The sequence below is a fragment of the Alteromonas sp. KUL17 genome (genome assembly GCF_006538305.1).
In the GTDB taxonomy this organism is placed as follows: Bacteria; Pseudomonadota; Gammaproteobacteria; order Enterobacterales; family Alteromonadaceae; genus Alteromonas; species Alteromonas macleodii.
Genome location: NZ_BJKJ01000002.1, coordinates 1 through 57,671 on the forward strand (window position 1 = coordinate 1; position 57,671 = coordinate 57,671).

Consider the following 57,671-nt stretch of genomic DNA (forward strand, 5'->3'; position numbering starts at 1 on the left):
ACGAGCTACCAGACTGCTCCATCCCGCGCTTGTACGGTAAAGCTTGCCTATGCAATGCTTTGAAATTCTGGTTATTTTCTGTGGTTGCGGGAGCAGGATTTGAACCTACGACCTTCGGGTTATGAGCCCGACGAGCTACCAGACTGCTCCATCCCGCGCCAGAAAATTATTGTTGTAAGCGCTTCATTTAATGCCTCGCTTCAACGTGGTGCGTATTATACATAGGGACTTTCGCAACACAAGTACCAGCATGCGAAATATTTCATTTTTCTGACTGTTAGCGGTTTAATTAACCAACATGAACAAAGTTAATACGAATTAACCGATTTTTAGCTCCTATTTACACACGTTGATTCAAGCTATTTAAATTTTTCCATTTTTTCAGCCAACGAAAAATCTAATTCTGTTAGCCCACCAGCGTCGTGCGTAGTCAATGTTACCTCTACTTTATTATAAACATTGAACCACTCCGGATGATGTTTTAGCTTTTCCGCCCAAATCGCAATTTGAGACATCCACCCAAAAGCTCGGATAAAGCTCTTAAACATAAACGTCTTTTTGATAGTGTCTCCACTTTGCTCCCATGGTGTGTCATCGGAAACCAGTTCATTGAGCACTTTCAATTTTTCATTAATTTCATTATCAGACAGCTTCGTCGCCATTCTTATCTCCTTCAATCACTGATAATTACGTAAAAGTCTTACCTATTACGAGATACTTTAATCGATTGGTTTAACATTAGAAGAGACTGGAGACAAAATCACAAAGAGGAGTGGAGGCTAAGGTTTACAAAAAAGCCACCCTTCAACTTTTATAGCTAAAGGGTGGCTATACTTCTACCTTATTAACAGATTAGAATTCGATAGCCAAGCGCGCATAGATTTGACGACCTCGTGGATCGTGAACCTTAGAGTCAAACCCGCTGTTAGTGAATAGCTGTGGAGGCTCTTCGTCGAACATGTTAATTGCGCCTAACGTCAACACATAACTTTGTTCTGTATCATATAAGCCACCTAAGTCGATGTTGTATTGAGCATCTACCGTCAAGTGACTATCCACTTCGTAAAAGCCACCTGAACAACCACCCACGTTTGCAGTACCGTCCGCGCAATTTTGATCATCATCATATGATGAGATGTAGCGAAGGAAGATATTGGCTGCATGGATATCGTTTTGCCAAGCCAGCCCCAAGTTCGCGCGCAATTCAGGAGAAGACACACCAATGTTATTGAAGTTACGGCGTCCTGCACCATCAATGTTCCCTGCCTGTGGGTCCATCAAGTCATACTTAGTGATGTAGGTCGCATTCAACGTAGGTGTAAAGTTACCGAAGTCTGTCTCTATTTTATAACTGGTTACAAAATCAAGACCCGATGTTTCCAAAGAACTCGCGTTAACATACGTGTTATTTACTTGAAGAACAGGCCCAGTCAGCGGGTCTCCAGCACGGATGACGCGGTCTGGGTTAGTCGGATCATCATTTAGTACCGCCTGCGCGTTCTCTTGAATGATCAAGTCTTCAAACTCGAAATTCCAATAATCAACTTCAACAGAAAAGTCTCTGAAAGGCTCGTATGAGAAGCCAATATTATAGGCTGTCGACTCTTCAGGTTTTAGCTCTTCATTACCCGATGTTCTAACAGCTACAAATGCCGTAGCACCTTGAACGGGGTCAATAAGCTGTTGCAACGACGTTGCGCCACCTTGTGCTAAGAACACTGTTGGCGCTCTAAACGACGTAGATATCGAGCCGCGAAGTGAAAACTCATCAGTCGCACGCCACGAAATCGCTAACTTTGGATCCACCGTATTTCCAATGGTACCGCCGTAATCTTCATAACGAACCGCTAGCTGAACATCTAATTCGTCATTTATTGGTAATGCAAGTTCACCGAACGCTGCCCATACATCCTGGCTACCATCAATATCAGGGTTGCCGATAACGAATGTGAAACTGTCTTGGTTAGCAAGGTCATCGTAATCTTGGCTAAGCTGGTTTTCACGATATTGAACACCCAATGCTAACGCTGCAAAGCCACCGCCCATTTCGAACACATCAAACGATGTAAACGCTTCGAAAACTTCAAGGTCAGCTTTAGAGTCAATCACTTCGGTTCCCGTAAAGGAGCTAACCACGTAATCAGAGTTAGGTGCCGTTGTGTAAGACGTTGCAAATGGGTTGAAGAATTCGCAATCCCCTACCCCTGGCGTTCCAGCGATAGGGTCACAATTAGAGCCACCTAGACCGTATAGCGCAAGCTGAAACTCGGTATTTAGTACGTCAGGAACCCTAAATACAAAATCGTTAACCGCACGTGTATAGCTTACTTCCCAGAACCCAGTGTCTGTCACACCTTGTAAACTGGTGCTAAAGCGAAAGGTATCTGATTCGGTATTCGCTGGGTCACCAGGGAAGCCGTTACCTTCAGCGCGGCCGAAGAAAGCGACAGGCTGACCAAATGGATTCTGCGGATGATAATCCGGAACGATTGGAGAGGTTAAAATTGGGAAGCTCGGTGCTCCACCACGTTCAGCACGGTTTCTCGCTAAACTGAATTCAGCCGACCATGTAATATCGTTATGGAACTCGTAGTCTGCACGTACGTACGCATTTGTTCGGCTCTCATCGGCAACATATGAATAAAACTTACCGAAATCAAAGCCACAAAACCCTGCACCAATGGACGCAAAATCTGTGAGTGAAGGAGGTACGATAACAGAACCACCAAACTCTTCACAACCATAGGGATCTCTGAATGGAACTGCGCCCACATCAGGGACATTCACAAAATAAGAACCAGGGTTACCTAATGGACTTGTGTCATCTTGAGGACGACTTAGTCGTCTATCGCTGAGAAAAAGCGGCGAACGGTTGGTATAGCTTATCGCCGCTAGTACGCTTCCGTTATCACCGGTTGCGCCCCATAAACCTTGTAAAATGAATTCTTTGTTGTCGCCATGCGCACCATCTTGATAGTCAAGGCTTACCATTGCTCCGTCATAATTGCGTTTGGTGATAAAGTTAACGACACCTGCAACGGCATCAGAACCATACAGAGCCGACGCACCATCTTTAACCACTTCCATACGATCAATGGCAATCATTGGCACAAGTGAACTGGTATCGACGAAGTTCAGGCCTTCGTTCGTTGGTTGCGCTGTAACGACCTGACGCTTGTTGTTAAGTAAAACCAGAGTAGACGCTACGCCTAAACCACGAAGGTTAATATTCGACGTTCCCGCTGTTGCGTTTTGCGTAAATGCATCCGGGTTGTTTTCAGCACCCGTGTTAATAGTGAGTGTTTGTGTAATATCCGCAATATTCTTTGCACCAATCGCGTCGATAGCCACGCTATCTACCACGGCTAGTGGAGAAGGAGATTCGAAGTTTTCGCTACGGCGAACAAAACTACCGGTAACCAAAATGAGTTCTACGTCTTTCTTTGCTTCTTGCTCACTTTCAACGTCTGCTTCTTGGGCTGATGCGATATAAGGAGAGCAAAATAAGGCAGTACCGACCATAGCCGCCACTGCTGTCTTACGCGTTTTAAATTTCATAGTGTGATTCCAAATCTGGGCTTATCACTACCGGCATTACTACCCACACTTTCCGCTAGCGACAGGCTGTTCGATTTCGTGTTGTTATTGTCTGAGGCCATGAACAAATATTGACCTACGCAATTGATACTATGCTTGAATTTCACCTTTGTAAATTTATTGTGAATAATATGTTTACATTAATTTTACACATGGTCTGACCAGATATCCTTTAGGATAAATTGAAGCCTCTCCACCGAATTTAGCCATATCCCAATTGAGAATATGTTTCCCAATATGGGAAATTTATTCATTACGCTTGATTGATCGCGCACCTCAAAAATCAGGCATACCCTCTAATTTTCAATGCGTTACAAGATTATTTTGAAAGGAATGATTCTTGAAACATCAAGAACACTTTATATGAAGGTGCACGAGGTCTATGGAGTTTCCAAAAATAGATGAGGTTTATAAATTACTCAGCGAAAAGCTAGAGTCTTGGGTAGAGGGCGGCATTACGCTTCTTCCTAACATTGTTGTCGCATTTTTTATTGCGATAGCCTTTGGCATTATCGCCAAAGTGATCGGCAACGTTGCTGGCAAGATTATGCGCAGAACGTTTGAGTCTCGACAAATTGCAAGCCTCCTCACCTCCATAATCAAATCTATCGTTTTAATAGCGGGAATTTTCATTGCGCTAGACTTTGTTGGCCTCAAAGGTACTGTCACCTCTTTACTTGCAGGCGCAGGTATCGTCGGGTTGGCCATTGGTTTTGCGTTTCAGGACATGACGGAAAACTTCATTGCCGGTGTAGCCATGGGAATTCGAAAACCCTTTGAAATTGGTGACGTCATTGAGGCAGAAGGTGTATTTGGTAACGTAAAGGAAATAAACCTTAGAAACACTTTAGTTGAAACTTTTTATGGTCAACTTGAAGTTATACCCAACAAGATTCTTTTCCGAAATATTTTGACCAATTATTCATATCTTGGTTATCGAAGAATAGAGGTCCCTGTAGGCATTTCTTACGCTGATGATATAGAAGAAGCCGCCAAAGTTATTACGGATGCTATGAATGAAAAAGATTATGTCATCAAAAGAGAAGAAACCGCGGTATACGCAGAGTCTTTTGGCGATTCAAGTATCAACCTATTACTGTGGTTTTGGATCCGATATCCAGGAGAGCCTGGATTTATGGTCGTACGCCACGACGCGATCAGTACAGTAAAAACGGTATTAGAAGAAAACGATATTCTTATTCCTTTCCCTATCAGAACATTGGATTTCAATGCTAGAGGGGGAGATAAGCTTAATAGCATGCTTAAAAAGCAGGATGAGAGAAGTCCAAGTAAAGGTAATACAAATTCATCAACTGAGCAGTCTGATGTGAAAGCGGGTGATAATCCTGAGCAACCCGCAGAAGAATGAAACTAACGGAGATGCAAATGGAAATGTTAAATTCAAAAACACTTAAACACGCTTTTTTAGTACTTATACTCGCAGCCAGTTTTGGGAGTTTAGGCGGTTGTGCAACAGTTGAAGGGGCCGGTAAAGATATTCAAAGTGCTGGAGAAGCCATTGAAGAAGGTGCCGAGGAAGCGTCTAACTAACTCGTTTCTGTCAACATCGGTCTTGCCGATAAAGTACGACTGTGTAGGTAAAAGCCTGACGATTGCTAAACTAGGCCCTGTTGACCTTTGCTATATATCAAAGGTCAACAAACGCCAGCATCTCAGGCTTTTTTATTTTGTGGCATTATGATTCTGAAATACACGGTGCGACATATCAACTAGACAACGACGTAGTACACGCATCGTAATACGCATTTGGCAATATGCCGTACTAGTCTGTACAGCCACTTTTACCGCGTACAACAACAATCTATCAAGGCTTAAGCACCGCGAGCATGAGAAAGCCACCTATTAGCGCAGGGTTCCCATTCGATTTAAGCAGGCAACTTGCCTCTACTTTATAAAGCTTCCCTTGTGCCTTCTCAGTGATTTCGACAAGTTTGAATTGGTATTTAACGGCGTCATTACTTTTTACTGGTTCAAGAAAACGTAACTTATCAATGCCATAGTTGATCATAGACGCGATACGTTCGTCTGGCGCAATCACTTCAGCAAATGCTTTAGGCATGAGACTGGCAGTCAAGAAGCCGTGAGCAATTGTTGTTTTAAAGGGACTTTCTTTTTCACAGCGCGCAGCATCTAAATGTATCCACTGGTGATCGCCGGTAGCGTCTGCAAACTGATTGATCATGTCCTGCGTAACCGTCATCCATTCGAGTTGTTCAAGGGTATCTCCCACTGCTAAGTCTAAAAGTGTTCTCATTTTTCAGTCCAATCTCCATTTATTGACGATAAAACTACTATTATTATCTTGAATATTTCAATTAACTTTTAATAATAGATATTTATAAATATTCTTGTTACACTAACGTAAATTATTCGTAGATGCTATGTAGCATTGGATCACAGTTTTCTATTAAACGCACCGTGATACAAACTAGCGCCTCTTCATCTATTGGCTTTTTTCAGGGCACTCGCTCTTAAAGGATTAGTTATGAATCTCAATAGAATCGATTTGAACCTTTTTGCAGTATTCGACGCCATTTACACGGCAGGAAGCTTAACCAAGGCAGCAGATGTCTTATGCATTACTCAACCAGCGGTAAGTAACTCTTTAGCAAGGCTAAGAGAAATGCTTAACGACCCGCTGTTCGTTCGTACTGGCCACAGTATGACGCCTACCCCCGTGGCGCAAAATATTATTGTTCCAGCTCGTCAAGCCTTAGCCTTACTACGTAGAAGTGTGCAAGAAAGTCATACATTCGACCCTCTCACAGCCGAGAAGTCCTTTAACTTTGCCAGCCGTGATTTGCTTGAAGTTAGCATTATGCCTCGACTCATTTCACGTTTGCAGAATTTGGCGCCAAATATTGGGTTAACCAACTACGAGATTCCTAGAAGCCAAGTTGTTTCGGCGATGGCATCGGGCACGTTGGACTTTTACTCAGATGCATCGACATTTACAGACCCTCATTTGTGTAAAGAAAAAATCGCTCAAGACAGACTTGTAGTGTTAGCACGTAAAAATCATCCTGCGCTCAAAAACGGGCTTAACTTAGATACCTTTCTACGATTAGGCCATATTAATGTGTCACAGCGTAAATCTGGTGTGGGCCCAATAGATATTGCGTTAGATAAAATGGGCAAAAGACGCAAGGAAGTTATGCGAGGTCAACATTTTTTAACCGTACCAAGTACGATAGTAAAGACAGACCTTATCGCGTGCCTGCCGTATCACCTTGCTAAACATTACGATCTTGCGTTGTACGAGGTTCCTTTTGATTTACCGCCTGTAGAGTATTTCCTTTATTGGCATGTAAGCGCCGACCATGATCACGCTCATATGTGGATGCGTGAACAAATAATGGAAGTAGCGAGCAACTATAAACCTCACTAACGCCACTTCTCCAAACAGCGCTCGTTATGGGCGCTTTTTTGTCTCCACATACTTATAAAACCACATACCTAAGTATCGCTTAGAACGTTTTCAAGATTTCATTTTTGTCGTTTAATCCTCCCGAACAAACAATCTATAGAAGTACTTGAGGAATTAACCATGTTGAAAATTGTTAAAACTTCTCTTGTTATCGCAGCGACATTAGGTGTGTCGGGCGTAGCACAGGCTGATGTTAACGAAGCACTAGCGAATATTTGCACTATCGTTCAAGCGGACGATAAAGGCGAACTACGTAAGAAAATGCGTTCAGTCGAATCAGACTACCGCATGAAGCTTAAAGACTACTACTCAGCAATTAGTTGTGGCGGTAACAGCCTAATTCGTACAGCACTGCTAAACAATGCTTTAGAAGCTGGCGAGTTACTTGTTAAGAAAATGCCAAAAAGTGATTTAGAAGCACCTGAAGCTGATGGAAAAACACTTCAAGCTTGGGTTGCGGAAAACGGTCTGCAAGATAACCCAATTGCTGCGGTTATCAACGACCGCCTATAAAACAGTTTCACACCATGTGAACCAGTTCAACATGGTTGCAGAGAAATCTGCACTTTAGAAAGCGACCCTCGGGTCGCTTTTTTCTTTTGTATCAGTTGATAAAATTCAATGCATAAAAAAGGAGAGTATTCCCTACTCTCCTTCGTACTAATACAGATTACCCATACAATCTAACAAGCTCTGGCAAGCTCGAGTTTATTGTTTGCTACCTTTTCGCTAATCAGCAACACCGGCTCTTGTTGATACAAGCGCTCTACAAAGCCCTGGAAACTAGCGGTAAAACGCGCTTCATCAACCAGCTTACCAAATACTTCTTCTAGCATTAAAAAACTAAGGCTGTCTATTGGTTTATTACTAGCCGCGTTGTGTAACTTATCAGCTAACACATCGTTGATTTCAAGTGACTTCCCGTCTTGAGAGGCATGCCTGTCTGAATAGAAGGCCCAGCAAGCAACAACTAAAGCACTTATATCGGTGTCTCTGTTGGCCGCCAAATTATCTCGTACGGTGGGAAATAAAAACACCGGAAGCTTAGCCGAACTTTCAAGGCAAATTCGCGCTAGCGTATCTTTAATGAAAGGGTTGGAGAAACGAGATAGCAGCGTATCTCTGTATTCATACACGTCAATCCCCTCTACTGGGTCGAGTGTTGGCATAACCTCTTGTTCCATAAAGATTGATAGAAGACGCTTTAACTGTTTCGCTTCAACACTTTCATGGATAGTTTCAAGCCCTGCTACAGAACCAACCAAGCCAAGTACTGAATGGCCCGCATTGAGCATACGAAGCTTAAGCTTTTCGTACGGTGCCACATCGCTTACAAACTGCGCGCCTACTAAATCTAAACACGGCTTGGTATTGCAAAAGTCATCTTCAATAACCCACTGGTCAAAAGGCTCACACACTACAGGCCAAGCATCTTCTACGCCCTGAGCCCTTAACGTTGCGATATCTTCATTTGTGGTTGCAGGCGTTATTCTGTCTACCATTGAATTAGGGAAACTCACGTTTTCATTAACCCAAGTAGCAAACGCTTGGTCAAACAGTTCAATATACGCAAGCAGCATTTTCTTTAACATATGGCCATTGTGCTGAATATTGTCACATGACATAACGGTAAAAGGCCTAACGTTGTTTTCTTTGCGTTTTTTAAGCGCTGCAACTAAATAGCCGAAAACCAGTTTAGGCGTTTTGGGGTTTTCGATATCGTGAATGACATCAGGGTTAGTGGTAATAAATTCCCCTGAGGAAGCATCAAAATTATAGCCACCTTCGGTAATGGTTAACGATACGATGCGTACTTCGGGCTCAGCCATTTTATCAATGACTGCTTGAGGATCGTCCGGCGCCATCAAAAACCCCGTCATTGCACCGATAACTGATGCACTGCGGGAACCGTCATTGTGCTTTTCAACCAAGGTATATAAGTTATCTTGTTCGTCGAACACTTTTTTCATCGCACGGTCGTTCTCGCGAAGACCCACACCACAAATGCCCCACGATAGATCGCCGGTTTTTGCCATTAATGTGTCTACATACATGGCTTCATGTGCCCGATGAAAACCACCCACACCAATGTGAACAATACCCGTTTGAACCTTCTCCACATCATAAGCTGGACGCCTTATGTCATTTGGCAACGACGATAAGTTCGCTCTGTTCAATAAAATAGACGTTTGAGATTGCATAAGAACCTTATTAGCTTTGTAACGCTTTGTGGCGACGCATCGCCCAATACGCAGTAACGAAATAGATAACGGTGCACGCGAACCCAACATTAAAGAATAGGTCTCGGTTCAATTCGTAAGCGGCAACCGTGTCACTAAGAGAAAAAGTTTTGATTGCCAATGCTATGGACACCAACAAACTCGCTAGCGAAGTAAGACGCAGTAATTTAGATACGGCAGTAACGTCTTCAACGTGTTCGTTTTCTAACGCCGCTTCTTGCTGCTGATGAGCTTCAACACGTGCATTGAAAGCATCTACTTGTGCTTCTTGCTCAGGATAAGCTTGTTTTGCACCATACTTTGCGGCCAGTGCTGTATAGACAGCTATGGTGAAGAACCACGTGGGTATGAATAGATAGTAGAAAGACATGACGTCTAAGACGTTTAAACCAAAGCCAAACACAAGCCCCAACCCCCAACTCGCTACCGCTGGCGTGCTGTGAGTAAGGCTTTGATAATGTGCCCAATAACGTGTGAATCCAATACGCGGAAAAATCATGTGCTCTGCGAACACAATTGCTCCTACAGGAACAACAAGTAATCCAGCATACGTTAACAGTGGCAGTAATTTAGTAAACACGAACGGAAAACACGCAATTGCAACGGTGACCATACCGACGACCGCGGTCGTTGTAGTACGTGATTTATCTTTAAAAATAGCTTGCGCGGCAAGTCCAGCGCGATAGAGATTCGCGTTTGCTGTAGTCCAGCCTGCAACGATAACAATAACGAGTCCAGAAAGACCTAATGCGTGGAATGCCACATCGCCCGGGTCTAATTCACCAATGGACTTTTGAACAATAACCGCTGTTCCTGCGCCCATAATACCGGCTGAAATCCATGCTATATAATGACCAAATAACATACCCGCCGACGTACATAAACCGTAACGTTTACGCTTAGCAAAACGCAGTAACGCCATATCAATAAGGCCGAAATGCGTTATCGTGTTCGCTGCCCACGAAAAGCCAATCACTTCTAATAAACCAATACCAGGCTCACCACTTTGGGTGAAGCCCGTCCACACCGATGTACTACCGATATGAATAAAGTCATTCCACGATGTAAGAAACGTTTGCCCAATCACAGATTCAGCGAGTGCAGGCATTAGAATAAGTGGACCGCAAATGAACATGGTGAACAACCAAGGCGCACAAATACGAGAAAAATTGGAAACCGCGTTAAAGCCATACATAGCGACAAAGACAACTATCACACCGACTGCAAGCACGACGGCAACAAAAGCTAAATTAGTCGGATACCAATTTAACTGCGCCGGAATATTCAATGCAAAACGCACGGCGGTTGCCGACACCGTAATCATAGCGGCCGATATCACTGTAAATATGATGACATTCGCCCAGTTATAGAGCTTGGTCATAGAGTCGCCAGCTATTTTCTGAAGATACGAGTACAAGCTCAAACGGGTATCTACAGCGATAGGCGTAGTGATAAGTGTCCAGCTTAGGACAGCAAGTAGATTACCAATTAATAAACCCAACAGAATGTCGGTCATGGTGGCGCCTAGCGCAACAAAGGTTGCACCAAATACGAATTCAGTGGCTGCAACATGTTCACCGGCATATAAGCCCATGAAATGTTTCCACCCTTTTAACTTATGTTTAGCGACGGGGAGTTGCTCGTCACTAACTTGTGAAATATCAATATCACTAGACGTCGACTTCATCTTCAAATCTCGTGTTGTAGGTGTATTTCCCACTGGTTTCAAAACACATTAAGAGCATTTGCTCAGACATTGGGATATATCTCAATTTTTGTAAATATTTGCATATACCCTCTACTTTGTAAACAGCCATTAACAAAATAAATGGAGGCTTGTTTATTTAATTAACACAATAAAAATGCACATTTAACCAATCCAAATAAACGCGATATAATCTATCCAATTGATACTATGAAGAAATTTTAGAGACGAAATTTGAGGCCGAAAACCGCGTATGTAGTCGTATGACTCAAGAACTGCTTGTTAAGGTAGAACAAACGCCATCAATTACCTTACACTTAGGCAAATGTTCATATAATTAGGGCCTGTTGACCTTTGGTGTACGAATACGGAATTGGCAAGGGGACGTTGGTTAAATGTTAATACTTAAAGGAAGGTGACTCTTGCAGGCACACAACGTGGAACTGGTGATTTTTGATTGTGATGGCGTACTGATTGACAGTGAAGTGCTATCGATGCAGGCGTGGCAAGCACTTCTGTCTAGTTTCGATATTGCATTATCGAAACAATATTTTATAGAGCATTTTCTTGGCAAGAGCATGGAGCACGTTCAGGGTAAGTTAAAAGATGACTTTGCGCTCACACTTACTACGTCCATGAAAAACAAATTCCATGGATTACTGTTCGACAGCTTCGAGTGCCATTTACAAAAGACTACCGGTATCACCTCTGTACTTTCTGCACTTAACTCACTAGGTATTCCATTTTGTGTTGCCACAAGCAGTTCACCTGAAAGAACAATAAAGGCGTTAACCAGCACAGGCCTACTTTCCTATTTTGAAGACCGCATTTTCACGCGAGCACTCGTTAATAAAGGCAAGCCAGCACCAGATTTATTTTTATATGCGGCAAATGCGCTCAACGTTGCTCCTACAAACTGCCTAGTTATTGAAGACTCTCAGCCTGGGATTGCTGCCGCAAAAGCCGCAGACATGCGCTACTTCCACTATACAGGTGGCGCACATCTACAGAATTGTATTGTGACATCGGACAACACCATTAATTCATGGGACGAGTTTTACTCTCGAATCCCTGACATTTTTGACATGAGAAAAATTAGATGAGTAAGAAAGCACAAAACGAACTCAATAAACTCGACGAGGCCGCCAGAGCAGGATGGATGTACTATGTTGGTGGTAAGACGCAAGATGAGATAGCTAAAACGCTCAAAACATCACGCCAAAGCGCACAACGCTTAGTGGCGTTATCCATGTCGGAAGGTCTTGTGAAAGTGCGCTTAGAACACCCGATTGCTAGATGTATGGAATTAGCGCAAGGCATAAAGAAAAAATTCGGATTAACTTTCTGTGAAGTCGTGCCCAGTGTTGATGACGATCCCAATTCAACGCTTGGCCTTGGTCAAGCGGGTGCAGCAGCAATAGAAAGAGCTTTAAAATTCGACGCTCCACAAACCATCGCGTTTGGCACTGGCCGTGTACTGCGTGCCTGTGCTGATGAATTGTCAATACTTCACTGCCCTCAGCATAAAATTGTTTCCCTTGTTGGTAATATTGCTGATAACGGAGAGGCGACGCGTTATGACGTGGCTGTTCACGTAGCCGACAGAGTTAAAGCACAGCATTATCCTATGCCTATCCCTGTTATAGCATCTAGTAAACTAGAACGGGAAATTTGGCAACAGCAACAACACATATCTAGAATTCACACGCTTGCCGAACAAGCGGATATTAGCTTCGTAGGCATTGGTAACTTAGGCAGCGTGTCTCCATTGTATAAAGACGGATTTATCGACGATGATCAATTAGCAACCCTCGCTGAATCTGGTGCAAGTGGCGAAATCATAAGCTGGATCTTTAATGAAGAAGGTGCGCTGATTAGTTGCGATATTAACGAGAGAGTAACGAGCTTTAAGTTGAAAGCAACGCCAGAAAAGCCTGTAGTGGGTGTTGCAGCGGGCGACAACAAACTGCACGCTATAAGAGGCGCTCTGCGATCGAAATTGCTCAATGGGCTCATCACGACAGAACGTACTGCCTCAGCACTGCTTACTTCTTAATTTCGTTCTTTTCTTATTAATACAATGCCTATTGCGTACATTTTTAGTACGCATTAACTTCAACAAAAAGCAAAAAAACAGCATTAACGTTGTTTTTTTGCACTTTATTTGGCTATTTATTGATCTGCAATTGCAATTCAACTTAGTTTGCCTGCGCCCTTTAATACTAAAGGCTACAGCGCATTTCATACCTCTTACATCTTTAGTCTAACGTATTATTCGATATACCTTGTTATTTGAATGAATGTTTTTCATTCGACCTGATTGTTTTTTAATTAATCCCGAACAGACAAACCGATTAATTAAACAAATATAACGAAGGAAATTTAACCATGTTGAAAATCGTTAAAACTTCTCTAGTCATCGCAGCATCAACATTAGCTTTTTCAAACGCAGCACAAGCAAATGACGTAAACGAGGCACTAGCAAACATCTGTACTATTGTTCAGGCTGACGACAAAGGCGAATTGCGTAAGAAGATGCGTCGCGTACAGTCAGACTTCAAATTAAAGTTACGTGATTATTACTCAGGTGTTTCATGCGGTGGTCAAAGCCTTATCCGCACGGCCTTAACGAACAACGCAGTTGAGGTAGGTACACTGCTTGTTAAGAAAATGCCAAGCAAAGACCTTTCTGAGCCCGAATCAGACGGCAAAACGCTTCAAGCGTGGATAGCAGAGCAAGGCTTACAGAGCTCGCCAATTTCTGCTGAGCTTAACGATAGAATCTAAGCACTAATTCACATAGCCATGTGAGTCGATTCAACATGGTTGCAGCGTCAGCTGCAATGAAAGGCCCCGCTACGGGGCCTTTTTACTTTCTGTCTCTTTAAATTTTCACGTTCTTCAACCCAGTGACTTAGGTAATCAAGCTGCGGTATGCGTGAGCTCGTAACGCAAGCTCCCCCCTTTAGGTATGGTTTGACATACCATGTTATTTTACAACATGTTTTTCAAATAGTTAGATTCGGGTTTAATGCATCTCAACGAACGAACACAATCTTAATAACAACAACCGAAGGAATTTAACCATGTTGAAAATCGTTAAAACTTCTCTAGTAATTGCAGCATCAACTTTAGCTTTTTCTAACGCAGCTCAGGCTAATGACATTAACGAAGCACTTGCAAACATTTGCACAATTGTTCAAGCAGATGACAAGGGCGAACTACGTAAGAAAATGCGTAGCGTTCAATCAGACTACAAACTTAAGCTTCGCGATTACTACTCTGGCATTTCTTGTAACGGCCAAAGCCTAATTCGCACTGCTCTTACTAGCAACGCGGTTGAAGTAGGTACTCTACTGGTTAAGAAAATGCCAAGCAAATACTTAGCAGAGCCTGAGTCAGACGGTAAGACACTTCAAGCGTGGATTGCTGAACAAGGTCTTCAAAGCTCTCCTATTTCGACAGAGCTTAACGGCAGAATCTAATATAACTAATTAATCACACCATGTGATGTAACGATTCAACATGGTAGCGGCAGGACGCCGCACTGGAGGCCCCTTTTAGGGGCCTCACCCCTTTCTAGAACCCTATAAAATTTATCACTTCTTTTTGTACCCATTCAGGTTTTTCCCTGTGTAACCAGTGCGACGCGTGCGGATTAAACCGCTTAATTATCAATGGAACATAGTGTTCGATTTTATCCAGTACACTTAGATCAAACGCATCATCCTGCTCTCCCCACAATAACAGGGTTGGGCAGTGAATGAATATTTCAGGTATACGAATATCATCCAACACTTTCTCAGATACATTCTTTTGTGGCACTTGTTGAGGCATTTGCCGATAGTAATTGAGCATCGCACTGAGGGTTTCAGGTTTACCCCAGTCGTTAAGTAGAGTCCTTGAATAGCTGGTTTCTTTCTCAAAAAAGCCGTTGCCTAACATATTTTTCAATAACGTAAAGCTTGTATTTGTAAGGGTCCGCTCTGCGACCTTATCAATAAGCGCAGAGATATACTGGCTTTTTGCTCTTTGCGTAGAAGAGGTCTTTATTGCCCGTGTAAAACAAGAAGGATGAGCAGCATTAACAATAATAAGTTTGCTAATTAATGTTTGGTGAAAGGCTGCTAGGGGCCACGCTATTGCCCCACCCCAATCGTGTCCCAACAAAATAACCTTTCGGCCTTTTTGAACTTTCTCGATGAAGGCGGCCATTCGACTTATCAATGATGGAACTTGGTAGTCCGTTTCACTGGGTAGTGGACTCGATAAATGATAACCGGGCAAATCTGGGGCAATGATGTCAAGTGATGTGGGGAGTGTCGCCATTAACGCTTCCCATGTGTGCGCATTTTCTGGGAAGCCATGAAACATGATAAGCAGAGGGTTCTCAGCGCTCTCTTCTTCTCGGGATAAATAATGAAGGCTGGCTCCCTCAACATTCACGTACTTTGAAACAACCACTGTGCTCACTTCCTTCCTCTATGTTGTTTTTAAGAAACAAAAAGGCCGAGCAAAATAACGTATCCAAATGATTATTTGGTTAAATCATTTTCTCGGCTACATTATTTTCTCGGCCTTTCGTACGTCTTTTAATTACGCACGTGTATTACTTTTATGTCGTTACTCGATAGCGAACATACTCTCTGGCATAGACATCAAGTTGTCTGCGCCTGATTGCATTGCCGAAACCAGTGAGCGAGTACGGGTTAACAAACGGTCAAAGTAGAAGCCCGTTGTTAAGATTTTACTCTTATAAAACTCGGTTTCGGTGCTACCTGCATCAAGCTGTTCTTGTGCTTTCACTGCCATTTTTAGCCAGAAGTAAGCAACGGTGACATAACCTGAATACATTAAGTAATCGACAGACGCTGCACCAATTTCATCTGGGTTCGATGCTGCTGCCTTACCGATATCCATAGTGATCTGCTGCCACTCGTCAAGATGAGAGTTTAGCGCGTTAGTCCAAGCACTAAACTGAGCGTTATCGCGCAATGAATTACAGTAGTCGCGCACTTCTTGAACAAACACATTAAGCAATTCGCCATTAGAGCCCATTACTTTACGACCTAATAGGTCAACGGCTTGAATACCTGTAGTACCTTCATACATGGTGCAGATACGGGTATCGCGAGCTAGCTGCTCCATACCCCATTCTTTGATAAAGCCGTGGCCGCCATAAACCTGCATACCGTAACTCGTGGCTTCTTGCGCGGTTTCAGTTAAAAAGGCTTTTACGATAGGCGTTAAGAATGCAAGTTTTGCATCCGCAAGTTGCTTCTCAGCCTCGTCGCTACCATACAAAGTAACGTCAACTAACTGCATACAGTAAGCGGCAAGCGCTCGGTTGCCTTCCGCGAACGCTTTCTGCGTTAACAGCATACGACGTACATCAGGGTGCACAATAATAGGATCAGCTGGGCCATCAGGATTTTTACGCCCTGTTAATGAACGGAACTGAATGCGGTCTTTTGCATAGCGAAGCGCACCTTGGAATGCTGCTTCAGATGATGCCAAGCCTTCAAGACCAGTGCCAATACGTGCGGTATTCATGAACGTAAACATGCAGTTTAGGCCGCGGTTTGGTGGCCCAATCAAATAACCTTTTGCGCCATCGAAGTTGATCACGCAGGTTGCGCTGGCTTTGATACCCATTTTATGTTCAATGCTTCCGCAGCCTACTGCGTTTCTATCTTGCTTTTCGCCATCTTCAGATACGTTAAATTTAGGTACAACAAATAGTGAAATACCTTTGGTCCCCTCTGGCGCATCTGGCAATCGAGCTAACACAATGTGTACGATATTTTCAGACAAGTCGTGTTCACCTGCCGAAATAAAAATCTTCGTTCCTGTTAAGCTGTAGGTACCATCTTCTTGAGGCTCCGCGCGACATTTCAACATGCCAAGGTCTGAACCGCAGTGTGCCTCGGTCAAACACATAGTACCTGTCCACTCACCGCTAACCAGTTTTTCAAGGAACATTTTTTGTAGTAATTCAGAGCCATGGGCTTTTATTGTTGCCATACAGCCCTGGCTTAGACCTGGGTACATCGCCCAAGAATGGTTTGCGCCTGAGAACCACTCAGCAATGATAGATGACAATGAATATGGTAGTGCCTGACCGCCAAATTCTTCAGGGTGAGACATTCCTGGCCATCCGCCCTCAACATACGTTTGATAAGCTTCTTTAAAACCTTTAGGCGTTGTTACTTCACCATCAACCCACTTACACCCTTCTTCATCGCCTGATGCATTGATGGGTGCCAGTACGTTCTCTGAAAACTTTGCAGCTTCAGCGAAAATCGCCGACACCAGATCTTCTGATGCTTCGTCGAAACCTAGCTTTTGATAGTGATTTTGATAATTTAGTAGCTCATGTGTTACAAACATGGCGTCACGTTGTGGAGCTTTATAACCTTCCATACCCAATACCTATATTACTTCAAATAGACCAGCAGCGCCCATGCCGCCACCGATACACATGGTGCAAACAACATATTTCGCACCGCGTCGTTTACCTTCGATGAGTGCATGACCCACCATGCGAGCACCGCTCATGCCGTATGGGTGACCAATAGAAATGGCACCACCGTTTACGTTTAATAATTCGTCTGGAATGCCTAACTTATCGCGGCAATAAAGTACCTGTACCGCAAACGCTTCATTAAGCTCCCATAGACCGATATCGTCCATGGTCAATCCATGCTGCTTTAATAGCTTAGGAATGGCGAACACTGGGCCAATTCCCATTTCATCTGGCTCACAGCCTGCCACTGCAATACCGCGATAAATACCAAGAGGTTGAGCATTGCCTTTTGCCGCTGAGTGCTCATCCATAATCACTGTCGCGCTGGCACCATCAGAAAGCTGGCTTGCATTACCTGCGGTAATACAACCACCTTCTATCACTGGGTTAAGCGCTTTAAGCCCCTCTAGCGTTGTTTCTGGGCGATTTCCTTCGTCTTTCGACAAGGTCACTTCACGCTCAGAGGTTTCACCTGTTTCTTTATTAAATAAGGCTTGCGTTGCTGTGATAGGTACAATCTCATCATCAAACTTGCCCGCTTCTTGAGCCGCTGCTGTGCGCATTTGGCTTTGGTAACCGTATTCGTCTTGTACGTCACGGCTAATGTTGTAGCGCTTACCCACCACTTCCGCAGTTTGAAGCATTGGCATATAAATATCTTTGTGCTTAGCAACCAGTGCAGGGTCTACTGCACGAAACATATTCATATTTTTGTTTTGCACTAAAGAGATAGAATCTAAGCCGCCCGCAACCATAATGTTGGTATCGCCCGTACGAATTGAATTCGCTGCGGTAGCAATGGCATACATGCCAGAACTGCATTGGCGGTCGAGTGTCATACCCGCTACGGTGACCGGTAAACCACCCGCTAAACCAGCCAAGCGGCCAATATTCATGCCGCCACTGCCTTGGGTTAGCGCTGCGCCCATTACCACGTCGTCGACACTGGCAGGGTCGATCCCTGCGCGTGCTACTGCGTTTTGAATAGCATGGCCACCTAATGAAGGGGCTGGTAAATTGTTCAGTGCACCTTTATAAGCGCGCCCGATTGGCGTACGTGCTGTACTTACGATAACTGCATCGCGCATTTTCATATTCCTTTCAGTTGGGCTGAAAGTTCAGCCAAAGTTTAGCTAGGCCTACGTGCTTCCTCTCGAAGTTACCTAGCTTTACCAAATTCGGATGTCGGGTAACGAGAGCTAGCGCTAGCTCTCACCGTCGATTAACTCTCGCTAACGAGAGCTTTGTCTACTTCGCTTTATAGCTTTTAAACGTGCCGCCGCTTTGGGCCAATTTCACCAACAAATCACTTGGTTCAAGCCACATCTTTCCGTAATCACCCAATTGATCACGATAGGTAGTCAGCTTATCTAAAATAGTGCCTAGCCCTACTTCGTCGGCATATTGCATAGGGCCGCCGCGATACACAGGGAAGCCATAACCGTAAACATAAATCACATCGATATCGCTAGATTTAGCTGCAATGCCTTCTTCTAAGATGGCAGCACCTTCGTTAATCAATGAGTACATGACGCGAACTAGAATTTCCTCATCGCTAATGTCTGAACGCTGAACCACGCCTAAACGTTCTGCTTCTTGCTTGGCAATTTCTAGTACTTCTGGATCTGGGACAGGAACTCGACTTCCAGGTTCATAGTCGTAAGCTCCGCGTCCGGTTTTGAGTCCGTTGCGCCCCTTTTCTACTAAGCGATCTGCCACTGCACCGTAAGCGGGGTCGTGTGCAATGTGCTCTTGTCGAGACTGTCGTACATAGTAACCAATATCTAATCCAGCCATATCACCCATAGTGAACGGCCCCATTGGCATGCCAAACTCGGTTAAAACACGATCAACTTGCTCAGGTGTTGCTCCTTCTAGCAGTAAGCGGTTAGCTTCACGGCCGTAAGGCTCAATCATGCGGTTACCTACGAATCCGAAGCAAACGCCTACCAACACCGCTACTTTCTTGATGCGTTTAGCCATCTTCATGCAGGTTTTAATGACTTCAGCAGATGTCTTCTCTGCTTTAACCACTTCTAGCAGTCTCATCACATTCGCTGGCGAGAAGAAGTGAAGACCAATTACATCTTCAGGACGGGATGTGGCTGTCGCTATTTCGTCTATATCCAGTGTTGACGTATTTGAAGCCAAAATGGCGCCTGGCTTACACACTTTATCCAGCGTCGAGAATACGGTTTTCTTTACTTCCATCTTCTCGAAAACGGCTTCGATGACGAGATCAACATCAACTAAGTCGTCATACGACGTAGTACCTGAAAGCAGTGCCATGCGGCTCTCTACCTGCTCTTGGGTTAACTTGCCTTTTTTCGCTGAGTTTTCGTAGTTCTTTCTAATAAGCGCTAATCCCTTCTCTAGCGCTTCTTCTTTGAGCTCAAGCATTGTGACTGGAATGCCGGCATTGGCGAAGTTCATAGCGATACCACCGCCCATTGTTCCGGCGCCGATAATCGCAACTTTATCAATGTTGCGCTCAGGAGTATTTTTGTCGAAATCGCTCACATGACCTGCTGCGCGTTCAGCAAAAAAGAAATGCTGCTGGGCACGTGCCTGTGGCGTATTCATACACTCCATGAAAAGCTTGCCTTCATTTTTAAGGCCATCTTCAAAAGCAAGCGTGTAAGCGCCGCGTACCGCTTCGATACATTTTAATGGAGCAAAGAAACCACGAGTCGCTTTTTTAGTTTGTGCAGTTATTGCATCAAACACCGCCTGCGTTTCGTCAGACATGGACAGCGTGATATCACTGGTGCGTTTAATCGCTTTATCTGGCGTTAATGCTTGTAAATACGCTTTTGTATCTTCAAGTAAATGCTCAGGCTTATCAGAAATTTTGTCGAAGACACCTGGAAGTTTGACCACCGACGTAGGCTTGCCTGTTACGATCATTTCTAACGATGTTTGTGCGTCGGCTAAACGAGGAAGGCGCTGAGTACCGCCTGCGCCCGGTAATATGCCTAGATTTACCTCTGGAAGACCCACCTTATTGTCGGCAAAGGTGATGCGATGATGGCAAGCTAACGCCACTTCTAAGCCACCGCCGAATGCTGGTCCAGGGAGAACAGCAACAACCGGCTTAGACGCATTTTCAATCTTGTCTAGTACCTCAGGCAGCATGGGAGACAAATCGCCACCAGAGAATTCGCTGATGTCAGCTCCACCCGAAAAAATAGGTAGTGAAGAAGTAATAACAATGGCACGTACGCTGTCGTCATCTAGTGCATTGTTTATGCCTTCTATCAACCCTACTCTGATAGCGCGTGACAGCGCATTAACGGGCGCACTTTGCATTGTCAGCGTGGCAACACCCTGTTGTACTGCATATTCTACGGCTTTATTTTCCATCTCAGTCATAACCATGTCCTGTTTATCACGTTAACTGGATGTTATTGCAGTGTTGTCAATCATCCAAGTTTATTGGTGTTATAGACATTTATCATAATATTTAATATTGACCGCCAGCCCCTTTGTGAATTCATTTCTCTGCGCAGAGCCTGTCCTACCTTGCCTAAGGTTTATTTGACAGAAAATAAAACCGGTGTTTTTGTTAATCAGGCAACACTTGTAATTACATTTTATTTACAAAAGGATGATTGGCTATGCAAGTGCTTAAAACACCGGAAAGCGCCTTCGACACGATCACTGACTTTCCCTACTCCCCCTGTTTCACTGAAGTAACAGACACAGTAAGCAGTGAAATAACAATGGCCCATTATCAATGTGGACCGAAAGATGGACATACCGTGCTATTAATACACGGCGAACCGACGTGGGCTTATTTGTACCGCAAGATGATGCCCTTATTGGCTGATGCGGGATTCAATGTCATCGCGCCGGATCTCATTGGTTTTGGACGCTCAGATAAACCAGTAAGAAAGGAGGACTACTCCTACGCTCGTCATGTGATATGGCTAAAAGACTGGTTTTCACAGGCTACTAAGGGCCCCGTTACACTCTTTTGTCAAGACTGGGGAGGTTTACTAGGCCTGCGACTTGTCGCCGATATGCCTGAGCGTTTTTCGGGTGTAATGGTGTCTAATACCGGATTGCCCACTGGCGACCACCCGCCAAGCGATGCTTTCATCAAATGGCGCCGATTCTCACAGGATGTCGCCATATTTCCCACATCTACGATCATTCAAAACGCCACAACCACTGTTCTAGACGAGGCGACGCTTGCAGCTTACGACGCCCCTTTTCCAGACGAAAGCTTTAAAGCAGGTGCGCGTATGTTCCCTATTCTTGTTCCTACAAGCCCAGACAATGCTGAGGCACAGGCGAATAGACAGGCATGGGAAAAGCTAAAGCAATATAACAAACCTTTTGTTACGGCTTTCGGTGATAGCGACCCCGTCACTAAAGGTGGCGATAAGGTATTTCAAAAGCTCATTCCGGGCAGCAGCGGCATGGCTCATACCCTTGTGGAAAACGGTGGTCACTTTATCCAGGAAGACCAAGGGGAAATGCTAGCCAAATTACTCATTCAATTTATAAACCAAACGCAGCTGAAATAGCCACGTTTCAAAAAACATTAAACAGTTACCAACAGGAGATTACCATGGATGCTCTACTCGACTTTTCAGGGCAAGTTGTATTAATCACCGGCGCAGGCAGTGGCTTTGGCCGCTTGTTATCGCTAGGTCTTGCCAACCGAGGAGCAAAACTCGTTCTTTCAGACATTAACGAAACCGCCCTTGAGGAAACGAAAAAGGATGTAAAAGCACTCACTGATGTCGTGGTGCTAGCGGGTAATATTGCTAGCGAGTCGCTAAATAAGGCGCTGGTTGAAACAGCCATTGAAACCTTTGGCAAACTGGATATAGCCGTAAATAATGCAGGCATAGCGCATAACCCTGCACCAATTCATCAAATGACAGAGGAAATCATGGACTCGCAGTTCGCTGTGAATGTAAAAGGCGTTATGTTTGGAATGAAGTACCAAATACCCGTTATGCTTGCACAAAAGCAAGGGCACGTTTTAAATGTAAGCTCACTTGCAGGACTAGGTGGAGCCCCTAAAGGCGGTGCTTATGCTGCAGCAAAACACGCGGTTTCGGGGATAACCCGCACAGCCGCGGTGGAATACGGCCGAAAAAATGTTCGCGTTAATGCAATTTGCCCATTCTATAGTCCTACCAATATTTTGAACGTAGACGGGTACAACACCCCTGAAGCGCGCGAGCAACTAGGCATGGGAAGTCCTATGAAACGTCTAGGCGAACCGCAAGAAATCGTTAACACCATGATGCTGATGCTTTCCCCTGGCAACTCTTACATGAACGGGCAAACCATAGCAGTAGATGGTGGTGTTACAGCGTGGTAATTTTTATCTCGCAGTTTCGAAATACATGCAAAGGTATTTTTTGATATAACTTTGTATGACTCATCATGTTTCTCTTTCGTTCTACTTTAGGTGTAATGAAGAGGAACAAACAAAATCGATGAATGAGGCGAGTGCAACCGCCTCTGCAATCGAACCCCTATCAAGTAAAACCCAGTAATTTTATTTAGCGATTAAGTTGAACAAAAAGAGAAAAATGTGATGAAAAAGCCAAGTAAAAACATTTTTTTAGCTACCACACTTTGTATAACCTATTCGTTGATTAACGTTAGTATTGCGCAAGAAGCTCAATCTACGCTTGTAAATATGAAGGAAGTGCCTTCTTCGCAACTATTAAAGAAGCAACGTCAAAATAAACCGCTAGCACTAAGCACAGTGAAGCGCGGTATTGATGTTTCGCTTCAAACCACCAAACAATCCAAAAGCCAATACCTTATTCATAGCGCACTGCCAAGTCACCGCTTCAGCGCTAAGTAACTTTTAGGCGAGTACTCGTCTATCAGGTTAATCCTTTATATAACGCCATTCTTTCGTTTATTATTCTTTTTTACTCTATCGCACACGCAGCAATAGTATTCTACGAATCAAATATTTATACCAATCCGCATAGATAAGTGCTAACCGACGACATAACGCTTCTGAAAAAGTAACGACATTAGCGACATATGAGTTAATTATACTAATTGTGAATAGCGCGACACCTATTTGAAAACTATCTTCAAGATTACCACAGGTAGAAGAAGTCACAGGAAAGAGGTGAACATGCTTTTAAAACCAAAACACATCGCGTTATTGTTCACGCTGGCAATTGCAGTATCTGCAATGGGATAAGCACGAAGGCGTTTCAACATGGAAACGCCCTTCGAAAGCGATCTTAAGTCGCAGTTTTTCTTGCTAGACGTGACGTAGGATTCTTTAGGTTAACGTTTAAAAAACTCAAAGCTTAGCGGGTACACCCACAACTCCCCTTTGTTCGCTTTGACTGCTGCCACGATAGCAAAGACGATGTTCATTAATCCAAGAGCGATGAAGCCTAGCGCTCCTATGATAATCAGCGTCAAGACAAAACAAATAACAGAGTAAATGAGCAAGCTTATTAACCAATTCGCTGTCACCCTGCCGTGCTGATTGATGTCTTCGTTTTGATCTTTGTGAGCAATCCATAGCACGATAGGCAATATGATACCTAAGCCAGGTATAATGAAACTGGATAACTGAGAAACATGAATGAGTGTACAGTAGCTTCGAGCGTTCAAGCCCCAGTAGAGTGGTTCTTCCGTTGACATAATGGTCCTTTTTATTGTGTTGGTTTGATTTGATAAATATAGGCGTTTTCAGTGTGACCGGCATCAAGCTTAACAGGAACAATGACTCGCTCATATTGGTTACCTTCAAACTCATCCAGCATGGCCCAGTTTTCGGCAAGTTGAGTAGACGTTAGCATCATGCCCTTCTACCGTACCAGACTGTTACTGGCCATCAATATGAGCGACGATATGGTGATTTGGACAATTAGGAGCAAGGCTTCCGTAGATAAACAACCTTTCTAAATCAGGTGTAGCAGACGTTACATTGTCATTGTTTTGCATTACTTTAACCTATTATAAAAAACTTTTCGTCAGGTGTTGAGGCAAATTTAAAAACAGGCCCCAACCGTTCGCATTGCTAGTTATAAATTGCCTAAAAAAGCCAGTGCTTTTGTGAGAGTAATATCGAATTTGTTTTACAAAAGCAACACAGCGTTACACAATGCAAGAGCATGTCTATGTGAACGTCGATTCACGTAAAAAACACAATAATTAAAGGACAAAGTATGCTCAATCACAAACGTACTCTGATAGCAGCATTGGTAAGCGTTTCGCTTATGGGGTGTGGCGAAAGTACAACACAGACAGAAACTAAACCACAACTCACTGCACAAGACGCCAAGCAGTTTTTAACACAGGCGCAAAATGATATTGCAAAAATGCAAGTTCCTGCCGCTCACGCCGAGTGGAGCTACGCCACGAATATCAATTTCGATACAGCAGCAGTCAGTGCTTACTTTAATGAAGTGCTTTCTACCAAGGTTGCAAAGTTAGCTAAAGAAGCGGCGAAATTTAACGATGTAGACGTAGATGCCGACACCCGCAGACAGCTTGACCTACTTAAAAACAGTTTAACAATGCCGCCGCCGGCAGATGCCGAAAAAGCAGAGCGGCTTGCAAAAATTGGTTCTGACCTAAGTGCCATGTACGGCTCTGGTGAGTATTGCAGCGAAGATGGTACGTGCAAAAGCTTGGTTGAAATGAGCTCTGAAATGGCCACCCTACGCGATGCAGACAAGCTACTAGAATATTGGTCAGGCTGGCGTGAAGTATCTAAACCAATGGCAGGACTCTATGCAGAACAAGTATCGCTTGCCAATGAAGGCGCTGCAGAGCTAGGTTTTGAAAACGTCAGCGCCTTGTGGCGTGGAAAGTACGATATGCCAGCAGATGAATTTCCCAAGGAATTGGATCGCTTATGGACGCAAGTAGAGCCTTTCTACGAGTCACTACATTGCCATGTGCGCGCTAAGCTAGGTGAACACTATGGCGAAGACGTAGTACCTCAAGACAAACCAATCCCAGCCCATTTATTAGGTAACATGTGGGCACAGTCGTGGGGGAATATTTACGATATCGTTAAACCTCAGCAAGAAATGAAAGTTCCTGATGTTACAGGCGCATTAGCTGAACAGGGGTATGACGAAATCGCCATGGTTAAACAAGCAGAGTCATTTTTCTCATCGCTTGGCTTTGAAGAACTTCCAGATACCTTTTGGGAACGCTCTATGTTTCAAAAGCCTGAAGGCCGTGACGTTCAGTGTCATGCCTCTGCGTGGGATTTAGATGACAAAGACGATCTTCGTATAAAGATGTGTATTCAAAAGACTGGCGAAGAATTTAACGTTATTCACCACGAATTAGGTCACAACTACTATCAACGCGCTTATAAAGACCAACCACTTCTTTACCGTGGTTCGGCAAACGACGGCTTCCACGAGGCTATTGGCGACACCATCGCTTTATCAATAACACCTAAGTACCTTAAGCAAATCGAGTTAATTGATGAGATCCCAGACGCATCAAACGATATCGGTATGTTAATGCAAGTTGCGTTAGACAAGATTGCCTTCATTCCTTTTGGTCTGATGGTCGACCAATGGCGCTGGAAAGTGATGTCAGGTGAAGTAACACCTGAACAATACAATCAACTATGGTGGGAATTGAGAGAAAAGTATCAGGGTGTGATGGCGCCTGTTGAGCGCAGCGCCGACGCATTTGATCCGGGTGCAAAATATCACGTGCCTGCGAACGTACCTTATACACGCTATTTCCTAGCGCATATCCTTCAATTCCAGTTCCATAAAGCACTGTGTGACATTGCAGGTGATGAGGGCCCGCTTAACCGTTGTTCTATCTACGGCAGTGAAGAAGCCGGTAAAGCACTTAACGAAATGCTAGAGATGGGTATGAGCCAACCTTGGCAAAATGCGTTAGAAACACTGACAGGCTCACCGCAAATGGATGCCAGTACTATCGCTGACTACTTTGCGCCACTAAAAACGTGGTTAGATGAGCAAAATGCTACACGCCAGTGTGGCTGGTAACTATATCCGTTATGATTAGCCACTGGCTAACATAATTCATGCAGTCCAAAAAGCCTCGAATTTCGAGGCTTTTTTTGTTGAATTTAAACTTTTGTACCATTGTAAGAGCGGTAGATTAGCGTAACGTTAGTGTATAAATTTTATGTAATTTTTGATTATATTATGCGCACCCTGTTGGTACTTTCGCTTTTCATAGTTTTTACTGCAACTTGCAGCCTACCTGCACGCGCGAAACCTATTGCCCCAGCGTTTCACTCCTACAATATGGATAGTGGTATCGCCCACGTATCCATTTCAGATATTGCGGAAGATAAATATGGTTTTCTGTGGTTGGCATCGCAGTCTGGTGTCGATAAATTTGACGGCTATACATTTCGAAACTTCGGCTTGTGGGGTGAAGACAAGTCAACAGGCCTCCAGACCCTGTTCGCCCTTCAGATAGAGGCAAGCATAGACGGTCAATACCTGTGGGTGGGGACATACAGCGGGCTAAGCCGTATAGATGTTGATACTGAGTCGTTCAAGCACTACACGTTACCGGCGTCAGAGCCTTTCAATAAACAGGTAATTAATAGGATCAAGACCACCCACAATGGCCAGCTTTGGATAGTCTCTGAGCGAAACCTTTACACATACTCTCCAGAATCAGACAGTGTAGAACTGGTCAGCTACCTTCCCAGTACCACGAGTACACTGACAGACATAGAACTTATCGGTAACACGCTTTATGTCACTTCCACCTCGGGCCTTTATAAACTTGATCCGTTTAAGAAGTCTCTTGAGTTAGTGGCTTTTGAAAACATAAACTTTACTCGACTGGTGGCAGCAGAGAAATCTCGATTCTGGTTGGGCACCGCTACCCACGGCGCATGTTTGTTCAATCCCGACGAACAAAGCACTACCATCGACAAAAGCTGTACCTCTGAAACTCACGGATTATCTGATAACTACGTTACAGACATCTTATTAAAGGACAACGGTGATATATGGGTTTCTACTCAGCGTGGGCTGAATATTTTAACGTCACATAACCCCAACTCTGTGCTGCGTGCACCGATTAACGAGAAAGATGCGGCCAAAGAGAGAATTTCAAGCCTTTATCAAACGAAAGCTGGGCTGGTTGTCGTTGGCACCAGAGACGATGGGTTTGCGATCAGTAACCCTCTGCTTAGCAACTTCTACTCTCAGGAAATAGGCGAAGGACGAATCATCTCCTCTTTATCGAATTACAAAGATAACCAAGTATGGGTAGCGAACGAAAAGGGCCTTTGGCTTTACGACACGATAAGTAAAACTCAAGAAGGCCCATTTACTTCCAATGGTGCATTTGCGAGTAGCGAAGACACTAACGATAAGCTGTTGAGCGTGTTTTATCATACAAAAAGCGATGCATTATGGGTAACCACACGCACAGGCCTCGCCAAACTGAACCCTCAGACCAGAAACCTAGAATTTGTTGCGCTGAATGGTAAGTCGGGTTACAGCATTAATATCGATGATGACGGAGACATTTGGTATGGCGGCTACAGCGATGGGCTATTTGTATATCGCCCGTCAGAAGATAGGGTAATAAAGCAATGGCCATTGTCGCTGACAACGAGAATTGTTTTGGACGACAATGAAAACGCATGGTTAAGTACGGTATCCGGTTTATTTGTTGCGAATAAACTGACTGGAGACTTGACCAGCGTCAGTGAGTTTACGGACAAGATATCAGATCAAACTGTAGTGACGTGGATTTCTCAGTCAAAACGCGGTGGTTATTGGATTGGAACGCAAGCAGCTGGACTCTTCTTTATGTCTAAAGAAGGCAGTGATTTGTCAACGATTAAAGTGACACAAATTAAGCCTGAAAGTCGATTGAGCAATGTATCCATTGGGGCAATTGTTGAAGATGATGAATATGGGCTTTGGATCTCTACAATTGAAGGGATTGCGTATTTAGCACCTGACTTGTCTACCCTTTCTTATTTCGGTGCAGAAAACGGCGCACTGTCTACGGGTTACTATATTGGCTCTGTCACCGTAACTGAAAATAACACAATAATGTTTGGTGGAGCGGAAGGCGTAACACAATTCACCCCTTCACAAGTGGCAAATGTAAAGTGGTCACCTGGAGTGCACCTCACAAACGTTGAAACGGTGAGTAGGAACGAGCAAAACGGAACAACCTATCAGCAAAGACAGCGCCTAGACGAGGTAATCGAACTTAAACATAACGATATTGCGCTCACGATTGAATTTGCCGCCACTGATTATATGAATGCAAACGAACTTACGTATGCCTATAAACTCGCAGACTTTGAGAACAGCTGGCGCTTTACTGACTACAAGACAAGAACGGCCACCTACACCAACTTGGACCCAGGACGCTACCGCTTCACTGTTAAAGCTATAAATCAAGAGAATGAATGGAGCACCAATGCAGCGCAACTTGAAATAGTTGTAGTTCCACCATGGTGGGATAAGCCTATATGGCGCGTGGCGATTACCCTGCTAGGCATGCTGTTGATTTCATCGATGGTGTGGCTGAGGATAGCATCGTTGAAAAAGCGCTCTGCTGAACTTGCACTAAAAGTTGAGGAAAAAACCCGAGACTTAGAAGCGGTCGTAGAAAAGTTGACGCAGCTTTCAACTCAGGACGCATTGACGGGTCTAAAAAATCGTCGCTACTTTACACAAAGAGCCAAGGCAGCATGGCAAAATTATAAACGCCACAATCATACTTTCTCCTTGCTAATTGTTGATATTGATTTCTTTAAGCGTATTAACGATGAATACGGTCATCATGTGGGTGACACAGTACTGGTCAAAATAGCTAGGATCCTGGAAGATAGTTTAAGAGAAAGTGACGTTATTGCGCGATGGGGCGGTGAGGAGTTTCTTATATTACTGCCTTCATTAAAGGTACAAGAAGCGTTTTGGGTGGCAGAAAAGCTACGTAAAACTGTCGCGGATTACGAAATCGATGCTCCCCCCTACTCTGTATCGGCTACCATAACCTGTGGTGTAGCGGATATACGAGATTACGATAGCGTCGAGGCTTGCATCCACGCTATCGATAAAAAGCTATATGTCGGCAAAGAATCAGGCCGAAATGCGGTGATAAAATAGCCGCTGGCAGATCATCGTACCCATTAGTTTCTCTTCCCCCCATTGCATTGCCGTTTAAACGGCAATGCATGCAGGCAAACGTTTTGTCATGCATTTTATCGCAGTAATTGATCGCTTTCCTTTTTACCCGCCTATGTATTGTGAATTCTTAAGTAGCTTAAGATGAGCGAAATCACCCACAAGGAGGATGAAAACATGGCAAATGTATTAGTAATCGGCGCATCAGGCCAAATTGGTAAGCAAGCAACAGTGAAATTGTTGGATGCTGGTCACAAAGTCGTAGCGCCAGTAAGAAGCCCAGACAAACTGTCAGATATCCAAAATGCCAACCTCACAGTGGTTGAGCAGGATTTAGAAAAAGATTTTTCAGCACACTTTGAAGGTGTGGACGTTGCGGTTTTCACAGCAGGTTCAGGCGGTAGCACCGGCGCAGATAAAACACTTATGATTGATCTTTGGGCGGCCCGCAACGCGGTTAACTATGCAAAAGCGGCGGGGACACCCAAATTTGTTATGGTTAGTTCTATTGGTGCAGACGATCCTGACGCCGTGGAGTCAGCAATAAAACCATATTTGGTTGCCAAACACATGGCCGACGAGCATTTAATTAATAGCGGCTTACATCACGTAATACTTCGACCTGGCACTTTATTAAATGAACCGGGCACGCATTTAGTACGAACCGATATGCCAAGCAATAGGGACGATGCTGTAATACCAAGAGAAGATGTAGCGACAGCTATTGTCGAAAGCGTTGCAAGAGAAAGTAATGCTGACTTGATCACCTATTTATTTAAAGGTGATACACCAATTTCCCATATTTTCTAGGTGAGCGACTTTTCTAGTGATCGGCGCCCTCTCATTTGCCAATGCGTTATCGCGTCTATTCAAGCTAGAGAGGGCTTACTTTTTGCTTCGGTCGCCGGTTTGTATGCTGCTGACTTAGGTGGTGCCCAGAATAGGCAGTATCACGCACTCAATATGTGCCTACTTAGAGGCTAGAGATAGTCACCTACGGTATCAATGACTGGCTAACCCAGTTGCCATTTCCGTCTTTTTGATGCCACTCTCGACTTTGAGGGTTACCTCTCAAATTCAGGTAATCTACGCTATCAATAGCCAGCATGATCACGCAAAAGTGAGGTGGAACTACACCAAAATCCCCTTCAACCTGTAGTGCCGAACCATCGTTTCTTGGCGTGCCGGGCTCGCCCCACAAAAACTGCTTTTTGCCTGCATCTGACAATTTATTCCAGTGCTGAGTAACTAAGTCAGCATCTTGATGTAACGTTATTATTGTTGCAGTACAAGAGAAGCGATATTGCTCTCTGGTTTTTAGAAAAATACCAACACACCTGCGAGTGAGGATTCTGGCCAATCTGGTCATATTTATCTGAGCGGGTGTCAGAAATAACCACCAGTTGGTTGTCGTCGGTGATCCCTCTAAAAACCACGGTACGGCAGTACGGTACACCACTACCGTCCACAGTAGCTAACTGAAAGTAACGACTTTCTGGCATACTGCGGGTTTGGTGAAGACTCTTTGTCAACCCTTGTCGCCACTGGGGCATAACCACCTCCGAGAGTAAAATCGCCTATACTTACCGCTACGCGGCTTTCTTCTTCGCAGCTAAAGAAAACAGGGAGTAGAAGTTTTGCGTGGTAATTTTCGCTAGTTCTTTTAACGTCACGCCTTTAAGCTCAGCAATAAATTCTGCCACTTCTACCACGTAACCTGGCTGGTTTTGTTTACCTCGATGAGGAACTGGCGCAAGCCATGGTGAGTCAGTTTCAATAAGTAGTCGCTCTAAAGGGATCGCTTTTACCACTTCACGCAATTCATCTGCTGAATTAAAGGTTACGATGCCTGAAATAGAGATATAGAAGTCCATCTCTATTGCTGCCAGCGCCATGTCTAATGACTCAGTAAAGCAATGCAAAACACCTTTGGTGTGCGCAGCTTTGTGTTGGCGGAGTAAGTTAATGGTGTCTTCCCTTGCATCCCGCGTATGAATAATTAACGGCTTTTTAGTTTCGTTAGCTACTTTGATGTGGTCGACGAAAGACGTTAGCTGGACTTCTTTACTTTCCGGACTATAAAAATAGTCCAGCCCAGTTTCGCCAATGGCTACCACTTCATCACGCTGCGCATTCTCTAACAGTTCTTCATAGCTACACGCTTCATCTTGATGTAGTGGGTGCACACCGCAAGATACTGATACATCTTCAAACTGACTTACAGTTGCTAACATGCTGTCGTAATCACCAACAGATACGCACACACAAAGGAAGTGTTCAACACCTCGGGTTCTTGCGAAATTTAAGGTTTCAGCCAGCTCTTCTGGCCCTTGCTTAAGTCGGTCTAAGTGACAATGAGAATCTACGAACAAACTACACCTGTTTTAAAAAATTGCTGTCAGACAAAAGAGCTTCGACAAGCCAGCGTTTGTCTATTAACGTTGAAATTGCTTTAGTAATCCAAAAAGTACCATTGATTTGTTAACACCTGCGTGCTGCAGCGTTCTTACCGCATCAACACACGCTTCATAGCGTTTAAAATCAACAGCCTGTTGACGTTTTATGTATTCGTCATGGGCCATCTGTTGACACCACAATGCGATCTGAGACGCATTGTCCTGCCACTTATTCGCAAGCGTTTGTACTTGCAAATTTGCATCGCCTGCTAAGAGCGCCTGCATACCATCGCTAAAATTGCGATAGCTAATGTCTTCTTCACCACTGAGGGCCTCTTCTACGCGAAGAGGAGCATAGCCATAAGCTGACAGTAACGCTTCGCTTGCATCTTCTACGCCCTTAGCGTTTAAGTAGTTCAAACTGTCTGACACTGACGGGAGTGAGAGTATCTGCCGTTCACATCGACTTAATATGGTCGGCATAATTTTGTTGATACTGTCAGTGATCAGCAGCAAGAAGGTATTATTTGTGGGTTCTTCCAAGGTTTTCAACAGTGCATTAGCTGCCGCTTCCGTCATGGTATCGGCACGAGGTATTAACAACACTTTATTGCCCCCCATTTGCGCAGTACCTGATAGCTTGCCAATGCCCTCGCGAATTTTATCCACACCTAACTGCTTTTCACTTTCTAAAACATGAAAGTCTGGGTGGTTTCCAGCTTGCCTCAAATGGCAACTTTGACACTGTTCACATGGCCCATTTATGCTTGGCTGCTTACACAATAGCGCATTGCTTAACCCTAACGCGAGTTGGTATTTACCAATTCCCTTTGGCCCTGTCAGCAATAAACCATGGTGTAGTTTCTTTGCCATATATCGCGACAGTAACGTCGAGAACGTTGTAGCAAACCAGGGCATTACTTGCATTAGCCTTTCCCCTGCTGGCTTTCGTTTCGAGCAATGTTACTGCTTTCGCTACTTGTGTTCGTCACATAGTCATTGATAGTCGCAATCACGTCTTGATGAACCTTTTCCATAGGCTGCATTGCACTAACCACGACGATAGATTCATCTTGCTTAGCAAGAGACAAGTATTTTGCACGAGTTCGTTCGAAAAAGGCGAGCCCCGCTTGCTCAATGCGGTCAAGCTCCCCTCGCCCACGGGCGCGCTCTAGTCCGACAGCTGGCTCGACATCTAGGTATAAGGTTAAGTCAGGCTTAAACCCTTTAAGGGCGATATCGCTGATGGCCGTCATCGTTTTTTCACTGACGCCTCGACCACCACCTTGATAAGCTTGAGATGATAAATCATGTCTGTCACCTACTACCCACGCACCAGCATCAAGTGAAGGTAAGATTTTATTGGTAAGTAATTGCACACGAGCCGCATACATAAGAAGTAGTTCAGTCTCCTCACTCACGGTTTCATCCCAAGCGTGTTTTACACATTCTCGAATGGCTTCAGCCATGGGTGTGCCGCCCGGCTCACGAGTTTGCTCAACGCGCTTTCCTGCATCTTTCAATGCTTGAACAATAAGCCCAATCACTGAGCTTTTTCCTGCCCCTTCAAGGCCCTCTACTACAATAAACTTTCCGCGCATTACTTTTTAAACTCTGTTTTTATTTAGCTATAACGTATTAGTTGTCTGCATCAATACGGCTATCGTTTTAACTGGTATTTTCGCACAGCTGCATTGTGTTCAGCTAGTGTCGTAGAAAATTGATGACTGCCATCGCCCTTCGCCACGAAATAGAGTGCATCCGTAGTTAGTGGGTGCAACGCAGCGTGAATGGCGGCCTTGCCTGCCATAGCGATGGGCGTAGGTGGAAGCCCTTTGACAACATAAGTATTGTAAGGCGTTGCTGTTCGCAAGTGCTTACGGGTAATGTTTCCGTCAAACGTAGGACCGATACCATAAATCACTGTGGGATCAGTTTGAAGACGCATATTTCTGTTGAGCCTATTGACGAAAACGCCTGAAATCATGTCACGTTCTTCAGGCACAGCTGTTTCTTTTTCAATGATACTCGCCAAGATAAGAGCCTCGTAAGGTGTGGCTAACGGCAGTTCAGCATCCCGTAACTCCCATTCGCTAGAGACAAAGTCAATTAGCGCGCGGTGCGCTCTTTTCAATACCTCGCTTGCGGTTGTGCCTTTGGTAAAGAAATACGTATCAGCCAAATATACGCCCTCTGTCTGCGAAACGTTTTCGCAACACCAATCTACGCCATTATCCTGAGTGAGCTGGTTTAATTTCCCTTCGTTTAAATCAAACATCAAATCAGTGTTTTGTTTAAGCGCCTCAAGCCACTGTGCAAGGGTTAGCCCTTCGACTAAACTCACTGCGAAGAGATGCTCATCGCCCTCAGTAAACAAGGTAAACACATCTACTAGTGACTGCCCTGGGCGCAGCATGTAGGTGCCAGACTTAACAGACGTACTGCCTGCAAAGAATTTGAGCCACACCTTAGCAACAAAGGGCGACACATCGGTCATGCCTATTTTACGCAAGTGTTTCACGGTACGATAAGCGTTGCTGCCGCTCTCTATCGTAAATAAGGTTTCACTTTTTAATGCTAGTTCATCGGTAACCTTGCTCGAGACATACATTACGCCAGAGGCTGCCCCAACAACGGCAAGCATGAAAAGAGATAATAGAATAACAATTACCCGCTTCATGCTTGAACTTCCCCTTTCTTCATTGCTTTACATTCCATTTTATTTCTTTTTACTACTAATCTGGTGAAGCTCGTAAAACGTTGACGAACCCCGTTGTGAGAAGTGCGTTTTAGTTAATTTTGAAGCGCAGTCTGAAGCCGTGTCTTTAGCGCTACAATCGCATCGCTTCTTACATCAAAATCGACATAAGAGAAATCCGGCATTTGTATTTTCTGTACCGGCATTACGCCCATTAGTGCATTGGTAATTACCACTGCACTCGCTTTTCGCAAATAAGAAAGGTCATATTCCCCCACATGAAGCGAACAATTGTCGTTTAACAGCGAATCAATAAGACACTGCCTGACTACGCCATTGACACCGCTTCCCTTCAAAGACGGGGTATACCATTGTTCATTGAGGTAGAAAAATACATTGCCAGCACTCGCTTCAATAATGTTATCTTGGGTATCGCAAACAATAGCATCGTGTACGCCAGCGTCGTCTACTTCGTGCTTAATTAAGACTTGTTCTAGCCTGTTCATATGCTTTACACCCGCAAGCAATGGTTGAATGGCTAACCGCGTTTGAGCGCATATTACCGTTGCCCCTTCATTTGCAAGACTATCGTAATGGACAGGGTAAGGGTGCTGGCTAAATCTGACTAATGCTTCACTGTCTTCGCTTCGCGCATACCCCCTTCCGGCTTGACCTCCCGACACGTGAACTTTTAGCACATATTTTGGAGAAGCGTTATCACCTGAACCGCTCTTTATCGTCTTAACCTGTTCAGCAATTGCGGCTTCAAGCGCGCGGATATCAATATTGAGCTTGATGGCTGCCGCATCGTGCTCTAAACGTGAAATATGATAAGGCAATAATTCTACTTGATGTTCACTTACCAACAATGTGGTAAACACACCGTCGCCATAATTAAACGCCCTGTCACTTGATGAAATAGGCGTAGCGCTAGGAATAATTCTCACTGCCTACTCTTGTTCGCCGTTATTGTGGTTGTTGGAAGTATACCAACTTGCGTTGGTCAGACAACGTCTAGCTGAATTGATTTGGCTGTAGCTGTGCTCAAAGAGACCTGAGTTTTATGATATTTACTGCGAGATTTAACTGTATAAACAACAAAAGGCAGCCGAAGCTGCCTTTTAAATTTACGTGAATTACACTTAAACAGCGATAATTACGCTATATTAGTTACGCCGTATTAGATACGCTTGAAAATCAATGAGCCGTTCGTACCGCCAAACCCGAATGAGTTACACAGTGCGTAGTCTTCATTGAATGCTTTCGCTTTGTGTGCAACAAAGTCTAAGTCGCAGCCTTCACCTGGCTCATCCAAGTTAATGGTTGGCGGCGCCATTTTGTCACGCAGTGCCAAAATAGTGAAAATTGCCTCAACTGAACCGGCGGCCCCTAGCAAATGGCCTGTCATTGACTTGGTAGAGCTAACAAGTAGCTTGTGAGCATGGTCATTGAACACGCGTTTTACTGCTGCCACTTCCGCAATGTCACCTGCAGGCGTAGACGTACCATGTGCGTTAACATAGCCGATTTCGCTTGCATCCAACTTCGCATCATTTATCGCGTTTTGCATAGACGCTGCCGCACCTTCTCCATCTTCAGGTGGAGAAGTCATGTGGTATGCGTCGCCGCTCATGCCAAAACCAACCAGTTCTGCATAAATGGTCGCGCCACGCGCTTTGGCTGCTTCGTATTCTTCTAGCATTACCACGCCAGCGCCCTCACCCATGACAAAACCATCGCGGTCTTTATCCCATGGGCGGCTTGCTGCTTGTGGGTTGTCGTTGCGAGATGACAACGCACGTGCTGCGGCAAAACCAGCCATGCCTAGCGGAGTAATAGACGCTTCTGCGCCTCCGGCCAACATGGCATCAGCATCGCCATAAGCAATTGTTCTTGCGGCAATGCCAATGTTATGAACGCCTGTTGTACAAGCAGTCACAACGTTTAAATTCGGTCCTTTCAACCCTTCCATGATAGACAAAAAGCCTGAGATCATGTTGGTAATGGTTGAAGGTACAAAAAATGGCGATACGCGCTTAGGACCGCTATTTGTCAGTTTCAAATGGTTTTGTTCAATTTGTTCTAAACCACCAATACCTGAACCAATAGCTACACCTACACGATGCGCATTATCTTGTGAAATAGTTAAACCAGAATCGACCAAGGCTTGCTTGCCTGCTGCTATACCCAGCTGGATAAAGCGGTCCATTTTCTTGGTTTCTTTCTTTTCAATGTATTCCTGCGGATCAAAATCATTAATTTGACCTGCGAAACGGGTTGAATAGTTACTACAATCGAAATGGGTGATTTCACCGATGCCGCTTTCGCCCGCGAGCAATTTGCGCCATGTGTCTTCGCTATTAAGACCTAATGGTGAAAGCATTCCAAGACCAGTAACCACTACGCGACGTTTTGTCACAAAAAGCCCTCGCTTTGGAACTAAGGTAGGAGATACAAAAACGGCTCTGTTAGAAGAGCCGTTTTGTCGCTACTTAAGACTTAAGCGTCTTTGTTAGCGTTGATGTAATCAATTGCTGATTGAACAGTAGTAATTTTTTCTGCTTCTTCGTCAGGAATTTCAGTATCGAATTCTTCTTCCAAAGCCATTACTAGCTCAACAGTGTCAAGTGAATCAGCGCCTAAATCGTCAACGAATGAAGCTTCAGCTTTTACTTCTTCTTCTTTCACGCCAAGTTGTTCAACGATGATTTTCTTAACGCGTTCTTCAATGTTACTCATAATTCTAGGTTTCCCTTAAACGTCACTAGATAATAAAAGTGCCGCTAGTTTATTTTGCAAGGTGCATCCTTGCAAGCACCAGTTTAAACAAATTTTCTGGTCAAACCAGCGACATTCGAAATTCGTAAAATACTATTTTTACATCCAAGTTCGGGTAAATACCACCCCAAACTAAGGAAAATTCGCAATTTTTGCGAATTCACCCCATATACATACCACCATTTACATGGATAGTTTCGCCTGTAATATAGGCTGCACCATCGCTTACTAAAAAGGCAACAGTGGCTGCAATTTCATCAGGCTCGCCTAATCGGTTAGCCGGAATATCTTTGAAAATGGCTTCTTTTTGGTCATCAGTCAGCGCTTTTGTCATATCGGTATCGATAAAACCAGGCGCTACAACGTTGATGGTAATACCACGAGAAGCCACTTCACGCGCCATTGATTTAGAAAAGCCAATGACCCCTGCTTTCGCTGCAGCATAGTTTGCCTGTCCGGCGTTACCCGCACTGCCCACCACTGAACCAATGTTCACGATGCGACCAAAACGCTTCTTCATCATACCGCGAAGTACCGCTTTCGACAGTGTGAAAATTGAGGTTAAGTTGGTGTCGATAATGTCCTGCCACTCGTCATCTTTCATGCGCATTAGCAGATTATCACGTGTGATACCTGCATTATTGACCAAGATATCGATACCACCATGTGCTTCATTAATTGCTTTAATCGTGGTATCTACGCTTTCTTTGTCGGTGACATTTAGTGCAAAGCCTTTGCCGCCGAATTCAGAAAGATAATCGCTGATCGCTTGCGCACCATTTTCACTGGTTGCGGTTCCGATAACCGTAGCACCTTGCTGAGCAAGCTGCGTGGCAATCGCTTTGCCTATACCTCGGCTTGCGCCGGTAACAAGCGCAATTTTACCGTCTAATTGACTCATTGCGTTTCCTTATTGTTTTAATGCTTCAACACCATCAGGTGTATTAACTGCAAGAGATTCTAGGCTCTTGTCGATACGTTTGTTCAATCCAGTAAGTACTTTACCAGGACCTACTTCGATAACGCGCTCAACGCCCGCTGCCGCCAAATATTCAACAGTACGTGTCCATTGAACGGGGCAATATAGTTGTCTCACTAATGCGTTCTTGATTGCATCACCTTGGGTTTCTATAGTGACATCAACATTGTTCACAATATTGATTGCAGGCTCATTAACGTTCAATGACGATAATGCGTCTTCTAACTTATCTGCTGCAGGACGCATTAACTCACAGTGTGAAGGAACGCTTACCGCAAGAGGAAGTGCGCGCTTGGCGCCCGCTTCTTTACACGCATTAGCAGCTTGCTCGGCGGCGTTCTTTTCCCCTGCAATAACCACTTGGCCTGGAGAGTTAAAGTTAACTGGTGCAACTACATCGCCTGTAGCAATAGCAGTTTGCTGACAAATATCAGCAATGGCGGCATCGTCTAACCCGATAATGGCATACATGGCACCCGCACCTGCTGGTACAGCTTCTTGCATATATTTACCACGGGCTTCTACAAGCTTGATAGCATCAGCAAAATCCATGGCGCCGCCACATACTAATGCTGAGTACTCACCAAGGCTGTGACCCGCTAGGTAATCTACGTCTATGCCCTGCTCGCGAATAACACGCCAAATTGCTACGCTAGCAGCAAGCAACGCTGGCTGAGTGATATGGGTTTCGTTAAGTTTACCGTCTGCATCGTTTTGAACTAAATCCCATAGGTCGTAGCCGAGCGCGTCAGAGGCTTCTTTAAACGTTGCTTCGATAATTGGAGAAGTCTCAGCAAGTTCCTTTAGCATACCTACGCTTTGAGAACCTTGTCCTGGAAATACACAGGCTGTCTTTGTCATGTCGATTCCTTATTATTTTTAATTTACTAGAAACGAGAAAACGTCGGAGTTGGAGTGCCCCTATCGAGGCAAATATCTGCAAGGCTAATAGCGTACAAGCGCTGACGCCCATGCAAATCCGCCTCCGAATGCTTCTAGTAATAAGTGCTGTCCGCGTTGAATGCGCCCGTCTCTGATAGCGGTATCAAGCGCTGTAGGCACAGTAGCAGCAGAGGTATTACCATACTGCTCTAACGTAAGCACTACTTGATCAAGAGACATATTCAGCTTTTTAGCTGTCGCTTTAATAATTCTAAAGTTTGCTTGGTGAGGTACTAACCAGTCAAGATCAGATTTTTGCATACCGTTGGCAGCAAGGGTTTGTTCTACCACTTCTGAAAGCTTGGTTACCGCAACCTTAAAGACTTCATTACCACGCATCACACCCCAGTTCTCGTGAACCGACTGCTCGTCACCACGGGTTGGATTACCCACGTACAGCAAATCGCCATGAGAGCCTGATGCGTTGATATGTGTGGAAAGAATGCCAGGTTCATCACTCGCTTCAATAATCGTTGCGCCTGCCGCATCGCCAAACAAGATAACCATGGTTCTGTCTTCAGGGTTTATCAAACGGCTTAAACAGTCGGTACCGACAACAAGAATACGGTTCGCCATGCCAGACTTAATGTATTGATCGGCAACACTTAATGCGTAGCAGTAACCTGCACATGCAGCAGCTACGTCAAATGCAGGGATACCGTCAATATCAAGAATGCGTTGAATTTCACATGCTGTGCTTGGAAGCGCATAGCGACCACTCGTGGTGGCACACACAATCATGTCGATAGATTTCGGGTCAATGCCAGCCATCTCAATGGCTTTTTTACTGGCTTCTGCCCCCATGGTAGCAGCGGTTTCATCTGCTCCAATAATACGTCGCTCTTTTATCCCGGTACGGTCAGTGATCCATTCATCACTGGTGTCCACCATTTGCTCTAAATCTGCGTTTGTACGCACGTCGCTGGGATAATAGCTACCTGTTCCTATAAAGCGTGAATATTTGCTCAAAGCTGCTCCAACAATACCGTTTCTATCTTTGTCTTTATCTTTTCAGGTAAATGCATCTTTGCTTCTTTCATTGCTTGCACGATGGCGTAATAAAAGGCGTCTTTTTGTGCATTTCCGTGACTCTTGATAACAATGCCGCGCAATCCTATCAGACTCGCACCGTTATACTGGTCGGGGTTCACGCTGTTATAGATAGATTTCAGTAATGGGAAGGCAATTTTTGCCAATAATCGGGTATAAAAGTTCTTCTGTGACTGGCGTTTTACTTCGTTTATCACTAACTTAGCCAGCCCTTCGCTCGATTTAAGCGCTACATTTCCGGTAAAACCGTCTGTTACCACTACATCGGCATGATCGGTGAAAATGTCGTCGCCTTCTACATAACCAATATAGTTTATGCCTGGCGCATCTTTAAAAAGCTGGTCGGCAGATTTTACCTGTGCGTTACCTTTAATATCTTCTTCGCCTACGTTCAATAAGGCAACCCGTGGCGATGCTATGCCCGCCACCTCTTGCGCAAGCACTGAGCCCATAACACCGTATTGGAAAAGTATTTCAGGCGTGCAGTTTACGTTAGCGCCTAAATCCAAAAGAAAAACGTTATGGTGCCCTGTTGTAGGCATCATATTAATGAGTGCGGGCCTATCAATGCCTGATAAGGTTTTAAGCAAATAGAATGATAAGGTAAGCAGTGCACCGGTATTACCTGCGCTTACGCACGCGTTTGCCTCGCCACTTTCGACAAGTTCAATAACGCGACGCATAGAAGAATCTTTTTTGTTTCGTAGCGCTGACGTTGGCGCTTCGCCCATCTCAACCACTTGTGAGCAATGCACAATAGTAACGCGTTTGCGCTCAGAATCAGTAAGGGGCTGTATACCTGCTATGATGGTATCTTCATCACCGCATAACGTGAAGTGCACGTCTGGGTGAAGTTGAATAGCCTTTACGGCTGCGGGAAGGATAACAGGGGGACCATGATCGCCCCCCATGATATCTAACGCGATGGTTAGTTTAGACAAAATGTAGTCGCCGTATTACGCGCCGATTACTTTCTTGCCTTTGTAATAACCGTCAGCGGTCACGTGGTGACGACGGTGAGTTTCGCCCGACGTTGAATCGACAGACAAAGTCGCGCCTGTCAATGCATCGTGTGAGCGACGCATACCGCGCTTAGAACGCGTTTTACGATTTTGTTGTACTGCCATAACTTACTCCTGGTCTCGCTTAAGTTCTTTCAAAACCGCGAAAGGGTTTTGTCGCTCTTGTTCCGGTTCAATCTTTCCAAACGACATATCGTCTTGCTTCACTGTACACTCCGACTCTGCATGAAGGGGCACAATTGGCAAAGATAACAGTAGCTCGTCTTCAAAAATTTGAAGCAGATTAACTTCTCCGTGGTCGTTGACCTCTACCGGTTCGTAAGCCTCGGGAATGATGTCATCGCTTTCCTGTTCTTCTCCCTGCACTGGAGTAAAACAGAATTCCGCTTCCACGGGATAATCGAGTTCACCATTACACCTTTGACAGATAAGTGTTACCTGCGTGGCTAAATGGCCGTGAAAGACAGTAAGACCCTGCGCGTCTTTTTCGAACTGTACTTCTGCGTCCACATAGTCATTGCATCGGACAACTGCTTCACTCAATCGTTCCATATCTTTAGACGCAATCACGCCCCGGTAATCGGAACGTTTCATGGCACTTTTAGTCGGTTCAACCGAATGAGGGAGTTTCACTTTCTGCATAGGGCGCGCATGATATAGGGTCAACCCCTTCCTGTCAAAGCAAAATTGCGTTTTAACCTACAATAAAACGCTGTATGTGGTGCGCAGTGATAATGTAACATTGTACTACTAACTGAAAGTACGCAACATATTGATTTTATAAAAGGAGTAATTGTGGCCTCCCTTGTTCTTGCCTCATCATCGCAATACCGAAAAATGTTGCTCGCCAACATTGGTATTCAGGTAGACACCCACGCACCAGATATTGACGAAACGCCCTTTACGAACGAAAGCCCTACTGCATTGAGTTTACGTTTAGCCGAACAAAAGGCGCACAAGGTTGCCGCTGAATTAGAAAAGGTAAATAACGACACCATTATTATAGGTAGTGATCAAGTAGCTTTGGTCCAAACCGATGCGGGCCCGCAGCTACTTGGCAAGCCTGGCACGTTTGAAAATGCAGTAAACCAGCTAATGGCATGCCAAGGTAAGCAAGTGTCATTTTATACTGCACTTTGCCTTCACCAACCTAGCGCCAATAAAACGATAACGCAGGTAGATGAAACACGCGTTTTCTTTCGCCATAACAGTGAAACTGCCATTCGCGCCTATGTAGATAAAGAGCAACCACTCGATTGCGCCGGCAGTTTTAAAAGCGAAGGTTTGGGTGTATTACTGTTCGATAAAATAGAAAGCCGCGACCCTAACAGTTTAATCGGTCTTCCGATAATGCTGCTAAATGAATTATTGGGCGCACACTTCGATGTCGATTTATTAGCATTGGCTGCACAGTAATCCACTAATTCTGTCAGAGCAGTTGTATCAAAGCAGTGCTACAAACCAGCGCTATTTGAATAGCGCTGTTTCTAGCTCACTTATAGAGTGTACAAGTGCAACAGGTAACAACGCTTCTAAATGAACCTGCGCATGTACACCGTATGACACACCTATCCTATCCATACCAATCGTTTTCGCCATTTGCATGTCGTAGGTTGTGTCACCAATCATAACGGCGTCTTCTATTTTTACACTAAGTTCATCAAGTAACTGTAGGAGCATGTCGGGCGAAGGCTTTGATTCTGCCTCATCTGCGGTACGTGACGCACTAAAGAAAGGTCCCGTCCCTGTGTGTGCCCACGCTCGATCAAGACCGCGGCGCGCTTTACCTGTCGCAACGGCCAATGTGCATCCCGCTTCTTTCAAATTGCTAAGTAACTGTTCAACGCCATCAAACAAAGGACACGGCGTTGTATCTCGAGTGACAAATGCCTCTTTATAGGCGGCGACTAAATGTTCGGCTAACTCATCGTCTTTGATATTAAAAAGCTGTTTAATGGCAGGCTTTAAACTTATACCAATAATGTGACCTACTTCATCGTAGGTAGGAACAGGCATATCACACTGCTTTGCAGCAAGCTGCATGCAGCTAACAATTTTTGCCGCCGAATCCATGAGCGTGCCATCCCAATCGAAGATAACAAGTTTGTACTTAGGCAGTGTTTTATCTAACGAAATGAAAGGCTGTGTTTCCACAGCCTGTTTTTTTGAATGCATAACTTACAGCGCTTTAAGTGTATTTGAGAGAGTGTCGTCTAATGGCGCGGTAAATGTGACGCGCTCTTCAGTCGCTGGGTGCAGCAGTGAAATACTGCGAGCGTGAAGGAACAGTCTGTTCAGTCCTTTTTGGCGCATTGCCGCGTCGAAATCCGCATCACCGTATTTTGGGTCACAAGCAATAGGATGACCCGCATGCAAACAGTGAACGCGAATTTGGTGGGTTCTACCTGTAATAGGCGACGCTTCAACCAAGGTTGCACCCGCGTATTCCTCTAATATGCGATAGCGAGTTTCTGACGGTTTCCCATCGTCGCTTACACTTACCATGCGCTCACCCGATTGCAGCACGTTTTTACGAAGCGGCGCTTTAACTTTAAATCGAGTTTTAGGCCACTCACCTGCAACTAGCGCATTATATCGCTTGTCCATTTTGCCAGTGCGAAGCTGCTCATGCATGTGGCGAAGGGCAGAACGTTTTTTAGCAATTAAAATGCAGCCCGACGTGTCACGGTCTAATCGGTGTACCAATTCCATAAATTTGGCATCGGGACGCAAGGCTCTTAAGCCTTCGATTAAACCAAAACTCAAGCCACTTCCTCCGTGAACTGCCATTCCCGATGGCTTGTTGATAACAAGTATACGGTCGTCCTCGAAAAGGATATGCGACTCTAATGATGCAATTTTATCGAGCTTTGGCGATGGCGCAGGCGCACCTTCCGACACGCGAACCGGTGGAATTCTGATTAAATCGTCGGCTTGTAACTTATATTCAGGCTTAACACGACCTTTATTCACCCGCACTTCACCTTTGCGTAAAATGCGATAAATCATGCTTTTCGGCACACCTTTTAGCTGGGTGCGCAAAAAATTATCGATACGTTGACCAGCCAAGTCGGCATCAACCGTTACAAAACGTACTTTTTGGAGAGCTTCTTCTTTCATAGAAGCATTATACCCTATTGCAAAGTGCCCAACATACTGAAAGTTACGTTTTACTAAATAATTATTATATCAGCGCTTAGCTAGGACTTAGAAAACCCACCTTTGCGCATACTTTTTATCCAAAGCGCATGTTTTCTGTATTTAACATCTCAATTTATAGGATTTATTCATTCGCTTTCCTTGCTAAAATTTGACTTTTAGTGCGATAATTATCGATGTTTTTAACACGATTAAATTCACGTAAAAAGAAAGGTGTGGAACAGGCATTTCGTTGCCGCACTTTAACAATGTGAAACACAGCGTTATAAAAACAACAACAAGACCGAAAATCAGCACGCATCTGAGTGTGTTGTTTTAACTTGTAAACGATAAAAGCATGGTTTGAGCGTCGGTGACATCAGCAATGATAAGTGTTCGATGAAATAACACATTCATACCGACCCCGCGAGAGAGGCAACGACTACACTGCCGTAAAAAGCGAGGCCATGCTTGCGAACATAAAATAAGTTTGCCGTTTAGCTAACAGAATTAAATGACAATTGAGTGGCAAAAATGATGCCGCTTGAAAAAATGAAATGAGTAATAAGGGCTAGTCGCTCCCGACATCCTTAAAGCAGTGTGAACATGAATGCATCTGTACGATTATACGTGTCAATTCACGGTCGTATGGGTTTGCGCTTAAGATAAAGGCGCTTGTTTATTCGCGTGAGTGTTTGCCCACCAGGGATAATGCGACGTTACAACAAGGTCCCCGTCCAGCCGTGAGGTTGCGCGGTGAGGGTTTGCACATGTCACTTTAATTTTGTGTCATAACGGCTGTACGAAAACAGAGTTAGATACAATGAAAAGAATGTTAATTAATGCAACTCAGCAAGAAGAGTTGCGCGTTGCTCTTGTCGATGGGCAACGGTTGTATGATTTAGATATAGAAAGTCCAGGACACGAGCAGAAAAAAGCGAACATCTACAAAGGTAAAATTACCCGCGTTGAACCCAGCTTAGAAGCTGCTTTTGTTGACTACGGTGCAGAGCGCCACGGCTTCCTACCCCTCAAAGAAATTGCCCGCACTTACTTCCCTAAAGGTTACAAATTCGAAGGCCGCCCTAACATCAAAGATGTGATTAAAGAAGGCCAAGAAGTAATTGTTCAAATTGATAAAGAAGAGCGCGGCCAAAAAGGCGCTGCATTAACTACATTCTTATCGCTTGCAGGCAGTTACCTAGTACTTATGCCAAACAACCCTCGCGCTGGCGGTATTTCACGCCGAATAGAGGGCGACGAGCGTACAGAGCTTAAAGAGTCACTAAGCAAATTGGACCTTCCTGAAGGTATGGGTTTGATTGTTCGCACTGCGGGCGTTGGCAAATCTTACGAAGAGCTAGAATGGGATTTAAAAGTCTTGCTTACCCATTGGGAAGCTATCTCTAGCGTTGCTGAAGAACGTGAAGCCCCTTTCTTGATTCACCAGGAAAGTAACGTAATTGTTCGTGCTATCCGCGACTACCTACGTCGCGATATTGGCGAAATCCTTATCGATAAAACCAGTATTTATGAGCAAGCTTTACAGCACATTCAATTAGTGCGCCCTGACTTTGCAAATCGCGTAAAGCTCTATCGTGGTGAAGTGCCGTTATTTAGTCACTACCAAATCGAAAGCCAAATTGAATCTGCATTCCAACGCGAAGTGCGTTTGCCTTCTGGCGGCTCAATTGTTATCGACCCAACAGAAGCACTAACCTCTATAGATATTAACTCTGCCCGTGCAACAAAAGGTGGTGATATTGAAGAGACAGCGCTTAACACAAACCTAGAAGCGGCAGACGAGATTGCCCGTCAACTGCGTCTTCGTGATCTAGGTGGATTGGTTGTAATCGACTTCATTGATATGACGCCAGTACGTCACCAACGTGAAGTTGAAAACCGCATGAAAGACGCGGTGAGAAGCGACAGAGCACGAGTACAATTGGGTCGTATTTCCCGCTTTGGCCTTCTTGAAATGTCCCGTCAGCGTTTACGCCCTTCTCTAGGCGAATCTGCGCACCACGTGTGCCCACGATGCTCTGGTCACGGTACCATTCGTGGCACTGAGTCTTTGGCACTGTCTATTCTTCGTATTTTGGAAGAAGAGAGCATTAAAGAAAACACGGGGCAAATTGAAGCGCAGTTACCCGTTCCAGTTGCGACCTATCTACTTAACGAAAAGCGTAAGTCAATTCAGCTTCTCGAAAAGCGTCACGGCGTAGATTTACTGCTTATTCCTAATGCAAACCTAGATACACCGCACTACCAGGTATTACGCAGACGTCCAGATGACGTTATATCTGAAGCGAGTTACGACGTAGAGTTAATGCCTGCGGTAGAAGCTGAGACGGAAACAACGACTTCTGCACCGGTTAAGCGTGAAGAGCCAGCACTGAAAGGCCTTGTTGCACCAACGGCTGCACCTGTAGTTGCGCCAAAAGAAGAAACAGCAAAGAAAGCCGACGATGTGCCTTCACTATTTGCCCGATTTGGCAAATGGATTAGTGATTTATTCGGTAGCGAAAGCGAAGAAGAAACCAATAAAGACAAGAAGCCACAGTCTGGTAATAAAAATAGAAACAACCGCAGCCGCAATAATGACGACCGTCGCCGCAAGCCGCGCAACAAGAACAATCGTCGTGGCAATCAGTCTCAAAACAGAGACCAAGGTAAAGACCAAAATCGCGATGGTGAGCAGAATGATAATCGCAAACCGCGCGGCGATCAGCAGCGAGACCAGCGCCAAGATCAAGATGATAAGCGCAATAACAAAGGTCGTAAGCCTCGTAAGGCACAACAACCTCGCGATGAGCAACAAAAGCCTAAGCACGAGAAGCAAGACGGCGAGCAGCAAGAAAACCAAGCGCAGAAGAAGCGTGAAGTTGCTGAACGCAGAAAACGTCGTGATAAACGCCGCAGCGTTCGTGTGAAGAAAGATGACAACGGGGCAACTACTGTTGAACAAAACGAAGCCCAGGCTGCGCCAGTAGTTAAAGAAGCGCCATCGCAGCACAAAGCTAAAGCTGACGCCAAGCCTAAAGCGCCGAAAGCAGAGTCACCGGTTGAAAACACTGCTGAACAGAAGAAGGATGAGCAAAAGCCAGCAGTCAAAGCCGCGCAAAAGCCAGCGGATAAACCTGCTGAAGCGAAGCCAGTATCGGATGCTGTTAAGGGTGAAGATGACTCATCAGCGGTAACTTGTGATGCCGTTGAAGGCACTGATGCAAATACCGACGCTAACAGTGAAGAGCATGGTCAAAAACGTGAAGGCCGTGGCCGTTCACGCCGCTCTCCACGTCACGTTCGTGCGGCTGGTCAACGTCGTAAGAAAGAGTCGCAGCAAGTTGACGATTCAGACACGCAAGCTAAACAGCCTGGTGAGTTGTCACCGCAGCAGCCAGAAGCAGAAGTTGAAGCGACAGCTAAGACAGATGCACCTGTTGTCGAAGAAACACAAGCAAAAGAGCCTGGGCAACTAGCGCCAGCTGAAGAGCAACCTGTTTCTAAGCAAGAGAAAGCAAAACTTGACGTTGAAGCCGTTCAGGACGAACTTCAGTTTGATGCAGAGCCTTTAGCGGGTAAAGAGCCTTCAGCGGATGCAGAGCCTTCAGCGGATGCAGAGCCCGTAGCGAACGATAAACCTTCGGAAGCTGTAGACTCAACTGATGAAGTAACGTCAGCAGACGATAACGCGACAACTGAAGCTAAACCGGCTAAAGAAGCTCAAACTTCAGTGCAAGAAAGCAACGTTGAAGTAACAGCTCCGGCAGCACAAGCGGAACCGGCAGTTGAAGCTAAAACAACGCAAGCTGATACGGCGTCAGAAGCTAAAGACGAAGCAACGGCATCGCCAGAGCAAGTTGAAATAAACTTGGCTGACGCACCTGTAGTTGCAGAACCAGAAGCACAGCAGCAAGAAGCGAAAGCACATACGCCAGCGGCTAAAGAAGAAGCTGAACCAACAGCAGCGCCTTCTTCGAGCCTAGCAGCGAGTGGCAAAGGAAAGCGTGGTGCATCGCACCCTATGGCATTGCCTGCAGCAGTAAACGACGCATTTGTTGATGTAGCGCTTACCGCTAAAGCTGACGACACACGACCTGCACTCGCAGTATCGGGTAAAACTGCAGCGATGTCGCACGTAACGTCACGTGCATCAGCAGTAACAACGCTTCCTCAGTCGGTAGATGACGTTGCCGAAGTAGCAGCAGTGGCTGAATAATTTTCAGTCGCTAGTGCGCTACTAGCTAATTGATGTAAAAGCCGCTTTCGAGCGGCTTTTTTGTTTGCTAGTGTACGTTTAACATCGAGTCCGAGTTGAGAATAAAATGTCAGATACGGTAAACCAGCAGTATATAGATTGGTTAAGCCAAGTATGTAGCGCGCAAGTATTAGACACACAAATGATTCAACCTCTTTGGAGTGGCTACGGAGCATGCTTTCGTGCCACTTTGGGCTATCCCAATAGTACTTTTTCAAAGAATCACGACGAGAGAAGCCCTTTCCAAGAAAGCCAGTATCACCAAGCTCAACAAAACCCACTTGGCGCGCAACAAGGTGGAGACGAAGCAGCGCTAAAAGTAGTTGTGAAATGCGCCACTCCGCCACACAGGCTCTCACACCCTAAAGGCTGGAATGGTGAAGCTAGCCACAACCGTAAGTGCCAATCTTTTAAGGTAGAGAACTGTTTTTATAGCGACGTTCAAGTCCAAACTGATGCGTCGTGCCGTACAGCTAAATGTTTAGGGCACAGCCAACAGGGCGAAGCCTCCCTTCTTGTTATGGAAGACTTAGCACACAGCGGCTATTCTCGCACGGCCTCTTCACTTACCGCTGCGCAATGCATCACTGTTCTAAAATGGCTTGCCAACTTTCATGCACGCTTTGTCAATGTAAAAGATGAATTTGATAGCCGAAGTTTACAATTATGGCCTGAAGGCACTTATTGGCACTTGGCAACCCGTGAAGATGAGTTCAATGCCATGTCGGATGGATTACTAAAGCAACATGCTGTCGATATATCTACCACGTTAGGCGACGCTCACTATCACACTTTGGTGCACGGCGATGCTAAAGTGGCTAACTTTTGTTTTACCGAAGATTTTTCTGACTGTGCAGCTGTCGACTTTCAGTACGTGGGTTATGGCGCAGGCATAAAGGACGTGGCGTATTTTTTGGGCAGTGCCCTATCAACCCAAACCCACATGAAACATCGTGATGCATTGCTCGATAACTACTTTCAAGCGCTCGAAGATGCGCTACACACTCGATTGGCTAACAATGATAGTTCGGCTTGTTTCAAGCGTGCTGATATTGCGCTTATCATTGCTGAATGGAAGTACCTGTACCCCTTCGCCTGCGCTGACTTTTATCGGTTCTTAGCGGGTTGGAGCCCCGAACACTGGAAAATAGATGAAGAGCTCCAATATCAAACAGATATTGCCTTGTCTATTCTTGAGCGCACGGCTTAAACGATTGCGTTTTCATAGTGATCACGACTTTTATGAACGTACTTTTTTTCTCTTTCGCGCCCTTTTTTACGTTCTATTTCTACACCAATTCAGACGACATGTCGCTGGTAGCCCATCTGCTTAGACTTACTATTTTATTGCCGTGAAACTGCACCATTAAATTACATTTAGCGTATATAGTGACAAATAATCATAACGCTGCTGCCAATGTACAAACGTAAACTCTACCTTTTTGGGCTACTTTCCACTTTTATTCTGTTGATTGCTTTAGCCAGTGCAGCCATATCCGCGCATTTAACGCGCACTAACTTAGCGCAAGCTCAACTCGCTCAATCCCTGCTGTCAGAGCACCAGCAGTTATCAAGTATTTCATACAGGCTTTTCAAACAGCTAACCGATGAGCTAATTTTTGGCAAGAATGCGAACCAAGCGAAAGTGAGAAACAAACAACAACAAATAGAAAACTCGTTGAACCGTATAAAATCTCTGGAACTTGCCCAACGCGAAGCACTAGGGCTTGAGGCAACATTAGGAAGTGTTGAAGATACCGATGAACTTGAAGCGCTAATTCAAGGCATTGTGGAAGAGTTTAGAGCTATTGCACTAAGTAACGACAGTACTCCACTTAATCAACAGCAGCGCCTTCAAACATTACTAGAAGTAACTATCGACAACCAGTTTAGGGAGGCCATCAACTCTGCAGTAAACCGCCAAACAGGCGTTGTATCGCGCATTAACGCTAGCATTGAAACGCTAAACAGCAGCATTGTGTGGTTTACTATCAGTTTAGGCCTTATCACCTGTCCTTTCATTCTGCTGGGTTGTTATTGGCTATTCAATGCCCTGTATCAGCCGCTTACAGTTATTCGCACGGGTACCGATGCCATTGCCTCGGGAAACTACCACTATCGATTGCCTGAAACCCTAGATAGCGAATTTACTGACTTGGTCAAAGCACTAAATTCCATGATAGCGCGACTACAAGAACACGAAGACCAGGCTGATGCCCATCGTAAGCACTTAGAGTTTGAAGTGGAGAGCCGAACCCGGGCTTTAAAAGAAGCCAACAATAAACTCACTCAGCTGGACGCAAAGCGCCGACAATTTATGGCCGATGTAAGTCACGAATTGCGCACGCCGTTAACCATTATTCGCGGCGAAGCGCAGGTAACCCTTAGGCAGGCTGCGGCTAGCAACGAGATTTATAAAGAAACGCTAGAAACCATACTTGAGCAAGCCGTGAACTTAAGTAAGTTGGTTGATGATTTGCTGCTGCTAGCGCGTGCCGAGATGCACGAATTTACTGTAGATCTGGTTAAATCTGACTTACATAACCTGCTTACACAAAATATGGCGTTATGGCAAAAGCTCACAAAGCCAAGAGACTTAGATCTTAAATGGCTTGCCAATAATGAGGTCCAAGTGCTCATCGACAAAGACAGAATTGCGCAGGTACTGACCATCCTTATCGAAAACGCGCACAAATATTCTTATCCCGATACGCCCATTGTGCTGCGCGTTGAGAGCGAAGGCCCGAATATCAACGTATCGGTCATTGATAGCGGTGAAGGCATTTCTTCAAGTGATTTGCAGCACGTTTTTGAACGCTTCGTTAGGTTAAAGCGCAAAGGCAATGGAATGGGGCTAGGTTTGTCTATCGCTAAAGCGATAGCAGAAGCCCACCACGGTACATTGAGTGCGCATTCCACATTAGGTAAAGGCTCGCAGTTCACGTTGACGCTGCCGGTGTTACAAGACCACGCGACGTCCTTAGATTAATAACAACCGTTAAGTAACTTCGAACGACTAGGATCATAACAACAATGAAAATTCTTATTGCTGATGACGAAGCCCCCTTGCTACGCTTTCTATCACGAGGCTTAAGCGCTGAAGGTTTTGAGTGCATCGAAGAGTCGGCATTACACAACTTAGTCACGCGCATTCGCCATGAAGCCCCTGCTATTATTGTACTTGATCGCATGTTTGGTGATGAAGATAGCGTAGAGCTGCTGCCCGCAATCAAGTCGCTTCCCCATGCCCCTATGGTTTTGTTGCTAACCGCGGTGGACGAAGTGCGCGAGCGCGTGAATGGTTTAAAACAAGGCGCGGATGACTATTTGTGCAAGCCATTTGACTTTGACGAACTACTTGCGCGCATAACGGCCTTAAGCCGAAGAGTGACGAATACACCGGTTACCCAATTAGGCCTCACCATCGGACCGTTAAACATCGATGACGAGTCACGTATTGCGACATTGTCTGGGGAAGAGATTTCACTCACCAAACTAGAATACGACATGCTCTACTACTTCGCAGAAAATGCTGAAAAAGTGCTGTCTCGAGAACGCATATTAAGTCGAGTATGGCGAAGTCACAGCGATCCGCTAACTAATGTTGTTGATGTGTATATCAGTAGGCTGCGACAAAAGCTTCACAGCAGTGATGCCATATTTATTGAAACTCTGAGAGGCAACGGCTATCGGTTGACCACCAGAAAATAGTCGTTTCGTCTCATTAGCTATTGCATTCATGTGTTATCCCGCCTAATTTGAACACTCGTTCAAATTTTATAAAGGATAATTATGGCTCGCTCACCTTCTTCATTACTCTCAAGGCTATGTTGCGCAACCGCTGTAGGCATTAGTCTATTGTCATCACCAGTCTTCGCTCAGACAGACACCAGAGGTGCCGCGCAGCCTGATAAGAATACAGCAATGTCTGCACGGGAATTGCGAGCACCAAAGGTTATCTTTTTCGATGTTAATGAGACCTTGCTTGACCTCACCGCCATGCGCAGCTCGGTAGGCGAAGCCTTGGGCGGTCGAGATGATTTGTTGCCACTGTGGTTCTCTACTATGCTGCATCATTCACTGGTTGATTCAACGACTGGCCGCTTTCATACCTTTGGAGAAATTGGCGTAGCCTCCTTGCTGATGGTGGCTGAAATTGAAGGTATTGAATTGACCAAAGCGCAAGCGAAAACGGCAATTGTCACGCCATTGCGAAGCCTACCACCCCATCCTGACGTGCGCGATGGCTTACAGGCACTTAAAAACAAGGGTTATAAACTAGTAAGCCTTACCAACTCGTCTAATCAAGGCGTGTATACTCAATTTAAGAATGCTGATCTTTTGTCCTATTTCGACGAGCGACTAAGTGTAGAAGACATTAACTTATATAAGCCCGATACACGCACGTATGAGTGGGCTATTGAAAAAATGGGTATAGCAGCAGAAGACGCTATGTTAGTGGCGGCACACGGTTGGGATATTGCTGGTGCTAAACAGGCAGGCTGGCAAGCCGCGTTCATTGCACGCCCCGGTAAGGTACTTTACCCGTTAGCAATAGCGCCTGACACGGTGGTAAGCGGACTAGATGAATTAGTCTCCCAATTACCCGATGCCGAATAAGCGTTAGGGTTGATAGTATCTAAGTGCACATAAAAGCACAGCCTATCGGTTGGCACGGGTAAACATAGTTATTAGGTTAAACGCCTGGGCCATAAAAGGTCATGCCAACCAATATTTCGAGCTAGACACTGAGCTACACTGTTGCCGTGCCTGCTCTTTTCATATCGATGTGAGGAATATCGTCTTCCAAGTACATAGTCGAGGTGGCTTCAAACCCAAAACCTTCATAAAACCGTTTTAAATACTCTTGCGCGCCAATTTCAATATCACAGCCTGGCCATAACGCCTCACAATGATCAATGGCTTCACGCATAAGTGCTCTGCCCGCCCCTTTACCTCTGAAAGCTTCGCTGGTAGCTACTCGACCGATACTCACCGATGGATAACTTACCCCTTCGCCAAGTAATCGTGCACACGCTACCAATTTGTTATCTTGAAACCCCATTAAATGATGAGTTTTTGGATGGCGGTCTTTTTCGTCAAGCTCCGGATAGGCACAGTTTTGCTCAACGACAAAAACATCGACTCGCAGCTTGAGCAGGTCGAATAGTTGGTGGTTCGTAAGTTCATTAAATGTAAGTGATTGCCAAGAAACCATGTAAGTTCATATTAAATGTGAAATAACAAGTAATTTTACAGACTTTCTGTAGATTAAAAAAGGAGACGTTACCGTCTCCTTTTGTGCATTAACTTCCCGTATTCTGAAATGTACCAGCGTCGAGTATTTGTTTTCTTGTTTTGAATTTACAAATATAGTTCCAGTTCCAACTAGAATCATATTTATGGCACAATCCCCAGGTAAGCCCTGGTGGCGTCGTTTCATCAATCCCTTCACGAAAAAGCCCTATCGCCTCGGGAGCGCCTTTTATGTGAGCCATAATTTCGAAATTCAAACCATCTTCTGCAAACTGAATCGTGTTCTTTTCAGGCCCATCTGTTGTTAATAGTGTTGCTATTCCGCCTTTGTAGTTCCAAACAACAACCTCATGGCCACTATTTGATATAGGATTTAAATCTGATTTTTTATAAGGGCCAAGTGGAGAGTTTGATACCGCTACACCGTGTTTAATTTCCCTTCCACCCATGTTCATAGATTCGCCCATGGTTTCACCTTTATAATAAAGGTAGAATTTGTCGTTAAAGAACAACAAGCATGGGTCGTGGACTTTATGGCTATCGAAGCTCCCCTTAGATTTCACGTTAAAGCGGTTATCTTCCTCCCCCTCCCATTCTCCGTCTTTAGCAGGTGATACCACGGGTGACGACGACTTAGTCCAAGGGCCAAATGGACTATCAGCATAAGCGATAGCTATCTCTTCATACTGTCTATTGGTGTAAGGAGCTTGTACACTTTGATAAACAAGATAAAACCTACCTTCGTGATGGAAAACCTCAGGAGTAAATACGGCTCTATCATCATAGTCTCCAGCTTTACCTCTAGTTATTGCTACACCCTGCTCTTTCCAGGTTTCTCCATCTTCAGATGTGGCATGCCAGACCTCAGTTAAATCCCACGGAAAAACTTTGTCGTTTTCGTTTTCAGAATCGAAACCGACGGTCTCACCCTCTCCCTTTGTGTACCAACAATGATATACACCCTGTACTTTAATAACAGATGATGGGTCCCTGCGGATAACGCCTTTTTGATAAGCAAAATCGCCTTTTAATGGCATAACATCAAATTCAGTCATCCACTCAGGCCCTTTATTATCGTAACCTCGCTCAATCGCACGTTTCGACGCTAAACTTATTCTCTGAGACATTGTTTTACTCCTGTTTCATATTCGCAGTGAAGCCATGTTTAGCTCTCGCGACCACATCGTTGGGTATGATTGCTCCCTGATATTGAACGACTTCACGTGCTACAGTATCAGCAGCTTGAACGGAATCGATCACACTTTGTCCTGCGATACGAGAGCCCAAATAGACACCAGCGAAAGAATCACCAGCTGCTGTCGTATCTTTCTGGTTAACTTTTCTAAAAGACTGATGATGAAGAAGCTCCCCGTCAGAGAACGCGTGCATACCCCGCGAACCTGCTTTTACAATAATTTCTTTACAGCCCAAAGCGTTTAAGTGATTGAATACATCGCGTACATCGCCGTGTCCATAAACATTCGAATGATCATCCATACCCGGTAGCGCTATATCGGCCAATGCATAGGCTTTATCAAACCACTGTTGAGCATGATTTTTGCCATTCCACATAACTGAACGGTAATTGGGGTCAAATGCTATCTTCACTCCGTTTCGTTTGTTCAGCTCAACAAAGTCGATAAGCAACTGTTTGTCTTCTTCAGACATTATGCTTAACGCTATACCGCTGAAAAATAACACGCCAGTATCTTCAACAACGGTATTTCGTGCTTTGTGCAGAGACATCATGATTCGCGCTGCTGAATGGTCCCTCCAGTAATCAAAGCTGCGCTCTCCGTTCTCGTCATTGACGATGGAATATAGCCCTATCTTCCTATTTTTACTGCGAACGACATATGTTGAGTTAATGCCATGGTGTTCAAAAAACTCGAGCGCTTTGCCGCTAAAGTTGTCTTCGCCAATAGCGCTATAAAAATCGCACGTTAAAGACGGTATCCACCGTTTTGCATAGATAAGCGCGTTTAGTGTGTCTCCAGCAAAACTAACGCGATAAAGATTTTCGTCTTCATTTCCCGGCGTTAGCTCAACCATACATTCACCAATAGCAAGTAAGGATTTTTTATTAACCATTTGCTTCATTTAGTCCTACCCTTTTGCCAACTGTTTTGAGGCGAAGTAAGCTTCAATTTCTTCAATGCTTTTATTCTTAGTCTCTGGCATGAGCTTAAAGAGGACAATAAATCCTACTACGCCACATATGGTGTAAAATAAGAAAATGTCAGCTGCGCCCATGTTAGATAACTGCCATGGAAAAAATTGCTGTACTAAGTAACTCACTACGCTTGCGATGAGTGCAAAAGCAGGAATAGCTACACCTCGAACTCGCGTAGGAAATATTTCAGAAAAAAGCACCCACATGACAGGCCCAATAGAGAAATGAAATGCTGCAATAAAGCTAGAAATTCCCACCAGCACTAACATACCGTTCATAGTCGTGCTGGCTTGTAAAATTTCACCTTCAAATTGCTTAGCCATTTCTGGACCGATTGTACTTTGCAGTGCTTGTTTGAACGCGATATCTGATTGATAGGTAATGCCTTCCAACTGGCTTAATACAGTCAGTTCAGAGAAGTCTTTTAGCTGAACCAACGCTTGCGCGTCAATTTCATAAGTCGCGGAGCCGAACCCTAAGTAGCAGGCAAATAAGCTAATGGCTGCCCATGCTAACCCCCAAACAATTAAGGGTCTTCTGCCTAATTTATCAATGAGTAAAATAGCGAGAATAGTAAAAAACATACTAATAACTCCCACAATAGCAGCTTGGAAGAACGCTGCATCAGAACCAATACCGACCTGCTCAAAAACTGTAGGCGCGTAAAACATGATGGCGTTAATTCCTGTTATCTGCTGAACAACCGCAATTGTCACACCCACTAATGCCGCAGTCCTAACCGGACTGGAAAATAAAATTTTAAAAGATTCAGACATGTTCGCTGATGTACCGCCATCTTTTTGCACATTCAATTTAATGTCAGTAAGCTCTTGACGAGCCTGTTCCACAGGCATCATCGTTTGCATAACTAATAACGCTTCTTCATCACGACCTTGCATGACCAACCACCTTGGGCTTCTCGGCACTTTGAACAATAATAAAAACCAGATAATTGCTGGTAAAATCTCTACCGCTAGCATCCATCGCCACGTAGCGGTATCTAACGAAATTGCTTGAACCCACGTCAGGTCTGATTTACTTAATTGAACAATTCCGTAGTTTGCAAAGTACGCTGCCGATAGCCCTACAACGATATTAATTTGGATCATAGACACTAACTTGCCGCGCCATTGAGGAGGAGCAACTTCTCCAATATACATGGCAGCCACCGACAATGACGTAAACGCCAATCCTCCAATAAATCGGGCAGCAACAAGTGACTCAAATGAAAACGCCAAGACTGAAAAAATAGCGGAGAACAAGTAAAGGAATGAAATGATGAGCAAGGTGGTTCGTCGACCCAACGCGTTACAAATTTGTCCGGTTACGAGAAGCGC

Annotated in this window: 52 protein-coding genes and 1 tRNA gene (1 of these 53 running past the window's edge); 20 read left to right on the top strand and 33 right to left on the bottom strand. The window is 44.8% G+C overall.

Annotation, left to right across the window (positions count from 1 at the left end; translation table 11 throughout):
* Positions 1-81: 81 nt before the first annotated feature.
* From KUL49_RS01885 to KUL49_RS01895, 3 genes are all read right to left on the bottom strand, one after another.
* Positions 82-158, bottom strand: a tRNA-Met gene (locus KUL49_RS01885).
* 201 nt (positions 159-359) lie between these two features.
* Entirely contained in the window at positions 360-662 is a 303-nt protein-coding gene (locus KUL49_RS01890) for a 4a-hydroxytetrahydrobiopterin dehydratase (protein WP_131136113.1), read from the bottom strand.
* Between the two features lie 190 nt (positions 663-852).
* On the bottom strand, positions 853-3,558 hold the full coding sequence (locus KUL49_RS01895) for a TonB-dependent siderophore receptor (RefSeq protein WP_131136114.1): 2,706 nt from the start codon (positions 3,556-3,558) through the stop codon (positions 853-855).
* A 421-nt stretch (positions 3,559-3,979) separates the two neighbouring features.
* On the opposite strand from KUL49_RS01895, the gene KUL49_RS01900 reads away from it, so the two are divergent.
* On the top strand, positions 3,980-4,966 hold the full coding sequence (locus KUL49_RS01900; protein WP_131136115.1) for a mechanosensitive ion channel family protein: 987 nt from the start codon (positions 3,980-3,982) through the stop codon (positions 4,964-4,966).
* A gap of 17 nt (positions 4,967-4,983) precedes the next feature.
* Positions 4,984-5,148: an entericidin A/B family lipoprotein gene (locus tag KUL49_RS01905; RefSeq protein WP_014949248.1), complete on the top strand. Its 165-nt coding sequence runs from the start codon at positions 4,984-4,986 to the stop codon at positions 5,146-5,148.
* A 274-nt stretch (positions 5,149-5,422) separates the two neighbouring features.
* Here the strand turns inward: KUL49_RS01905 and KUL49_RS01910 are convergent, their stop codons facing one another.
* The gene (locus KUL49_RS01910; RefSeq protein ID WP_131136116.1) at positions 5,423-5,872 is read right to left on the bottom strand and encodes a MaoC family dehydratase; all 450 of its coding nucleotides are present in this window, start codon (positions 5,870-5,872) and stop codon (positions 5,423-5,425) included.
* Positions 5,873-6,103: 231 nt separating this feature from the next.
* Here KUL49_RS01910 and KUL49_RS01915 point away from each other — a divergent pair, with 231 nt between their 5' ends.
* Positions 6,104-7,006 (top strand): LysR family transcriptional regulator, encoded by a 903-nt coding sequence (locus tag KUL49_RS01915; protein WP_014949246.1) that lies wholly within the window; start codon positions 6,104-6,106, stop codon positions 7,004-7,006.
* Positions 7,007-7,165: 159 nt separating this feature from the next.
* A complete protein-coding gene (locus KUL49_RS01920) occupies positions 7,166-7,558 on the top strand; it encodes a DUF3718 domain-containing protein (RefSeq protein WP_014949240.1) in 393 nt (130 codons plus the stop codon).
* Between the two features lie 170 nt (positions 7,559-7,728).
* On the opposite strand, the gene KUL49_RS01925 is transcribed toward KUL49_RS01920, so the two are convergent.
* The gene (locus KUL49_RS01925) at positions 7,729-9,246 is read right to left on the bottom strand and encodes a mannitol dehydrogenase family protein (protein WP_131136117.1); all 1,518 of its coding nucleotides are present in this window, start codon (positions 9,244-9,246) and stop codon (positions 7,729-7,731) included.
* A 10-nt stretch (positions 9,247-9,256) separates the two neighbouring features.
* Positions 9,257-10,972, bottom strand: a complete 1,716-nt coding sequence (locus KUL49_RS01930) for a cytosine permease (RefSeq protein ID WP_014976338.1) — start codon at positions 10,970-10,972, stop codon at positions 9,257-9,259.
* Positions 10,973-11,412: 440 nt separating this feature from the next.
* Between KUL49_RS01930 and KUL49_RS01935 the strand changes: the two genes are divergently transcribed.
* The 4 genes from KUL49_RS01935 (at position 11,413) to KUL49_RS01950 (ending at position 14,475) form a co-directional block, all read left to right on the top strand.
* Positions 11,413-12,093 carry an HAD family phosphatase gene (locus KUL49_RS01935; RefSeq protein WP_131136118.1) on the top strand — a complete coding sequence of 227 codons (681 nt, stop codon included), beginning with the start codon at positions 11,413-11,415 and terminating at the stop codon, positions 12,091-12,093.
* Positions 12,090-13,046, top strand: a complete 957-nt coding sequence (locus KUL49_RS01940) for a sugar-binding transcriptional regulator (RefSeq protein WP_014949236.1) — start codon at positions 12,090-12,092, stop codon at positions 13,044-13,046. Before KUL49_RS01935 ends, KUL49_RS01940 begins: the two co-directional genes overlap by 4 nt.
* 332 nt (positions 13,047-13,378) lie before the next feature.
* Positions 13,379-13,777: a DUF3718 domain-containing protein gene (locus KUL49_RS01945; RefSeq protein ID WP_014949235.1), complete on the top strand. Its 399-nt coding sequence runs from the start codon at positions 13,379-13,381 to the stop codon at positions 13,775-13,777.
* 299 nt (positions 13,778-14,076) lie between these two features.
* Positions 14,077-14,475, top strand: coding sequence for a DUF3718 domain-containing protein (locus KUL49_RS01950; RefSeq protein ID WP_131136119.1), 399 nt, complete (start codon positions 14,077-14,079; stop codon positions 14,473-14,475).
* A gap of 94 nt (positions 14,476-14,569) precedes the next feature.
* Here the strand turns inward: KUL49_RS01950 and KUL49_RS01955 are convergent, their stop codons facing one another.
* From KUL49_RS01955 to KUL49_RS01970, 4 genes are all read right to left on the bottom strand, one after another.
* A complete protein-coding gene (locus KUL49_RS01955; protein ID WP_242633695.1) occupies positions 14,570-15,463 on the bottom strand; it encodes an alpha/beta fold hydrolase in 894 nt (297 codons plus the stop codon).
* Positions 15,464-15,613: 150 nt separating this feature from the next.
* Positions 15,614-17,413 carry an acyl-CoA dehydrogenase C-terminal domain-containing protein gene (locus KUL49_RS01960; RefSeq protein ID WP_014949232.1) on the bottom strand — a complete coding sequence of 600 codons (1,800 nt, stop codon included), beginning with the start codon at positions 17,411-17,413 and terminating at the stop codon, positions 15,614-15,616.
* 9 nt (positions 17,414-17,422) lie between these two features.
* A complete protein-coding gene (locus KUL49_RS01965; RefSeq protein ID WP_014949231.1) occupies positions 17,423-18,604 on the bottom strand; it encodes an acetyl-CoA C-acyltransferase in 1,182 nt (393 codons plus the stop codon).
* A 160-nt stretch (positions 18,605-18,764) separates the two neighbouring features.
* Positions 18,765-20,888, bottom strand: a complete 2,124-nt coding sequence (locus tag KUL49_RS01970; RefSeq protein WP_131136120.1) for a 3-hydroxyacyl-CoA dehydrogenase NAD-binding domain-containing protein — start codon at positions 20,886-20,888, stop codon at positions 18,765-18,767.
* Positions 20,889-21,133: 245 nt separating this feature from the next.
* Here KUL49_RS01970 and KUL49_RS01975 point away from each other — a divergent pair, with 245 nt between their 5' ends.
* From KUL49_RS01975 to KUL49_RS01985, 3 genes are all read left to right on the top strand, one after another.
* A complete protein-coding gene (locus tag KUL49_RS01975; protein WP_131136121.1) occupies positions 21,134-22,048 on the top strand; it encodes a haloalkane dehalogenase in 915 nt (304 codons plus the stop codon).
* A gap of 44 nt (positions 22,049-22,092) precedes the next feature.
* On the top strand, positions 22,093-22,857 hold the full coding sequence (locus KUL49_RS01980; protein ID WP_014949228.1) for an SDR family NAD(P)-dependent oxidoreductase: 765 nt from the start codon (positions 22,093-22,095) through the stop codon (positions 22,855-22,857).
* Positions 22,858-23,076: 219 nt separating this feature from the next.
* A complete protein-coding gene (locus KUL49_RS01985) occupies positions 23,077-23,352 on the top strand; it encodes a hypothetical protein (RefSeq protein ID WP_131136301.1) in 276 nt (91 codons plus the stop codon).
* A gap of 443 nt (positions 23,353-23,795) precedes the next feature.
* Here KUL49_RS01985 and KUL49_RS01990 read toward each other — a convergent pair whose 3' ends face one another.
* Both KUL49_RS01990 and KUL49_RS21020 read right to left on the bottom strand, forming a co-directional pair.
* Complete coding sequence (locus tag KUL49_RS01990) at positions 23,796-24,161, bottom strand: DUF4870 domain-containing protein (RefSeq protein WP_014949226.1); 366 nt, start codon at positions 24,159-24,161, stop codon at positions 23,796-23,798.
* An 11-nt stretch (positions 24,162-24,172) separates the two neighbouring features.
* Positions 24,173-24,322 (bottom strand): gamma-glutamylcyclotransferase family protein, encoded by a 150-nt coding sequence (locus tag KUL49_RS21020; RefSeq protein ID WP_242633696.1) that lies wholly within the window; start codon positions 24,320-24,322, stop codon positions 24,173-24,175.
* A 366-nt stretch (positions 24,323-24,688) separates the two neighbouring features.
* Here KUL49_RS21020 and KUL49_RS02000 point away from each other — a divergent pair, with 366 nt between their 5' ends.
* From KUL49_RS02000 to KUL49_RS02010, 3 genes are all read left to right on the top strand, one after another.
* Positions 24,689-26,509 carry a M2 family metallopeptidase gene (locus KUL49_RS02000; protein WP_131136122.1) on the top strand — a complete coding sequence of 607 codons (1,821 nt, stop codon included), beginning with the start codon at positions 24,689-24,691 and terminating at the stop codon, positions 26,507-26,509.
* A 264-nt stretch (positions 26,510-26,773) separates the two neighbouring features.
* Positions 26,774-29,623 (top strand): ligand-binding sensor domain-containing diguanylate cyclase, encoded by a 2,850-nt coding sequence (locus KUL49_RS02005; protein WP_242633697.1) that lies wholly within the window; start codon positions 26,774-26,776, stop codon positions 29,621-29,623.
* Between the two features lie 195 nt (positions 29,624-29,818).
* Positions 29,819-30,451 carry an SDR family oxidoreductase gene (locus KUL49_RS02010; RefSeq protein WP_014949222.1) on the top strand — a complete coding sequence of 211 codons (633 nt, stop codon included), beginning with the start codon at positions 29,819-29,821 and terminating at the stop codon, positions 30,449-30,451.
* Between the two features lie 184 nt (positions 30,452-30,635).
* Here KUL49_RS02010 and KUL49_RS21025 read toward each other — a convergent pair whose 3' ends face one another.
* From KUL49_RS21025 to yceD, 15 genes are all read right to left on the bottom strand, one after another.
* Entirely contained in the window at positions 30,636-30,869 is a 234-nt protein-coding gene (locus KUL49_RS21025) for a hypothetical protein (protein WP_242633698.1), read from the bottom strand.
* Positions 30,870-30,894: 25 nt separating this feature from the next.
* Positions 30,895-31,194, bottom strand: coding sequence for a pyridoxamine 5'-phosphate oxidase family protein (locus KUL49_RS21030; RefSeq protein WP_242633699.1), 300 nt, complete (start codon positions 31,192-31,194; stop codon positions 30,895-30,897).
* 36 nt (positions 31,195-31,230) lie between these two features.
* A complete protein-coding gene (locus KUL49_RS02020; protein ID WP_131136124.1) occupies positions 31,231-32,013 on the bottom strand; it encodes a TatD family hydrolase in 783 nt (260 codons plus the stop codon).
* A 63-nt stretch (positions 32,014-32,076) separates the two neighbouring features.
* Entirely contained in the window at positions 32,077-32,964 is an 888-nt protein-coding gene (gene holB, locus KUL49_RS02025) for a DNA polymerase III subunit delta' (RefSeq protein ID WP_131136125.1), read from the bottom strand.
* Positions 32,964-33,638: a dTMP kinase gene (tmk, locus tag KUL49_RS02030; RefSeq protein WP_131136126.1), complete on the bottom strand. Its 675-nt coding sequence runs from the start codon at positions 33,636-33,638 to the stop codon at positions 32,964-32,966. Before tmk ends, holB begins: the two co-directional genes overlap by 1 nt.
* Before the next feature lie 59 nt (positions 33,639-33,697).
* Positions 33,698-34,717 (bottom strand): endolytic transglycosylase MltG, encoded by a 1,020-nt coding sequence (gene mltG, locus KUL49_RS02035; RefSeq protein WP_131136127.1) that lies wholly within the window; start codon positions 34,715-34,717, stop codon positions 33,698-33,700.
* Between the two features lie 113 nt (positions 34,718-34,830).
* Positions 34,831-35,682, bottom strand: coding sequence for an aminodeoxychorismate lyase (gene pabC / locus KUL49_RS02040; protein ID WP_014949216.1), 852 nt, complete (start codon positions 35,680-35,682; stop codon positions 34,831-34,833).
* A 233-nt stretch (positions 35,683-35,915) separates the two neighbouring features.
* Positions 35,916-37,154, bottom strand: a complete 1,239-nt coding sequence (gene fabF, locus KUL49_RS02045; RefSeq protein WP_014949215.1) for a beta-ketoacyl-ACP synthase II — start codon at positions 37,152-37,154, stop codon at positions 35,916-35,918.
* Positions 37,155-37,234: 80 nt separating this feature from the next.
* Complete coding sequence (gene acpP, locus KUL49_RS02050; protein ID WP_012518211.1) at positions 37,235-37,474, bottom strand: acyl carrier protein; 240 nt, start codon at positions 37,472-37,474, stop codon at positions 37,235-37,237.
* A 199-nt stretch (positions 37,475-37,673) separates the two neighbouring features.
* Positions 37,674-38,414, bottom strand: coding sequence for a 3-oxoacyl-ACP reductase FabG (gene fabG / locus KUL49_RS02055; RefSeq protein WP_014976326.1), 741 nt, complete (start codon positions 38,412-38,414; stop codon positions 37,674-37,676).
* A gap of 9 nt (positions 38,415-38,423) precedes the next feature.
* Entirely contained in the window at positions 38,424-39,353 is a 930-nt protein-coding gene (gene fabD, locus KUL49_RS02060) for an ACP S-malonyltransferase (RefSeq protein WP_076012705.1), read from the bottom strand.
* An 84-nt stretch (positions 39,354-39,437) separates the two neighbouring features.
* Positions 39,438-40,403 carry a beta-ketoacyl-ACP synthase III gene (locus KUL49_RS02065; RefSeq protein WP_131136128.1) on the bottom strand — a complete coding sequence of 322 codons (966 nt, stop codon included), beginning with the start codon at positions 40,401-40,403 and terminating at the stop codon, positions 39,438-39,440.
* Positions 40,400-41,425, bottom strand: coding sequence for a phosphate acyltransferase PlsX (plsX, locus tag KUL49_RS02070; protein WP_131136129.1), 1,026 nt, complete (start codon positions 41,423-41,425; stop codon positions 40,400-40,402). The genes KUL49_RS02065 and plsX overlap by 4 nt, the downstream gene beginning before the upstream one ends.
* Positions 41,426-41,440: 15 nt before the next feature.
* Entirely contained in the window at positions 41,441-41,611 is a 171-nt protein-coding gene (gene rpmF, locus KUL49_RS02075) for a 50S ribosomal protein L32 (protein ID WP_012518206.1), read from the bottom strand.
* 3 nt (positions 41,612-41,614) lie between these two features.
* Positions 41,615-42,148, bottom strand: a complete 534-nt coding sequence (gene yceD, locus KUL49_RS02080) for a 23S rRNA accumulation protein YceD (protein WP_014976324.1) — start codon at positions 42,146-42,148, stop codon at positions 41,615-41,617.
* Positions 42,149-42,301: 153 nt separating this feature from the next.
* On the opposite strand from yceD, the gene KUL49_RS02085 reads away from it, so the two are divergent.
* Positions 42,302-42,922 (top strand): nucleoside triphosphate pyrophosphatase, encoded by a 621-nt coding sequence (locus KUL49_RS02085; RefSeq protein ID WP_131136130.1) that lies wholly within the window; start codon positions 42,302-42,304, stop codon positions 42,920-42,922.
* 51 nt (positions 42,923-42,973) lie between these two features.
* Here KUL49_RS02085 and KUL49_RS02090 read toward each other — a convergent pair whose 3' ends face one another.
* On the bottom strand, positions 42,974-43,681 hold the full coding sequence (locus tag KUL49_RS02090; protein WP_131136131.1) for an HAD family hydrolase: 708 nt from the start codon (positions 43,679-43,681) through the stop codon (positions 42,974-42,976).
* A gap of 3 nt (positions 43,682-43,684) precedes the next feature.
* Positions 43,685-44,626 carry a 23S rRNA pseudouridine(955/2504/2580) synthase RluC gene (rluC, locus tag KUL49_RS02095; protein WP_131136132.1) on the bottom strand — a complete coding sequence of 314 codons (942 nt, stop codon included), beginning with the start codon at positions 44,624-44,626 and terminating at the stop codon, positions 43,685-43,687.
* A gap of 841 nt (positions 44,627-45,467) precedes the next feature.
* On the opposite strand from rluC, the gene rne reads away from it, so the two are divergent.
* The 5 genes from rne to KUL49_RS02120 all read left to right on the top strand — a co-directional run bounded on the left by rne (position 45,468) and on the right by KUL49_RS02120 (position 53,525).
* Entirely contained in the window at positions 45,468-48,866 is a 3,399-nt protein-coding gene (gene rne, locus KUL49_RS02100; RefSeq protein WP_131136133.1) for a ribonuclease E, read from the top strand.
* A 106-nt stretch (positions 48,867-48,972) separates the two neighbouring features.
* Positions 48,973-50,115 carry an oxidoreductase family protein gene (locus KUL49_RS02105; RefSeq protein WP_131136134.1) on the top strand — a complete coding sequence of 381 codons (1,143 nt, stop codon included), beginning with the start codon at positions 48,973-48,975 and terminating at the stop codon, positions 50,113-50,115.
* Positions 50,116-50,322: 207 nt separating this feature from the next.
* A complete protein-coding gene (locus KUL49_RS02110) occupies positions 50,323-51,894 on the top strand; it encodes a cell wall metabolism sensor histidine kinase WalK (RefSeq protein WP_039232471.1) in 1,572 nt (523 codons plus the stop codon).
* Between the two features lie 44 nt (positions 51,895-51,938).
* Positions 51,939-52,616 (top strand): response regulator transcription factor, encoded by a 678-nt coding sequence (locus tag KUL49_RS02115; protein WP_014949203.1) that lies wholly within the window; start codon positions 51,939-51,941, stop codon positions 52,614-52,616.
* A gap of 81 nt (positions 52,617-52,697) precedes the next feature.
* Positions 52,698-53,525: a haloacid dehalogenase type II gene (locus KUL49_RS02120; RefSeq protein ID WP_131136135.1), complete on the top strand. Its 828-nt coding sequence runs from the start codon at positions 52,698-52,700 to the stop codon at positions 53,523-53,525.
* Between the two features lie 133 nt (positions 53,526-53,658).
* Here KUL49_RS02120 and KUL49_RS02125 read toward each other — a convergent pair whose 3' ends face one another.
* From KUL49_RS02125 to KUL49_RS02140, 4 genes are all read right to left on the bottom strand, one after another.
* Positions 53,659-54,123 (bottom strand): GNAT family N-acetyltransferase, encoded by a 465-nt coding sequence (locus KUL49_RS02125; protein WP_131136136.1) that lies wholly within the window; start codon positions 54,121-54,123, stop codon positions 53,659-53,661.
* Positions 54,124-54,211: 88 nt separating this feature from the next.
* Positions 54,212-55,288, bottom strand: coding sequence for a family 43 glycosylhydrolase (locus KUL49_RS02130; protein ID WP_131136137.1), 1,077 nt, complete (start codon positions 55,286-55,288; stop codon positions 54,212-54,214).
* Positions 55,289-55,292: 4 nt separating this feature from the next.
* Complete coding sequence (locus tag KUL49_RS02135) at positions 55,293-56,261, bottom strand: sugar kinase (RefSeq protein ID WP_131136138.1); 969 nt, start codon at positions 56,259-56,261, stop codon at positions 55,293-55,295.
* 6 nt (positions 56,262-56,267) lie between these two features.
* Positions 56,268-57,671, bottom strand: partial view of an MFS transporter gene (locus tag KUL49_RS02140; protein WP_131136139.1) — the 3' portion only. 174 nt of this gene lie beyond the right edge of the window; the window shows 1,404 of its 1,578 coding nt (coding positions 175-1,578); its start codon lies beyond the right edge, outside the window; it ends in the stop codon at positions 56,268-56,270.

Coding starts and splice junctions, on each gene's coding strand:
- KUL49_RS01890 (WP_131136113.1), bottom strand. CDS start 662: ATGGCGACGAAGCTGTCTGATAATGAAATTAATGAAAAATTGAAAGTG.
- KUL49_RS01895 (WP_131136114.1), bottom strand. CDS start 3,558: ATGAAATTTAAAACGCGTAAGACAGCAGTGGCGGCTATGGTCGGTACT.
- KUL49_RS01900 (WP_131136115.1), top strand. CDS start 3,980: ATGGAGTTTCCAAAAATAGATGAGGTTTATAAATTACTCAGCGAAAAG.
- KUL49_RS01905 (WP_014949248.1), top strand. CDS start 4,984: ATGGAAATGTTAAATTCAAAAACACTTAAACACGCTTTTTTAGTACTT.
- KUL49_RS01910 (WP_131136116.1), bottom strand. CDS start 5,872: ATGAGAACACTTTTAGACTTAGCAGTGGGAGATACCCTTGAACAACTC.
- KUL49_RS01915 (WP_014949246.1), top strand. CDS start 6,104: ATGAATCTCAATAGAATCGATTTGAACCTTTTTGCAGTATTCGACGCC.
- KUL49_RS01920 (WP_014949240.1), top strand. CDS start 7,166: ATGTTGAAAATTGTTAAAACTTCTCTTGTTATCGCAGCGACATTAGGT.
- KUL49_RS01925 (WP_131136117.1), bottom strand. CDS start 9,246: ATGCAATCTCAAACGTCTATTTTATTGAACAGAGCGAACTTATCGTCG.
- KUL49_RS01930 (WP_014976338.1), bottom strand. CDS start 10,972: ATGAAGTCGACGTCTAGTGATATTGATATTTCACAAGTTAGTGACGAG.
- KUL49_RS01940 (WP_014949236.1), top strand. CDS start 12,090: ATGAGTAAGAAAGCACAAAACGAACTCAATAAACTCGACGAGGCCGCC.
- KUL49_RS01945 (WP_014949235.1), top strand. CDS start 13,379: ATGTTGAAAATCGTTAAAACTTCTCTAGTCATCGCAGCATCAACATTA.
- KUL49_RS01950 (WP_131136119.1), top strand. CDS start 14,077: ATGTTGAAAATCGTTAAAACTTCTCTAGTAATTGCAGCATCAACTTTA.
- KUL49_RS01960 (WP_014949232.1), bottom strand. CDS start 17,413: ATGGAAGGTTATAAAGCTCCACAACGTGACGCCATGTTTGTAACACAT.
- KUL49_RS01965 (WP_014949231.1), bottom strand. CDS start 18,604: ATGCGCGATGCAGTTATCGTAAGTACAGCACGTACGCCAATCGGGCGC.
- KUL49_RS01970 (WP_131136120.1), bottom strand. CDS start 20,888: ATGACTGAGATGGAAAATAAAGCCGTAGAATATGCAGTACAACAGGGT.
- KUL49_RS01975 (WP_131136121.1), top strand. CDS start 21,134: ATGCAAGTGCTTAAAACACCGGAAAGCGCCTTCGACACGATCACTGAC.
- KUL49_RS01980 (WP_014949228.1), top strand. CDS start 22,093: ATGGATGCTCTACTCGACTTTTCAGGGCAAGTTGTATTAATCACCGGC.
- KUL49_RS01985 (WP_131136301.1), top strand. CDS start 23,077: ATGAAAAAGCCAAGTAAAAACATTTTTTTAGCTACCACACTTTGTATA.
- KUL49_RS01990 (WP_014949226.1), bottom strand. CDS start 24,161: ATGTCAACGGAAGAACCACTCTACTGGGGCTTGAACGCTCGAAGCTAC.
- KUL49_RS21020 (WP_242633696.1), bottom strand. CDS start 24,322: ATGATGCTAACGTCTACTCAACTTGCCGAAAACTGGGCCATGCTGGAT.
- KUL49_RS02000 (WP_131136122.1), top strand. CDS start 24,689: ATGCTCAATCACAAACGTACTCTGATAGCAGCATTGGTAAGCGTTTCG.
- KUL49_RS02005 (WP_242633697.1), top strand. CDS start 26,774: ATGGATAGTGGTATCGCCCACGTATCCATTTCAGATATTGCGGAAGAT.
- KUL49_RS02010 (WP_014949222.1), top strand. CDS start 29,819: ATGGCAAATGTATTAGTAATCGGCGCATCAGGCCAAATTGGTAAGCAA.
- KUL49_RS21030 (WP_242633699.1), bottom strand. CDS start 31,194: ATGCCCCAGTGGCGACAAGGGTTGACAAAGAGTCTTCACCAAACCCGC.
- holB (WP_131136125.1), bottom strand. CDS start 32,964: ATGCAAGTAATGCCCTGGTTTGCTACAACGTTCTCGACGTTACTGTCG.
- tmk (WP_131136126.1), bottom strand. CDS start 33,638: ATGCGCGGAAAGTTTATTGTAGTAGAGGGCCTTGAAGGGGCAGGAAAA.
- mltG (WP_131136127.1), bottom strand. CDS start 34,717: ATGAAGCGGGTAATTGTTATTCTATTATCTCTTTTCATGCTTGCCGTT.
- acpP (WP_012518211.1), bottom strand. CDS start 37,474: ATGAGTAACATTGAAGAACGCGTTAAGAAAATCATCGTTGAACAACTT.
- fabG (WP_014976326.1), bottom strand. CDS start 38,414: ATGAGTCAATTAGACGGTAAAATTGCGCTTGTTACCGGCGCAAGCCGA.
- fabD (WP_076012705.1), bottom strand. CDS start 39,353: ATGACAAAGACAGCCTGTGTATTTCCAGGACAAGGTTCTCAAAGCGTA.
- rpmF (WP_012518206.1), bottom strand. CDS start 41,611: ATGGCAGTACAACAAAATCGTAAAACGCGTTCTAAGCGCGGTATGCGT.
- yceD (WP_014976324.1), bottom strand. CDS start 42,148: ATGCAGAAAGTGAAACTCCCTCATTCGGTTGAACCGACTAAAAGTGCC.
- KUL49_RS02090 (WP_131136131.1), bottom strand. CDS start 43,681: ATGCATTCAAAAAAACAGGCTGTGGAAACACAGCCTTTCATTTCGTTA.
- rluC (WP_131136132.1), bottom strand. CDS start 44,626: ATGAAAGAAGAAGCTCTCCAAAAAGTACGTTTTGTAACGGTTGATGCC.
- rne (WP_131136133.1), top strand. CDS start 45,468: ATGAAAAGAATGTTAATTAATGCAACTCAGCAAGAAGAGTTGCGCGTT.
- KUL49_RS02105 (WP_131136134.1), top strand. CDS start 48,973: ATGTCAGATACGGTAAACCAGCAGTATATAGATTGGTTAAGCCAAGTA.
- KUL49_RS02110 (WP_039232471.1), top strand. CDS start 50,323: ATGTACAAACGTAAACTCTACCTTTTTGGGCTACTTTCCACTTTTATT.
- KUL49_RS02115 (WP_014949203.1), top strand. CDS start 51,939: ATGAAAATTCTTATTGCTGATGACGAAGCCCCCTTGCTACGCTTTCTA.
- KUL49_RS02120 (WP_131136135.1), top strand. CDS start 52,698: ATGGCTCGCTCACCTTCTTCATTACTCTCAAGGCTATGTTGCGCAACC.
- KUL49_RS02125 (WP_131136136.1), bottom strand. CDS start 54,123: ATGGTTTCTTGGCAATCACTTACATTTAATGAACTTACGAACCACCAA.
- KUL49_RS02130 (WP_131136137.1), bottom strand. CDS start 55,288: ATGTCTCAGAGAATAAGTTTAGCGTCGAAACGTGCGATTGAGCGAGGT.
- KUL49_RS02135 (WP_131136138.1), bottom strand. CDS start 56,261: ATGAAGCAAATGGTTAATAAAAAATCCTTACTTGCTATTGGTGAATGT.